The sequence below is a fragment of the Plantibacter sp. CFBP 8804 genome, from assembly GCF_014841225.1.
In the GTDB taxonomy this organism is placed as follows: Bacteria; Actinomycetota; Actinomycetes; order Actinomycetales; family Microbacteriaceae; genus Plantibacter; species Plantibacter auratus.
In genome coordinates this window covers 1-55,012 of sequence record NZ_JACYTU010000005.1, presented here as the reverse complement: position 1 = coordinate 55,012, position 55,012 = coordinate 1, and the positions used below count along the sequence as shown (strand labels likewise).

Below are 55,012 nucleotides of genomic sequence, written 5' to 3'. Positions count from 1 at the left end.
CCGAGGCGACGGACCGAGCTCCTGGTCGACGCCGCGCTCCCGCGCCTCCGGAACGGTTCAGTGGTCGTCGAGCTCTGCTGCGGTGCCGCGGCCGTCGGGAGTGCGCTCCTCACCGAGGCTCCCGACCCCATCGACGTCTGGGCGTCGGACATCGACCTCGCCGCGGTGGACTGCGCACGACGCAACCTCGAGCCGCTCGGTGGGCACGCCCTGCCCGGAGACCTCTTCGACGGGCTGCCCGGGGCGCTCCTGGGGCGCGTCGACCTCCTGCTCGCGAACGCCCCCTACGTCCCGACGGCGTCGATGGTGACGATGCCTCCCGAGGCTCGGGAACACGAGGCCGTGATCGCGCTCGACGGCGGCGCCGACGGGCTCGACGTCCAGCGTCGGATCATCGCGCAAGCCCCGGACTGGCTTGCGCCGGCCGGTGCCCTCCTGATCGAGACGAGCGAACGTCAGGCCCCCGAGACCGCCGCGCTCATGAAGGCGGCGGGCCTCACGGCGTCGATCGTCCGCGACGACGACCTCGACGGCACCGTCGCCGTCGGCATCATGGCCTGAGTCCTGCGGGCGCCGGGCTCAGTCGAGCTGGAAGTCGACCGCGGAGCGCTCGACGACGAGCTGACGGACGATCTGCACCACGCGGACGTGCTCCGGGTGGACCTGGTACCGCTCCAGGGCTTCGAGGCTCGGGTAGTCGCCGACCAGCACGACGTCCCAGTTGCTCTCGGGGTAGGCGATGTTGCGTCCGACCTGGAGGTGCTCGATGTCGTCCGGCATGAACCCGGCGAGTGCCTCGAGTTCGGACTGCATCGTCGCGAACGCCGCGTCGCGCTCGGCGTCGTCCGTTGCTGCCAGCTTCCAACTGACGATGTGGCGGATGGTCACTGGGCCCCCAAGGGTCGATGTGGATGGGTGGACGTGTGGATCAGCCGGCGAGCAACGCGGACCGCAGGCGGTCGGGGTCGATGCGCCAGTAGTTGTGGACCCTGCCGTCGATGAGGACGACGGGGATCTCCTCCCAGTGGCGGTCGTGGAGCGCCGGATCGTCGAGGATCGAGAGCTCCTCGCGTTCGATCGTGGGGCCGTCGGACGGGAGGCCTGCGACCACCTCGTCGATCACGGCACGGGCGTCGTCGCAGAGGTGACAGCCGGGCTTGCCGATGAGCGTGACGTGCAGAGTGGACACCCCCTCAACTGTACGGGGTGCCCGAGGTCGGAGCACCTCCACGGAGCCGACACGTGTGGTGTTTCACCGAGACATCTGACACGATGCCGGAATGATGATGCCGTTGAACCCAGGGTTGAGAACCATGCGTATAGAAACCGCCGGGCTCAGACGCTCTGGCATGCGCCGGTCGAGGTCCGTTGTCATTGAGTGATGCCTACACATTCGGAAGCCGCGACCATCCTCGGCGAGCGGTTGCGGGCCGCTCGCAACGAGCGCCAGCTGACCCTCGAGGACCTGGGCGTGTTGGCCGGGATGCACTGGACGAACATCGGCAAGATCGAGCGGGGCCAGGTGCACCCCAGCGTGGAGACGCTCGTCCGCCTGAGTACCGCGCTCGACCTCGACCCCGCCCCGTTCATCACTGGCCTGAACGCCGACATGTACCCGGGCCGGGCGCACAAGCTGACGGCACGGGATCTGCTGGCCGCTCGCCGCGACCAGGAACGCTGACCCGCGCATCGACGGCCACTCCCCTCCAGCCGGTGGGGCCTGTCAGAAGGTGACCCGCCACAGGTACTGGTGACCGCCGGGACGGAACCAGGACACCTGCACGCTGGTGGCCCGGGCCAGCTCGGCGCCCATCACCTCGAACTCCAGGGCGCTCCCCGGCGTCAGGCGACACGGTTCCAGTGGAGCGAGGAGTCCGGGTCCGATCAGGCGAAGCACGACCCAGTGGACGGCTTCGTCACCGACGTTCCGGAGTCGATAGCGAGGTGCGTCGTCTCGTTCGACGACGAACGGCACCCGGTACGCGAGCTCGCGTCGGTTGCGGTGGACGGTTGGCGGGAGATCGCGGGTCATGCGAAGAACCTACGAAGGACCGCCGACGATCTCGGGGCGACGGACCGCGTGCCGCGACGCGCTGTGGATCAGTCCCGTCCGGCCTCGCCTGTGGAGGAACCTCGACACCGCTCGACCCGCGGAGACACCACGCTCTGACCGGCAAACGAGACGATCACCTCGACAACGCCAGAAAGCGCCGTACCCCAATGGGCAGGCGCTTCCGGTGGACGAAGAGTCGTCAGGCGCTCCGAACGGAGCAGCCGGCTACTTCTTGTTGCGGCGCTGGTGACGGGTCTTGCGAAGCAGCTTGCGGTGCTTCTTCTTCGCCATACGCTTGCGGCGCTTCTTGATAACAGAACCCACGGATTTACCTCACAGAATTGGGGGGCTTGGCCGCAGGGATCGCGACCGAAGAGAACAAGTCTTGTTGCCAGTCTAGCCGATTGCAGCGCGCGTCGTTCACACGCCGTACGCCTGCAGGCTGCTAGGAGCGAGAAACACCTCAGCCGACGTCGGCGACCGGGCGCTGCCGGACGGCGTCGACGGCGGTCTCCGGCACCCGGAACGACTTCCCGAACCGGATGGCCGGGAGTTCCCCCGAATGCACCAGGCGATACACGGTCATCTTGGACACCCGCATCATCTCGGCGACTTCGGCCACGGTGAGGAAGCGGACGTCGGCAGTGTCCTGCGTCATCGAACCCCTCCTTCGCCTCTGGAAACCCGCTTGAACGGCGCCCCGAGGACCGGAACGCCGCATGGCAACTCTAGAGGTCCGACGCCCGCCCTGTACATCCCCTGTGTGAACGGTATGCGAGGCCGGGCTAGGGGCGGAGCTTCTTCGTGACCGACTGCACCGCGTGGGTCACGTCCGCCGCGACCTTGCCGACCGATCCCGCGACCGCCTTGGCCTGGTCCGGCAGCGACAGCGCCGCGAAATCGACACCGTCGTCCTGGTAGTCGACGCTGAGGAATGGGATGAGCCAGTCCTCCACGTCCTCGAGCGGCGCCGAGTCCAGGCTGTAGTAGCGGTGCTGGCCCTCCTCGCGCACCTCGACGAGCTCTGCTTCGCGCAGGACCTTGAGGTGTTTCGACACCGTGGGTTGGCTGAGGCCGAGCTGCGCGACGATCTCGGAGACGCTCGTCCCGGTGCCACCGTGCCGTTCGAGCAGCAGTGCGAGGATGTCCCGCCTGGTGGTGTCAGCGATCACGTCGAAAATGTCGGCCATGGTCCAACGATAGTGATGGAGCGCACGGAGTACCATTGCCTCCGGCGCAGTCCTGAGGTGTTGAGGGGTCAGATGAGCGGCAATGCCATGGGGCGTCGTCCCGAGATCATCGTGCGCCACGGCCTCGCGAGGGTCAGGGAGGCCGTCAGCGACTTCGCCGCGAAGTCGACCTCCCGGTTCGCCATCCTCGTGTTCAGCTTCCTGATCTTCGTCTTCACGATGCTGTTCTCGCTCCCCATCGCGAGCGCCGACCGCCAGGTGACCCCGATCGCCGACGCGCTCTTCACCGCCGTCTCCGTCATCTGCGTCACCGGGCTCTCGACCGTCGACATGGCCACGCACTGGTCCCTCTTCGGTCACGTGCTCGTCTTCATCGGCGTCCAGATCGGCGCGCTCGGCGTCCTGACCCTGGCCTCGATCCTCGGGTTCGTGATCGCCCGACGACTCGGACTCCGCCAGAAGCTCATGGCGGCGAGCGACACGAACCCCCTGCGGTCGCACCACGGCCCCGTCGCCGAGGGTCAGGCGGTCCGGCTCGGGGAGATCGGCAACCTGCTCGTCACCGTCGCCGTCAGCGCCCTCGTGATCGAGGCGGCTCTGGCCGTCCTGCTCTTCCCGCGCATGCTGCTCGACGGCATCAACCCCTGGGACGCCGCCTGGAACAGCGTCTACTACGCGGCCATGGCCTTCACCAACACCGGCTTCACGCCGAACGCCGAGGGGCTCGCGGCCTTCGAGAACGACTACTGGTTCCTCAGCATCCTCATGCTCGGGGTCTTCCTCGGCAGTATCGGCTTCCCGGTCATCTACGCACTGAGCCGGAACTTCCGTCGGCCGAGCCGTTGGTCACTGCACGTCAAGCTCACGCTCGTCACGACGATCATCCTGTTCTTCGCCGGGGCGCTCGCCTTCATCCTGCTCGAGTTCAACAACCCCGAGACCTGGAACAAGTGGAACCTCTGGGACACGATCTTCCAGGGGTTCTTCCTGTCCGCCATGACGAGGTCGGGCGGCTTCTCCACCGTGGACATCGGCGACCTCAACGGCTCGACCCTGCTCGTCGCCGACATGCTCATGTTCATCGGCGGCGGCTCCGCCTCGACCGCCGGCGGGATCAAGGTCACGACGCTCGCCGTCCTGTTCCTGGCGGCGTTCGCGGAGGCCCGGGGCCGCGAGGGCGTGGAGGTCTTCCGCCGGCGCATCCCGCAGGACGTGCTCCGCGTCGCGGTGAGCGTCGTCCTCTGGGGTGCGACGATCGTCGCCCTGTCGACGATCGTCATCCTGCAGATGACCAAGGCTCCGCTCGACCACGTGCTGTTCGACGTCATCTCCGCCTTCGCGACCGTCGGGCTGAGCACCGGCCTCGTCGCGGACCTACCCGACGCCGGGGTGTACGTCCTCGCCGTCACCATGTTCCTGGGCCGCGTTGGTACAGTGACACTCGCCGCAGCCGTGGCCGCGAGTCAAAGCGGCCAGCTGTTCAAACGTCCCGAAGAGAGGCCCATCGTTGGTTGACCGCATCAAGCACGACGCCCCGGTCCTCGTCATCGGACTCGGTCGGTTCGGTGCGGCCTGCGCCGGGGAGCTCGACCGCCTCGATCGCGAGGTGCTGGCGATCGACGACAACTCCGACCTCGTGCAGAAGTGGTCCGACCGGGTCACCCACACCGTGCAGGCCGACGCGAAGAACATCGAGGCACTCCGGCAGATCGGCGCGCAGGACTTCTCGGTCGCGGTCGTCGCGGTCGGCTCCTCGATCGAGGCGAGCGTGCTCATCACCGCCAACCTCGTCGACCTCAAGATCCCGCAGATCTGGGCCAAGGCCGTCTCGCAGTCGCACGGCAAGATCCTCGCCCGGGTGGGGGCGAGCCACGTCATCTACCCCGAGCGCGAGGCCGGCGAACGCGTCGCCCACCTCGTGTCGGGCCGCATGCTCGACTTCATCCAGTTCGACGACGACTTCGCGCTCGTCAAGATGTACCCGCCGAAGCCCATCCGCGGGCTGAACCTGACGGAGTCGGGCGTCCGGACGAAGTACCGGATCACGGTCGTCGGGGTGAAGTCGCCAGGGAAGCCCTTCACCTACGCGACCGCCGACACCGTCGTGTCGAACCACGACCTCATCATCGTCTCCGGCACGTCGGCCGACATCGAACGCTTCGCGTCGCTCGAGGGCTGAATCCTCCTCAGCCGAGGCTGCGCGCGTAGCAGCGCGACTGCGGCTCGTCGACGTACGGCCCGAACGCCTCGATCGGGTGGTACCCCTCGCGCTCGTAGAAGCGCATCGCGTCCGGCTGCTCCGTGCCGGTCTCGAGGAGGAGCTCACCGAGACCCAGCGACCGCGCTTCGTCCTCCAGTGCCCGCAGGAGCGCGGTGGCGACGCCGGTCCCCCGGGCCTGCTGCACGACGAACATGCGTTTGATCTCCGCCTGGTCCTCGCCGAGCATCCGCAGGCCGCCGCAGCCCAGCGGGGTGTCGTCGACGTCGCTGGCCAGCAGGAAGAGCGTGATGTCGGCTGCGGTCGGCGGTGTGCCGGGTTCGTGATCGTCGCTCCCGTAGCGCGCGTCGAGTTCGCGGCGTTGGGCGGCCCGCAGCACGGTTCCCGCCTCATCGTCCCAGGCCACCCGGCTGATCCTGATCGTCATGCGTGTCCTCCAGTCATTCCGTAACAAGCATTACGGTAACATCGGTTCCGAGGTGATCACGACATGGTAAGAACCAAGGACCCAACGGCCCAGGCGCGGATCTCGCACGCGGTCTGGGAGGTCCTGGGCGAGCACGGCCCGCACGGGTTGACCCTCCGCGCGGTCGCGGAGCGGGCCGGGTGCACGACGGGCCTCGTCCTGCATCGCTTCCCCGACAAGCGCGCGCTCCTGCTGCACGCTCGCGACCTGCTCCACGAACGGACGGCGGAGCGGACCGAGGCGCTCGAAGCCGCAGCCGAGACCCCGCGTGACGCTCTGCGCGCCGTCCTCCGGCAGGCCCTGTCCCTCACCGACGAGACGCGCCAGGAGGCCCGGGTCTGGCTCGGCTACCTCGCGGCGGCGCTCGACGACGAGGTGCTGGCCGAACGGCACCGTGCGGGTCATGGCGTGTTCGTCGCGCGCACCCGCCGCCTCGTGGCCGAGATCCGCCCCGAGCTCACCGAGGCCGAGGTCGCCGCGACGGCCACCGTCGTCGTCGGATTCATCGAGGGCGTCAGCACCCTGAGCACGGCCGACGACGACCACTACGACGCAGCGGCCCAGCTCGCCGCGCTGGACCGACTGCTGCTCGTCCTCGGGCTCGACGAGACGAGCGACGCGTGATCGTCGTGGAACGGTGGGCGGATGCTCCGGCTCATCGTCGCGAGCGATTCGCCGAGCTCCTCGAGGAGTACCACCGCCGGACCGAGCATGAGAAACTCCTCGGCCGAGCGCCGAGTCTGGACGAGCCCACTCCGACGATCGCCCTCCCCGACCGCTACCGGGCCGAGATCACCGACCCAAGTACCGCCTTCGCCTCCGAGGAGATCCTCCTGGCCGTCGAGGACGACCAGGTGCTCGGCTGCGTCGTCCTGACGGACGGCCCGTCGCCGGAGCTCAAGCGACTCTGGGTCGACCCCGACGCTCGTCGCCGGGGCGTGGCCGCAACCCTGCTCGAGGCCGCGACGACCGTCTCGCGACTGCGGGGTGACGACACCGTGCGTCTCTCCGTGTGGCATTGGCGATCCGCCGCGATCGCGCTCTACCGGCGGTCCGGCTTCGTGGCGGTGGCTTCCTGGGACGACAGACCCGGCCTCGACTGCTTCGCGCGGTCCTTCGACTGATCGGGTCGCCGTCGGGTCAGGACGCCGACAGCTCCTCGGCGCGTGCGATGGCGGCTGCCGCGGCGCGGTCGAACGTCTCGCTGAAGCCCGCCTCGGCGAGCACGGCGAGCGCCTGCTCCGTCGTCCCCTTCGGGCTCGTGACGTTGATCCGCAGCTGCTCGGCGCTCTCCCCCGTCGTCGCGAGGAGTTCCGTCGCGCCGCGGAAGGTGCCGTTGACCATGACCGACGCCTGCTCGGGGGTGAATCCGAGGCCGATCGCCGTACGGGTCAGTTCCTCGATGAGGTAGTAGACGTACGCCGGACCGGAACCGGAGATGGCGCTGAGGGCGTCGATCTTCGATTCGGGGATGACGACCACCTGGCCGACGGTCTCGAAGAGCGCGGTGACGACGGCGAGGTCGTCCTCGCTCGACCGGGTACCCGGCGCGAGCCCGGTGACACCCAGCCCCACGTAGGACGGGGTGTTCGGCATGGAACGCAACACTGAGACCGACTCCGGCAGGGCGGCCTCGAACGCCGCACCGCGGATGCCGGCCGCAAGGCTCACGACGATCGTGCCCGGCTGCAACGCGTCGGCGATCTCGGCGAGGAGGTCGGCGACCAGGTAGGGCTTCACGCCGATCAGGACGATCTTCGCCGCGGCTGCCGCCCGACGGTTGCCGTCGGCGTCCTGCTCGAGGGCGATCGAGGTGACGCCGGGCAGCTCGGCGAGAGCCTCCGCCTTGGCGATGGTCCGGTTCGTCACCGTGATGCCACCGTCGACCTCGACACCCGGCTGGACGAGACCGCGGAGGACGGCCCCTCCCATCGAACCGGCTCCGAGGATGGCGATGCTGGGCAGGCTGATCGTTTCACTCACCCTGCGAGTCTAAGCACCTGCATGCTCGGCGGCACGTGCCCGGCCGGGTCAGTCGGCGAGGCAGGCGCCCGACGGGACCGCGGACTGCAGCGACCCGGCGAGCGCGACGACGGGCAGGACCTCGTCCATCGCGAGCGCGTACCCGACCGGCGCGGAGTTCGCGTCGCGGGCGAAGATCACGCCCGCAACCTCACCGGACTCGGTGAGGAGCGGGCCACCGGAGTTGCCCGGCTGCACCGTCCCGGACAACGTCACGACCTGACGGCTCGTCGGGTTGTTCCCGCTGATGTCGGCGACGAGGCTCGGCCCCACCACGATGACCTGCGCGCCACCGGCCGTGTACGGGCCACCGAACGGATACCCGGCGACGACGGCGTTCGAACCGGGCGCCGGATTCGGTGCGAGCGGCAGCGATCGGGCGCCGAGGTCGTCGACGCGGATGACGGCGAGGTCGTCGACCGGGTCGAAGTAGACGATCCGTCCTTCCCTGGGCATTGCCCCTGGGACCTCGACGACCGGGTTCGTCACGCCGGCGAGGACGTGCGCGTTCGTCATGACCAGGTCGTCGGCGAAGACGAAGCCGCTTCCGGTGAGGCTCCGCGAGCAGGACTCGGCGGTGCCGCTGATGCGCACCACGGACGCGGAGGCCGTCTGCAGCGCCGGCGTCGAGGTGTCGAGCTGCGGGGCGGCGGGCACGTCCGCGGTTCCACCGAAGGCCTCGATGACGCGTTGGGCCCCACCGTCGACCACCGTGGAGCGGAGCTGCGCGAGCGTGCTCTTCACCTGCACGGGCGTGACGCGGTCGATCGTGCCGATCACCGCGGACGACCCGACCGCCTGGGCGAGCAGCGGGATGCCGAGGGATCCGACACCGAGTGCCGCGGTCACGAGGACGAGCGCGGTGACGACGAGGTTGAGGGCGGCACCGAGCAGGCGTTCCAGACCGCGCAACGGGGTCTTGCGGACGACGGAGCCGATGGCCCCACCGATGAACGCACCGATCGTGTAGCCGATGGCGAGGACGACCACCGCCGCAGCTACCGCCGCCCAGCCACGCCAGGCCGCATCCGGCACCCAGGAGGCGACGAGCGGGATCGCGAAGAAGGCGCCGACCCCACCGGCCGCCAGCCCGACGAGCCCGCCGAGGCTCCCGAGGAGCCCCGCACGCCACCCGCGGATCAGGAAGCCGATCAGGACGACGACGAGGATGATGTCGAGGATCACGCCGGGTTGCATCCTGCGATCCTGCCATCACCCGCCGACAACGGGCTCCGGAAGTGCTGGGAGCAGCCGCATCCGGTCACCGATCCTGTCGAGGCGCGGGGAACAGCCCCACATCCGGTCACTGAGCCTGTCGAAGTGCAGGGAGCTTCGAAGCCGTGACAACCCTCAGGGGGCTCCGACGCCGCCCGCGCCCCGGAAGAAGTCGGTGAGGAGCGTCGAGCAGCGCTCGGCCTCCACACCCGCGTAGACCTCGACACGGTGCTGCAGTCGCCGGTCGCGCAGGACGTCATAGACGGAACCGACCGCACCGGCCTTCTCGTCCCAGGCCCCGAAGACGACCCGCGGGATCCGGGCGGCGAGGATCGCGCCGGCGCACATGACGCAGGGTTCGAGCGTGACGACGAGCGTCAGCTCCGTGAGGTGCCAGTCGGCCAGCGCGGCCGCGGCGGCGCGGATGGCGACCACCTCGGCGTGGGCGGTCGGATCGGTGTGCAGCTCGCGCTCGTTGCGCCCGACGGACACGACCGTGCCGTCCGGGGCGACGAGCACCGCGCCCACCGGGACGTCGTCGCTGGCCAGGGCCGCCTCGGCCTCGGCGATGGCGAGGTCCATCCACGCGGCGAACTCGGCCGGTGCGTGCATCCGTCATCTCCCCGAAATCCTGGTCGCCGCGCGAGCGACTAGATTGATCGTATGCGAGTGCACGTAGCCGACCACCCCCTCATCACCCACAAGCTCACGGTGCTCCGCGACAAGACGACACCGTCACCGGTGTTCCGTGCCCTCACCGAGGAGCTCGTCACGCTGCTCGCCTACGAGGCGACGCGCGGTGTCACGGTCGAGGAGATCACCATCCAGACGCCGGTGACCGAGACGGTCGGCGTCAAGATCAGCGAGCCGCGTCCGCTCGTGGTCCCGATCCTGCGGGCCGGCCTCGGCATGCTCGAGGGCATGGTGAAGCTGCTCCCCACCGCCGAGGTCGGCTTCCTCGGCATGGTGCGCAACGAGGAGACCCTCGAACCCACCACGTACGCGGAGCGTCTCCCCGACGACCTGTCCGACCGCCAGTGCTTCGTGCTCGACCCGATGCTCGCGACCGGTGGCTCGCTCGCGGCGGCCATCGACTTCCTCTTCAAGCGTGGCGCGATGCACGTCACCGCCATCTGCCTGCTCGCCGCCCCCGAGGGTCTCGAACGCCTCGAGGCCGAGACGGCCGGCAAGGACGTCACCATCGTCCTGGGCGCCCTCGACGAGAAGCTCGACGAGAACGGGTACATCGTCCCCGGGCCCGGCGACGCCGGCGACCGCCTCTACGGCGTCGTCTGACCCCGGCTCCCGCCGACATGAGGCGGATCGTCGTCCATCCCCGCGATGGACGACGATCCGCCTCATCTCAGTTGTGCCGCCAGCTGACAATCCCCGAGTAACAGAACGTCATCTTCCGCTCGCACTTGACAGGATCCGGGAGATTCCTGTTGTATTGCGGACTATGACGACCAACGCGCCCACCCCGACCTCCTTCGAGGCCCCTGGGAACGCCGGCATGATGATGCCCGGCCGCGCTGTCATGTGCTGTCGAATGTGTCGCTGATCCGACTCCTCCAGCACCGGTAGCGATCCACACGGATCCGCTCCACTGCTCCCAGCACCTCCGAGTCCGCCGCTCCCCCACCAGGTGAGCCGACTCCCGGACGTACCCCGTCCGTACCCGGCCGACGCGCCACTTCCCGGATCGCGGGACCGCAACTGCCCACCGGCAGGCGGGATCACCCCGAGCGCACCGCGCACGATCCGTCGTAGCATCATCACTCCCGAGGACCTCGCACTCATGTCACTTGCAGCCGTTCAGACCACCCGCCCCACCCGCCAGCTCACCGCCGTCGAGGATGCGCCTCGGGCCGCGACCCCGCACGTCCGCGCCGTTCCAGCCGGCCCTGAAGCCCGAGGCTTCGTCCTCTACGTCGGTCTCGACGAGGCGAAGGCGGCGGCCGCCGGCACGAGCCTCGGTGAGATCGTCGAGGCCATCAAGGCCCTGACGGCCCAGTTCGCTCCAGAGGCCGAGACGCACGCGGCCGTCGCCCTCGCCCCCCGCGGTGCCGGCGGACGCGACCTCGACGTCGTCCGGCTCGCCCTCCAGGACCCCTCGGCACTCGCGGCCCACAGCGACGAGGTCGACGAGGAGGAGCAGGACCGCGCGCACGCCGGTGTCGTCGTCGACATCTCCCGGAAGCGCCTCGTCCTCGACAACGAAGCTGCGCCGCTCACGTACAAGGAGTTCGAGCTCCTCCAGTACCTCGTCCTCCGCGAAGGACGCACGATCGAGCGCGCGGAGCTCATCTCATCGCTGTGGCGTGCCGGCGACGACGAAGAGGTCCCGAACGAGCGGACCATCGACGTCCACGTGCGTCGGCTGCGCGCCAAGCTCGGCCGCTACGAGGACATCGTCCGCACCGTGCGCGGTGTCGGCTACCGCTTCGACCGCCACGCGGACGTCTCCATCCGCTACGCCAGCACCCCGTCGCCCGACCTGTTCTAAGCCGGTTCGGCGGCCCCACCGACGAGACGACGGGCCCGGTGAGCGAGTGTTCCACTCGCCGGGCCCGTCGGACGTCCTGCGTCAGATGACGCGCGGCTTCTTCGGCTTCTCGCCCGGTGCCGGGACCGGGCGCATCGCGAGCTTCCACACGCCGAAGACGGCGATCGCACCGGCGACGACGAAGAGCACGAGCGCGAACCAGGGCGCACTGGCCGCCTCACCGAGCACGACGATGCCGATGCCGACGGCGACGAGTGGGTCGACGACGGTGAGGCCCGCGACCACCAGGTCCGGCTGTCCGCTCTGGTGGGCCTTCTGGACGAAGAACCCACCCACCCCGGCGGCGACGAGCAATGCGATGATGCCGACGACGGTGAGACCCTCGAAGTTCTGCGTGATGACCCGGTTGATGACGACCTTCGCGAGGGTCACGACGAAGCCGTACAGGACGCCTGCCGCGACCACGTAGAACACCGTGTGCAGCTTCCGGCGCCACAGGGCATAGGCACCCGCGAGGGCGAGGGTCACGACCGCGAGCATGATGAGGATGATGATGAGCTGCGGCTGACGGATCGGCTCCTCCACCGCGTAGAGCGCGGCGACGATCACGAAGAGGCCGATACCGGCGACGCACAGCACCATCGCGCGGGTCTGCTCCTTGGTGATCTTGACCCGGGTGACCCTGGCGTTCAACAGTGCCGTGATCACGAGGGCGATCGCCCCGAGCGGCTGCACGACGATGAGCGGCGCGAAGGCCAGCGCGACGAGCTGGAAGACGATGGCCAGGCCGAGCAGCAGGGTGCCGATGAGCCAGGACGGGCGACCGAGCAGCTGCGGGAGCTGCTTCAACCCGAACGCCGACGAGGCAGCCTCGACCTTCCCGACGCCCCGGGACTGGAGCTGGGTCCCCACCGCCAGGAAGAAGGCGCCGACGAGGGCGATCGGGATGCCGATCGCCTGGTACGGCGTGACGCTGATCGTGGGGATGTCGAGGTCGACCGCGGCCCGAGCGGACTGCGCGACGACGCCCGCGGTACCCGACAGCAGCAGGGCGCCGGCCGCGAGGACCGGGAACGACGTCGCCGCCATCACTTCGCCGCCGCGCTCGTGCCGACGGCCGCCGTCTCGGCGTCACCGAGTTTGTTCTCCGGCACCACCTTGGAGTCCTGGCTCGGGAAGACGACCTTCTGCACGATGATGATGATCGACGCGGCGACCGGGATCGCGACGAGGGCGCCGAGGATGCCGCCGAGGGCACCGCCACCGAAGGCCGCGATGACGACGAGGGCGCCGGGGACGGCGACCGCCTTGTTCATGATGCGCGGGCTCAGGACGTACGCCTCGATCTGCATGTAGATCAGGTAGTAGATGATCGCGATGAGCGCGGTGACCGGGGAGACGAAGAGGCAGAGCGCGCTGTTCACGATCGAGGCGCTCAGCGTGCCGACGAGCGGGATCATCGAGCCGATGAACGCCAGCAGGGCGAGCAACGGCGGGAAGGGCGCTCCGATGATGCTGAGGAAGATGAAGCTCAGCACACCGTTGACGAGCGCGAGCCCGACCTGCCCGACGACGTAGCGTCCGACGGCCTGGGTGATCTCCTCGAGCACCTGCGCGAAGCCCTCACGGCGGTAGGCGGGGAGGAAGCGGTACGTGACGGCCTTCATCGAGCGCAGCGACGCGAGGAAGTACAGGGTCAGGATCAGGACGATGATCGAGCCGGTGATGCCCGATGCGACGCCCGCACCGACCGCGACGATGCCGCCACCGATGTTCAGGAGGTTGTTGGGGTCCTTGAGGAAGGAGAACGCGTCGTTGAGCGCCGAGTCGATGTCGAGGGTGTTCCCGATCGTGTTCTGGACCCACGCGACGAAGTCGCTGTTGAGGAACTGCTGCGAGATCCGGGGGTAGTCGCTCACGAAGTTCGAGATCTGCGTCACGAGCAGGGGCACGATGGCGAAGATGATGCCGACGAACGCGCCGATCACGGCGAGGAAGACGACGGCGATGGCGAGGCCACGCGGCAGCTTCTGCTCGAGCCAGGAGACGAGCGGGTCCAGGCCGAGCGCGATGAACAGTGCGACGCCGACGTAGATGAGCGTGGTGCTCAGCTGCGTGACGATGCTGCCGATCACGAGCGCGACGAGCACGCCGATACCGCCGACGAGGCCGATGCGGAACGCGTTGATACGCACGCTCGGAGCCGAAGGCTGGAGGGCCGCGACCACGGCGGCCGACGGCGGTGAGGAGGCTGCGGCCTTCGCGGCGCGCTCCTGCTTGGCCTCCTGGTGCTTGGCGCGCCTGGCCTCGCGCTCCTCCGGGGTGGAGGAGAACCCGGGCAACCGGAGTTTGGGGGTCTTCATCGTGCGGTCTCCTCGGTGGTGTTGCGATCGTGGTGCTGGGGGCGTTCACATGGATCGCCGCTCTGTGCCTACAGTAGTGAGACGGAGCCCGGCTCGCAGATGTCACGGTCGGGTGTGACGAAACCGCCGGAAGTTGTCTCGGCCGGCACAGAGAGGTGGCAGGCGGTGGGTGTCGATCCAGTACGCAGGTCGGGCGGCCTCCTCGAGCAGGCGACCGACCGGACCCTCGTCGAACGGTGCGTCGACGGCGACACCCGCGCGTTCCAGGTGCTCATCACGCGCTACGGCCGGATGATGAAGGCGTATGCCGTGCGACTCACGCGCTCCTCGGCGGACGGCGACGACGTCGTCCAGGAGGCGCTCATCTCCGCCTGGAAGCGGATCGACACGCTCGAGGACGGCGCGATGGTGAAGAGCTGGCTGATGCGCATCGTCAGCCGCCGGGCGATCGACCTGATGCGGCAGCGTAAGGACACCGAGTCGACCGACGACGCCATCATCGAGGCCCCGGAGCGCGACGGACCAGAACGGCGAGCCGAGGCGTCGTCGCAGCTGGGAGCACTGTCAGCAGCGCTCGACAGACTGCCGCACGGACAGCACCAGGCTTGGGTGCTCCGCGAGATCGGCGGATACTCGTACGAGGAGATCGCCGAACAGCTGGGGCAGAGCGTCGCCAGCGTCCGAGGGAGTCTCGCACGGGCTCGAGCGACACTGGTCAAGGACATGGAGGGGTGGCGATGAACACCGAAATTCCGGGCTCCGGACCGGGCGGACCGGGCGGTTGCGCGCACGGCATCGACGCCCTCACGGACTACCTCGAACGCGACATGCTGCCGGCCGACCCGTCGATCGACGAGTCGCCCGAATGCCAGCGGATCCTCCGGTCCCTGCGACGGGTCCGCTCGCTCGCCACGCCATTGCGGGAGGCGGACGAAGCGGCGGTCACCGCACTCGACCAGGACTGGATCCGCGGGATCATGGAGAACATCGGCCGTGAGGCGAAGGCCGGACGCGACATCCCGTTCGCCGCGTCCGACGACGACACGGCGCTCGTCATCACGGAGGGCACGGTCCGCGGGCTGGTCCGCGGTGCCGGCGACCGCACGCCCGGCGTGCTCGTCGGTCGCTGCGTGCTCGAGGGCGACGTCACCGTGGTCGGCGAACCGATCATGCTCCACGTCACGGTGAGCATCGGTTGGGGCAAGTCGGTCGCCGACACGGTCTCGTTGTTCCGCGAGGAGGTCGCCGCAAGCCTCCAGCAGCACACGGACCTCGTCGTGGCAGGTCTCGACATCGTCGTCGACGACCTGCACTTCGAGGCCGACGAGATCGGAGAGGTGGGGGACGATGCATGACCTGACGGAGACGGACGACGACCTCGGAGCGCTCGCGAGCTCGCTCGACGACGTGATCCTGGCGATACCGGGCGTCGACGGGTTGACCGCCGTCGAGCCCACACTGCTCCGGGCCGCGAAGGAGGGCGTCGGTGCGCTGCTCGGCTCGCCCGATCAGCAGGCACGGGTGAGCGTCAAGCGCGTCCGAGACGTCCTGACCGTCCACGCCAACATCTCCGTGGCAGCGGAGGCGGCCTCCCCTGCCGTCGCGCAGGCGGTCCACCGCGCCATCGCGGAGCGGCTCCCCTCGTCCGCCGGCGAGGGCGCTCCGTCCATCACCGTCCGCGTGATCGACGTCGTCCCGAGCGGCTCCCAGGACTGACACGAGCGCGCACGGTCCCGATTCGGGATCGTGCGCGCTCGATGTGCGGTGGCTGCTCGACTCAGCCGTTCGACTCCTCGGCGTCACTGCGGGCGCGACGCGCACGCACGACGAGGAGTGCCGCCCCGCCGATCACGAGCAGGAGCATCGCGGCGATCATCGCCTGGTCGAGCCAGAGCACGCCGGTCGTGGCCAGCGGACCCTGCGCTCCGGTCGTACGCTCCGGTGTCGCCTGCGGCGCCTCGGACGGCGTCGGCGTCGGCTCCGAGGGAACGGACGGGTCCGTCGGCTCCTGGGGATCGGTCACCGGCGGGGTCACCGGCAGCTCCACCTCGACGATGCCGCCGTTCCAGGTGAGGTCGACCGCGTCCGCGCCGGTCGGCGACGGGTCGACCAGGACGATGTCCTCCATGATGGACGACTGCGGATCGAGCGCCGAGTTGACGAGGCCATCGTCACCGACGCGGAAGCCGGTGATCTCCGCACCCTCAGGCAGGTCGACACTGATGGTGTACGCACCCGACACGAGCCCGCTGAAGCGGTATCGGCCGTCGGCGTCCGTCTCGGTCTCCTCGGAGACGGTGGCGCCGTGCTTGTCGACGCCGTCCAGCCGGAGCGGCACACCGGCCACGCCGTCGCCGGGCTGTCCGTCGGCACCGTCGTCGTCGAGTCCGTCACCGTCACGGTCCCACCAGAGGCGCTCGCCGATCGACGAGGAGACGACGGTCGTCGCCACGAGCGGGGAGCGCGCTCCGAGGGTCTGCGACGCCGAGCGCACCGTGGCGTCGTTCCGGTACTCCGCGCCGGACACTGCGCCGTCCGTCGTGAGCTCGACGGCGATCTCGTGGCGTTCGAGGGCGTCGAGTTCGGCGACCTCCACGCGGAACGCGGTGACGTCGGCGAGCGATACGGGACACGCCTCCGCACCGAAACGGTCTGCGGTGCACCACTCGAAGCCGCCCGGAAGCTCCCGAGAGGTGTCCGTGCCGTCGATGGCGGACGCGGCCTGCACCGCAGCCGGATCGGCTGAGGTGTAGAGCACCCGGTCACCGTCGGCGGCCTCGATCTCGTCGGCCAGGACGCCGGCCGCGGATGATCCACGGTTGTCGCCGACGAACGGGAGCACGTCCACCAGGGCGACGTCCTCCTGGGCGCCGGTGGCGTTCATGTTGGCGTAGGCGAGGCGGTAGTCGATCCGGTCGCCGGACTCGATGACGCGCTGCTCGACGCTCTTCTGCACGCGGAGCCCACCGGGCGCACGAAGCGACACGGTCTGGCGCCCGTGGTGCGCATCCTGCATCGTGGCGTCGTCAGGGACCTCCTCGAGCGAACCCGGGTCGTCCGGGCTCGCGACGACCACCTGGTTGACCAGGTCGCCGACGAGCGTCGCATCCGAGGTCGCCCAGTACCGGATGACGGGCTCCGCACCGCGCTCGACCTGTCCGAGCTTCCAGGTGAGGAGGGTGGTGCCGTCTTCGGCGAGCTCGACCGAGTCGGGCACGTGCGACACCTCCGTCGGGTCGTAGACGAGCCCGGCGGGCAGTCGGTCGACGACGACGACGTCACGAGCGGCGTTCCCCTGGCCGGGCACGCTCGTGATCTGCGGTGTCACCTCGAACCGCACGCGGTCACCCGCGAGCAGTTGGGCCGGCGAACCAGGGTCCACGGCCGGCTCGATCGCCCGCTTGCCGATGCCGATCACGGCGTTGGCCGCGATGAGGCGGTCGCCACGGGGGTAGCCCTCGTTCGTCGGTTCGGCAGGGTCGTACTTGCTGTGGTACCAGCCGTCCTTCGCGTACCATGCGCTCGTGTCGCGATCAACGGGATACTGCTCCGGGCTGTAGAGCGAGTAGCTCTCGGCGAGGAGCGTGCCGGCCGCAACGCCCTCGTTCAGCTCGAGGGTGAGCGAGGCCATGACGGACGCGCCGATGGCGATGACCCCGTTCGCACTCCGGTAGCGGATCTTGGTGATGTCTTCAGCATCGATCGACGAGGGGTCGGTCGTCCAGACGTCGTCGCCGTCGTTGCAGGTCGTGTCGTTCATCTGCTTCCACCGGGTCGCGTCGTCCGCCCCCACGTCGACGGTCGGCCGGGTGCCGTACTCGATGACGATGTCCGTGGTGCCGTGCGAGCGCGCGGGCACCCCGTCGCTACCGACGGCCGCATGCTGTGTCTTCGTGTCGAAGGCCTGGCAGAACACCTGGCCGGTGAACTCCGTGCCGCCGCGGTTGTTGAACATCGTCAGCGCACGGTACTGCTGGCCGGGGACGACGACGCCGTCACCCGAGCCCGGGAGGAACTGGCCAGGGACCGGGATGAGCTTCGCGGTCTCGTCGATATAACGGGTGCCGTGGCTGCCGTCGGGCCGACGGACGAGGTTCGCAGTGGCGCTGTTGTCGTCGAGCGGCTCAGCGGCGTTCACGATCGGCCCGCCGGCAGCGTCGATGCCCGTCGCGACGAGGTCGCGGAGCGTGATGCGGGTGTTGAGCGAGCCGTTGGCGGGCACGTCGTCGCGCGGGACGAAGACACCGAAGCGACCGAGCGCGAGGTAGCCACGGAGCGGGATGGCGGCTCCGTTGGCGGTCTTCGTCGGGATGTGGTCGGCGCTGAGGTCGGCGCCCGACACGGTCACGACGATGCGTCGTGCGTCGTCCGGGTCGATCCGGCAGGTCCAACGACCGGAGTCCGTGACGGCGTTCTCGCCACCGCCGCGGACCTTCGGGAACACCCGGCTCTCCGCGGCTCCTGCGGTGCAGGCGGTCTCGTTCGACAGACGGGCGTTCGGGCTCACGTCGTCGAGGTCGATCACGAACGTGACGTCCTCGGTCACGTTCGCCTGACCGCGGGCGCCGAGCCCACCTGCAGCGTTGTAGCCGGCCAGGTCGAGATACGCGTCGTAGTGGACGCGGAACCCGGAGAGGCCGTCCTGCTGGGCGGTCGTCGAGATCAGTTGCGGGCGCACCCCGAGGTTCACCCGCGGGCCGCTGCTCGCGGTCGTCGCGGGGACCTCGGTCGCGTCCTCGGCGAGGGCGCCTGAGGCCACGTCGTTCGCGGCCGCGCTGAGTGCTCCCGCCGGGGAGGTGAGCACGGAACCGTTCGGCATGCTCTCTGCCGTCGCGACGAGGTCGTAGGTGGTGACGGAGTTCGGCAGGACGCCGCGGATGACGCACTCGAGGGCGCTTCGGTCGTCGCTGACGGTCGACCCGGCGCCGCAGTAAGCGGGGAGCCCGCTGACGACCGGCCAGCGCAGGCCGTCGGGGAGGGTCTGTCGAACGGTCACGAGGTCGCCGGCTGCGGCTCCGTCGAGCTGGATCTCGACGCGGTAGGTGACCGTGTCGTGCGTGCGGACGACGTCGTTCGTCGCGCTGCTGTCGTGGCCGGGCGCGTCGTCCGCGTCGAACGGGGCGGTGCCGGTGGCGACGCCCGCGAGCACGATCTGCAGCGCGAGATCGGCGTTCGGGATCACGGCGTCGGGGGTGGCGGCGGGTTCGGTCGGCGGGGTCGACGGGATCGTCGGCGGGGTGTCGTCGGGGTCGCTGCCCGAGGATGGCTCGTCGGTGTCGACCGGGCCGTTGTCGGTGGGCTCTTCGACGGGCGCGGGGTCCGTCGGTGCCGTTGCAGGGATGCCGGCCGCTGTCGCGGGCGAAGCGACCGTGCCGGTCAGCAGCGCGGCGAGCGCGACGATGGCGCCCGCGTGGGCGGTGACGATCCGGCGTCGGGGCCGGTGCGGTGTGGACATGGGGGTCTCGTCTCGGTAACGTGTGATCGGGTGGTATTTCAGAGCGTAACATAATAAACACACGTGGGGAAGTGGGGCATCGACACCCGTGCACTCGCGCTCCGCCGGAGTAGCGCACTCGGACAACTCCCAGCAAAAATAACGTTCTGATAACTACCGCTCGTTACCGATCCGTTATATGGTTTTGGAACGTTAGTTGTTTTGCTGTGGCAGCTGACGGAATGTGATTGCAGGACACTCTTGGTGCAAGGGAAAGAGAGCCGGTCGTAGCCTCTGCGACCGGCTCTCGTCATGTCCGGAGACGATGCGGAGCGCAACCACCCCACCTCGACGCACCGCTCGACGGCCGTCCAGGATAGATTCAGGTGGTGGATCGTCGGACGGCAGCGGGAGCAGGTATGGACGAGAGGCGACTCGCGATCGCCGCGTGGGAGTCACTGTTCCGCGCGCAGGTCGACGTGATGCGCCACATCTCGCACGACTTCCCGAGCCACGGCATCTCGCTCAACGAGTACGACGTCCTGCACACGATGTCGCGGGAGCCCGATCGTCGCATCCGTCTGCGCGACCTCAACTCGAGCGTGCTGCTCTCGCAGCCGAGCATCAGTCGCCTCGTCGATCGGCTCGTCGCGCGCGGGCTGGTCGGCAAATGCCCCGACCCGGACGACGGCCGCGGCACCCTCGTCCGCATGACCGACGCGGGCTACGACGTCTACCGCGCCGTCGCCATCGCCCACGGTGCGACGATCGCCGAACGCGTGACCACGTCGCTCAGCCCACAGGAGATGGCGACCCTCGCGGCGCTCAGCGACAAGCTCCGCGGAGCGTGAGCCGCGCCGACTGATCCGGCGCGCACGGCCCCCACTGTCGTGTCCGATTTCCGCTCGTCCGACCCCGTGGCGCATGTCAGACTCGGATCATGGACGACACCCGGAGCATGGACTTCGCCGAACGCTACCGCGCGATCCAAGCCCGCGACCCGCGCTTCGACGGGCAGTTCATCACGGCCGTGAGCTCCACGGGGATCTACTGCCGGCCGTCCTGCCCGGCTCGGACCCCGAAGCCGGAGAACGTCACCTTCTACGCGACGAGCGCTGCGGCGCACGAGGCCGGTTTCCGCGCGTGCAAGCGATGCCTGCCCGAGGCGGTCCCGGGCACGCCCGCCTGGAACCTCGGCAACGATGTCGCCGCACGCAGCATGCGCCTCATCGCCGACGGGGTCGTCGAACGCGAGGGCGTCCCGGGACTCGCCTCGCGCCTCGGGTACTCGAGCCGGCATCTGACGCGGATCCTCAGCGCCGAGCTGGGCGCGGGTCCACTCGCGCTGGCGCGGGCCCACCGCGCGCAGGGTGCTCGACAGCTGCTGACCGGCACCGATCTCCCCTTCGGTGACATCGCCTTCGCCGCCGGGTTCTCGAGCATCCGGCAGTTCAACGACACGATGCGGGAGGTGTTCGAGCTCACCCCCGGCGAGCTGCGCGCGAAACACCGGACGGTTGGCGAGCATGCCCCCGGCTCGATCACCCTGTCCCTGCCGTTCCGCCGCCCGTTCGACGCAGCGGGCGTCTTCGCCTGGCTCGCGCCACGGGCGGTGGACGGCGTCGAGCTCGCGGGCCCCGACCACTACGCCCGGCTCCTCGCCCTCCCCGGCGGCACGGCGTGGTTCGAGGTCCGGCAGGTCGGCGACGACCTCCGACTCACCGCCGAGGTGACGGACCTCGCCGACCTGCCGGTGCTCGTCTCGCGGGTCCGTCGGCTCTTCGACCTCGACGCCGACCCGACTTCCGCCGACGCCGTCCTCGCAACGCACCCGCGTCTCGCTGCCTCGGTCGCCGCCACACCCGGCATCCGACTCCCCGGGGCGGTCGACCCGGAGGAGATGCTGGTCCGGGCGATGGTCGGCCAGCAGATCACCGTGGCCGCGGCGCGCACCCAGCTCCGCCGTCTCGCGGACGAGGTGAGCACGACGGTCCCCGAACGACACGGGCTGCACCGGCTCTTCCCGACGGCGACGCAGATCGCGAACGGCGGGGAGGCCGCCCTCGTCGGGCCCCGGGCGCGGATCGACAGCCTGCTCGGCGTCGCGCGGGCACTCGTGTCCGGTGAACTCACGATCGGCTTCGGCGACGACCGTGACGAGCTCCGGACCCGCCTGCTCGCCATGAAGGGGATCGGCCCGTGGACGGCCGACTACGTCAGCATGCGGGTGCTCGGCAACCCCGACGCCTTCCTGCCCGGCGACGTCGCCGTCCGCACCGGTGCCGGCCGGCTCGGCTTGCCGTCCGACGCCCGCAGCCTCACCGCGGAAGCGGAAGCTTTCGCCCCGTGGCGCTCCTACCTCTGCCTCCACCTGTGGAAGGCGACCTCCACTCCGGCGCCGTCCGCCGCACCGTCAGCCCTCGAGAAAGGTCCAGCAGCATGACCACCATCATCTCCAGCACGAGCGCCCGCCGCGGTGACGGCCGGGCGTCCGGCGCGCAGCTCACCGCGACCAGCCAGACCGTCGACACCCCGGACGGCCCCTTCACGATCCTCGCGCGGGAGGACGGGGCGGTGCTCTCCTCAGGGTGGTCCGACGACATCGGCGTCATGCTCGAACGGATCCGGCCCGCCGACCGCCCCGGCGAGACCGTGGCGGGGACGATCGCGGCGATGGACGCCGTCCGCGCGTACTACGACGGCGACCTGGCGGCGATCGACCTCGTACCCGTCGCCCAGTTCGGCGGCCCGTTCCGTACGCACGCCTGGACGGTGCTGCGGACGATCGCTGCCGGACACCCGGTGACGTACACGGAGTTCGCCGCGGCGAGCGGTCGGCCGTCGGCGGTCCGCGCTGCGGCGAGCGCCTGCGCGACGAACGCCCCCGCCCTGTTCGTCCCGTGTCACCGCGTCCTCCGGACCGACGGGACGCTCGGCGGGTTCGCTTGGGGACTCGACGTCAAGCGGTCGTTGCTCGACCGCGAGGCCGCGCTGAGCTGAGCGACCCTTCGACAGGCTCAGGGACCGGAGGAGGAAACAGCGGACCACGAGGGCACCCGTCCAGACGGGGAGAACCCGCCCACGGTCCCTGAGCCTGTCGAAGGGCGGCGCCTCCCCGTGGGCACTTCGACAAGCTCAGTGACCGGAAGAGGGGCTCAGGGACCGGAGGAGGAAACACCGGACCACGAGGACACCCGTCCAGACCGGGAGAACCCTCCCACGGTCCCTGAGCCTGTCGAAGGGCGGCGTCACACCGGGGCACTTCGACAAGCTCAGTGCCCGGAGAAGGAGACAGCGGAGCACGAGGGCACCCGTCCAGACGGGGAGAACCCGCCCACGGTCCCTGAGCCTGTCGAAGGGCGGCGCCTCCCCGTGGTCACTTCGACAAGCTCAGTGCCCGGAGAAGGAGACAGCGGAGCACGAGGGCACCCGTCCAGACGGGGAGAACCCGCCCACGGTCCCTGAGCCTGTCGAAGGGCGGCGCCTCCCCGTGGTCACTTCGACAAGCTCAGTGCCCGGAGAAGGAGACAGCGGAGCACGAGGGCACCCGTCCAGACGGGGAGAACCCGCCCACGGTCCCTGAGCCTGTCGAAGGGCGGCGCCTCCCCGTGGTCACTTCGACAAGCTCAGTGCCCGGAGAAGGAGACAGCGGAGCACGAGGGCACCCGTCCAGACGGGGAGAACCCGCCCACGGTCCCTGAGCCTGTCGAAGGGCGGCGCCTCCCCGTGGTCACTTCGACAAGCTCAGTGCCCGGAGAAGGAGACAGCGGAGCACGAGGGCACCCGTCCAGACGGGGAGAACCCGCCCACGGTCCCTGAGCCTGTCGAAGGGCGGCGCCTCCCCGTGGTCACTTCGACAAGCTCAGTGCCCGGAGAAGGAGACAGCGGAGCACGAGGGCACCCGTCCAGACGGGGAGAACCCGCCCACGGTCCCTGAGCCTGTCGAAGGGCGGCGCCTCCCCGTGGTCACTTCGACAAGCTCAGTGCCCGGAGAAGGAGACAGCGGAGCACGAGGGCACCCGTCCAGACGGGGAGAACCCGCCCACGGTCCCTGAGCCTGTCGAAGGGCGGCGCCTCCCCGTGGGCACTTCGACAAGCTCAGTGCCCGGAAGAGGGGCTCAGGGACCGGAGGAGGAAACACCGGACCACGAGGACACGCGTCCAGACCGGGAGAACCCGCCCACGGTCCCTGAGCCTGTCGAAGGGCGGCACCTCCCCGTGGGCACTTCGACAAGCTCAGTGACCGGAAGAGGGGCTCAGTGCCCGGAAGAGGGGCTCAGGGACCGGAAGAGGGGCCCAGTGACCGGAAGAGTTCAATGACCGGGACGGGCGGGTCCGGTCAACCCTGCGGACCGAACGGATCGTCCGCGTAGGCTGACGGGATGGCTGCTGCCCCGACGATCGTATGGTTCCGTGACGACCTCCGCCTGGCGGACAACCCCGCGCTGCACGCAGCGGTCGAGCTCGGCGCCCCGGTCCTCTGCCTGTTCGTCCTCGATGACAGTGAAGAACTGCGACCGCTCGGCGGCGCGTCACGCTGGTGGTTGCACCACAGCCTCGAGGCGCTCGGCGACGACATCCGCGGTCTCGGCGGCGCGCTGCTCCTGCGGTCCGGGAGCGCGGCGACCATCGTGCCCGAACTCGCCCACTCGATCGGTGCCGGCGCCGTCCTGTGGAACCGTCGCTACGGCGCGGCCGAGCGCGAGATCGACGCCGGGATCAAGTCGGAGCTGAAGGACGCCGGGCTCGACACGCGCAGCTTCGCCGCGAACCTCCTCGCTGAGCCGTGGGAGATCGTCACCGGACAGGGACAGCCGTATTCGGTGTTCACCCCGTTCTGGAAGGCGTCGCTCCAGCGGCACGCGGCGAACCCGCCGAGACACCCCCTCCCCGCGCCGACCGAACTGACCGCCCTGGCCGAACCGCCCTCGGGCGACGAGCTCGGCTCCTGGAACCTGCTCCCGACGAAGCCGGACTGGGCGGCCGGACTCCGGGAGCAGTGGACGCCCGGCGAGGCCGGCGCCGACGCGCGGCTCGCCGAGTTCCTCGACGACGGCGTCACGGGCTACGCGGAGGACCGAGACTTCCCGGCCCAGCCGTCGACCTCCGGACTCTCCCCGCACCTCCGCTTCGGCGAGATCAGCTCGCCGCAGATCTGGCACGCCGCCCGCGACGGCCGGCGGCACCTCGGCGACGACGGCGCGACCTTCCTCAAGGAGCTCGGCTGGCGCGAGTTCGCCTACCACTGCCTCTTCGCCTTCCCAGACCTCGCGACGCGCAACTGGCGTCAGGCCTTCGACCGGTTCCCCTGGCCGGACGTCGACCAGGACGCCTTCGACGCCTGGACCGCCGGGAGGACCGGCATCCCGCTCGTCGACGCCGGCATGCGGGAGCTCTGGACGACGGGCACCATGCACAACCGGATCCGGATGGTGACGGCGTCGTTCCTCACCAAGAACCTGCTCATCCACTGGAAGCTCGGCGAGGACTGGTTCTGGGACACGCTCGTCGACGCCGATCCCGCCTCCAACCCCTTCAACTGGCAGTGGGTGGCCGGCAGCGGTTTCGACGCCTCGCCGTACTTCCGGATCTTCAACCCGGAACGGCAGCGCGAACGCTTCGACGCCGACGACGCGTACATCAAGCGGTGGGTGCCCGAGTTCGGGACGCCCGACTACCCCGAGCCGATCGTCGACCTCGGCGAGACGAGACAGGCTGCGCTCGCGGCGTACGAGCAGGTCAAGAGGGCGTAGCTCCGGGCCATCGTCCTTCGACCCTTCGACAGGCTCAGGGACCGGGATTCGGCTCAGTGACCGGGTGGATTGGCCCCTGAGACAGTCGACCCTTCGACAAGCTCAGGGACCGGGGTGGGCGCTCAGGGACCGGGGTGGGCGCTCAGGGACCGGGGTGGGCGCTCAGGGACCGGGGTGGGCGCTCAAGGACCGGGATGGGCGCTCAGGGACCGGGGTGGGACTCAGCGGGTGCGGAAGAGACCGGCGCGCTGGGCCGCGGCGATCGCCGCCGAGCGGTTCGACACGTCGAGCTTCGTGTAGATGTGGGCGAGGTGCGACTTCACCGTCGTCTCCCCGACGTGCAGTCGCCCGGCGATCTCCAGGTTGGTGAGCCCCTCGGCCGCCCGCGCGAGCACCTCGATCTCCCGCGCGCTCAGCGCCTGTTGCGGTGCGCTCACCCGAGCGACCAGCCGGGTCGCCACGGCCGGCCCGAGCACCGAGTTCCCGCCGGCCGCCGAGCGGATGCCGTCGATGAGGTCCTCCGGGGCGGCGTCCTTCAGCAGGTACCCCGCGGCCCCGGCTTCGATCGCGCCGAGGATGTCGGCGTCGGAGTCGTAGTTCGTGAGCACGAGGACCGACGGACCCCCCGGCAGCGACGCGATCTCCCTCGTCGCATCGATCCCCGTCGGACCGTCGCCGAAGCTCAGGTCCATGAGGACGAGGTCGGCGCCGGGTGCGGCGGCCACGGCCTCGGCTGCGGTCGCCGCGGTCCCGATCACCTCGATGTCGGCGATCGGCGCGAGCACCGCGAGGAGTCCGGCTCGGACGATCGGGTGGTCGTCCGCCACCACGACCCGGACGACCTGCGGCTCCCCGGCATCCGTCGCATCGTCACGCATGGGCGGCCCCCTCCGCTCCTGGTGCCGCGAACCGCACGGTGATGGTCGTGCCGGCGCCCGGTGCGCTGCGCACCTCGACCTCGCCACCCAGTTCGGTGATGCGACGGCGCATGGACATCATGCCGAACGAACCGCCCGCGGTGCGCTCGGCGACCCTCGCAGGATCGAACCCCACCCCGTCGTCGTCAATGTCGAGGATGACCTCCTCATCGAGGTAGGTGAGGGTGACGTCCGCCCGGCTCGCTCCGGCATGCCGGACGACGTTCGCGAGACTGCTCTGCGCAGCCCGGAGGAGCGCGGTGGTCACCGGCGTGCCGAGGACGAACGCATCGCCGGTGACCGTCGTGGAGACCGGCGTGCCGCTCTGGGCGGTCGTCGTCTCGGCGAGCCGCCCGAGCGCGTCCGCGATCGTCGCGCCAACCAACGCCGGCGGGCTCAGCTCGTCGATGAGGCTGCGCGTCTCGGCGAGGGCCGTCGCCGCGGCATCCCGGGCCAGCCCGATGTGCGAGCGCAGCTGCTCCGTGCCCGGCTGCTCGACGGCGGAGCGTTCGGCCGCGTGCAGGAGCAGCTGGATGCTCGACAGGGCCTGGGCGACCGTGTCGTGGAGGTCCGCGGCGAGGCGCTCGCGCTCCGCCAGCTTGCCCGCCTGCCGACCCCGCTCGGCGAGCTCCTCGCGTGCTGCGACGAGCTCGGCGATGAGCCGCTCCCGCTCGGCCGCCTCCCGGGCCAGCGCCTCGTAGCCGAGTCCGATCGCGACGGCCACGGCCGCACCGACGAGCGGCCCGACCACTCCCCCGACGCTGAAGCCGGCGTGCAGGCCGATCGCGACGACCGCGGCGATGGTGGCGATCACGACGGCGGGCACCGCGACGGCCCTGGGGAGGAGGTGCAGATAGAGGAAGAACAACGGGAAGACGAGGTAGGCGGCATCCGGGCTGAGCAGGACGAGGACCACCCACTCGATGCTGAGCACCACCAACCAGGCGAGGACGGACAGCCGACCTCGACGGACGCCCGCCGACACGGTGGCGCGGTCGGTCCCTCCGCTGGCGGCCACCGCTCGGCGGACCCGACCGCCGAGGATCGTGCCAGCGGCGTAGGTGAGCAGCATGACGACGGCGAGGACGATCGCCGCGAGGGCCGTTTGGCCACCGACCGAGACGGATCGCGCGATCACGAGCACGATGAGTGCGGTGACGAGGCCGTGGAGGCCGAGCTGCAGGCCGGTGAACACGGGGCTGAGTGCCGAGTGCTTCATCCGCCCAGCGTACGGCGGGGATCGTCCTCGCGAATCATCAGAAAGGTGGAACGTCGCCTCCACCTGACCGCGCCGGAGGACCGTCCCGTCCGACGATGCCCGGCGTCGGCGACGCGACGAGGCTGGAATCCTGCCGCACCACGGAGACGCCGTCGGGCGGCTGACAAGGAGTCCCCATGTTCGTCGCCTGGCGCGACATGCGCTTCGCCACCGGTCGCTTCGTGCTGATCGGGGCGGTCGTCGCCCTCATCACCCTGCTCGTCGGATTCCTCAGCGGCCTCACCGCTGGACTGGCGAACCAGAACATCTCGGCGATCACCGGGCTGGGTGCGTCGAGCCTCGTCCTCGCGGCCCCGGCGGACGGCGAGCAGGCGACGTTCGCGGACTCCGCGATCGACGCGGACGCGGCGACGACGTGGGCTGCGGTCCCCGGGGTGGACGGTGTCCAGGAACTCGGCATCAGCCAGACGCGGATGACCACTGAGGATGCGCGCACCTCCGTGGCACTGTTCGGGATCAGTGGTGACGCCGTCGCGGGTCGCGCCGCCGACGTGCCCGCCGACGGGACCGCCCGCCTGAGTCGGACCGCCGCGGAGGCCCTCCACGTCTCCCGAGGCGACACCGTCTCGATCGGTGGCAGCGAACTCGAGGTCGGTTCGGTCGTCGACGACCAGTGGTACAGCCACACCCCGGTCGTCTGGACGAGCCTGTCCGAGTGGCGGTCGCTGCAGGCCGCGCAAGGGTCGCCCGGCGACGGAGCGACCGCGCTCGCCATCTCCGGGAACCCGAGCGCCGATGCGGTGGCGGGAGCGGAGCAGGCCACCGGCACGGTGTCGAAGGACGTCCTGTCGTCCCTGCTCGCAATCGGCTCGTTCCGCTCGGAGATCGGATCGCTCCTCCTCATGGTCGCCATGCTGTTCGGGATCTCCGCGCTCGTCATCGGAGCCTTCTTCACGGTGTGGACCATGCAGCGCGCGGGCGACGTGGCGATCCTCAAAGCGCTGGGGGCGACGACCCGTCGACTCTCGCTGGATGCCCTCGGCCAGGCGCTCGTCCTCCTCGTCCTCGGGGTCGGGCTCGGCATCGGCATCACCGCCGCACTCGGTTCCGCGGCGGGCACAGCGCTGCCCTTCGTGCTCAGCCCACTGACGACGCTCGTGCCCGGGGTGATCATGATCGCCCTCGGCCTGATCGGCGCCGCGTTCGCCCTGCGGTCGATCCTCTCGGCCGACCCGCTGACCGCGCTCGGCGGCAACCGGTGAACGCGTCCGACCTCCCTGCCCCCTTCCTCGCACCCACCCTCGTCACCATCGGAGTCTCCGCATGATCTCGCTCACCGACGTCACCCTCACCTTCCCCGACGGCGACCACCGCGTCACCGCCGTCGACCGCGCGACCCTCACCGTCCCGGCCGGGACCGTGACCGCGCTCACCGGGCCGTCGGGCTCCGGGAAGTCGAGTGTGCTCGCCGTCGCGGCCGGCCTGATCCGGCCCGACAGCGGCCTCGTGGAGGTGGCCGGGGTCGACGTCACCTCCCTCGACCGCCGTGCGGCCACCGACTTCCGCCGTACGAGGCTCGGCATCGTGTTCCAGCAGGCCAACCTGCTGCCGTCGCTCACGGCCCTCGAGCAGCTGTGCGTCCTCGGGACGCTCGGCGGCCGCGCATCGCGGGCCGACCGGACGCGCACCCGCGAACGGGCCGCGATGCTGCTCGCCGCGGTCGGTCTCGCCGACCAGGCCGGCAAGCGGCCGCATCAGCTCTCGGGTGGTCAGCGGCAGCGGGTCAACATCGCGCGCGCCCTCATGAACGAGCCCGATGCGCTCGTCGTGGATGAGCCGACCAGTGCGCTCGACCACGAGCGCGGGTCCGCGATCATCGAGCTCATCCTCGAACTCACCGCGACCTCGGGCGCCGCGACGCTGCTGGTCACCCACGATCGGAGCCACCTCGACCGCATGGACCAGGTGCTCGTCATGGAGGACGGTCGGCTCAGCGCCGCCGCCGACGCGCTGGCCCTGCGGTCCTGAGGTCCACCGTCGCCCGGCGGTAGGGTGAGGTCACGTCGAGAGAGGACCGCCATGCGCCGTGCGACCCGTGGGCTGACCGTGATCGCGATCGTCGGCGCCGTGCTCGGCACGAGTGCCTGCACCAGTGGCGCGGACTCGCCCTCCGGTCAGAGCTCCGCGAGCGAGGCCGGCGTGATCGCACCCGTCATCGTGCAGCTCGTCGATCAGGACGGCCGCACCATCACCGTCGGCCTCGACAACGTGGTGGACCTCGTCGCCGTCGATCCAACCGTCTGGTCCGCGGAGGTCGAGGATCCGTCGATCGCGGAGTACGTGCCGGGCGGATCCCGCGGCGGCGCGTCGTTCAACCCCGGTCTGCAGCCGCTCGAGGTCGGGAGCACGACGGTGACGCTGACGAACAGCTCCGACGATTCGACCGTCGTCCTCACGCTCGAGGTCGTCGACCGGTCCTGAGCCGGTGACGCTCCGACGCCCGACCCGGTCCCTGAGCCTGTCGAAGGGCGCACTCCAACCGGTCCCTGAGCCTGCCGAAGGGCGCCACGGCTGCATCTCGACAAGCTCGGTGACCGGTCGAACAGCGCTCAGCTGTCGAGGTAGCGGCACAGGTAGGCGAGGCGGGTCACTCGTCGAGACCCAACAATCCGGCAGCGACATCTCCTCAGCTAGCCTGAAACCCAGACGGTGGTGCGTTGACCGGTTCAGACCGCCATCATTTCTGAGCGCAAACGGCCGGGTCAACGACTAGCTTTCCCTCCACGGCCTGCGCTGGCGTTGCAACTCCCGAGACGGCGGTTATGCCAGGACCGGTACGTCACGCCGCACAAACCGCAGCGCTCCCAGACCCAGCGTCGCGATGGCCCAGCCGAGAAGGGCTAGCATCCCGGGGCCTATCCCAACTGAGTAGGACAGTGCTGCGCCCTCGAACATCCCTGGGCCACGCACGGCATCCGCGAGCACACCGAAGGGGAGGTAGTTCACAAACGTCACCCCGCCCGTCAGCACTGCGGAGAGTGGGCGGAGGCTCGATTCCACGATGAGCGCGCCGAAGATGATGATGACGCCACCGAGTACGCGTGGATATCAGCCTGTCTTGGAGTAACTCCCGCGTAATCGCAGCGGTCGACGGCGCGAGTCACGCCCGCCTCATCCGCAGAACGGCGGACACTGCGATACCCCCAAACACCAGCACGACCCCGCCGGATGCGACGAAGACAGCCGCTGCGGGGACAGCCAGTGCGGCCACGAACACAGCGACGCCGACCAGGATCAACGCGACTCCGCCCAGACGAGACGCCGGCCCGAGCGCGGCACGGAAGGATTCTTCGACGGCGCTGAATGTCTCTCCATCCGGCCGCGCAAGAGGCAGGTATACCCCGAGGATCACAAGGAGCACTCCGGCTGCCGCGCCGACGATCGAGGTGACCGCTAGATCCTCGCCGGTCTGGAGGCTGACGAACACGACGTGCAGTGCCGGGAACAGCACACAGAGACCGATGACGAACGCGCCAAGCACGCGGGCGGACGCACGTCGACCGGACGCACTGGTGCGGCGGATGCCCGCCATGAGCTTCGCGTCAAGCGTCGGCGCGACCGCGAGCAGAACGGTCATCACGACGAGCACGATAGGCATCGCGACCGCCGTCACCTCACGGTTCACCACGCTCGTCCCATGACGACCGTCGGACTCCCGCGTCACTATCTGGGCAGCCATGTCTGGCCACCGGACGATGCTCCATGCGAGCATCCCGACGACCGCGATCGCCGCGATCACGAACACTGCGCGTGGGAGCCTCGCGCTCCGATCCTTGGTGACAGCGGTGGTCATCTTCGTTCCTCCTCTCGGCCGGACAGACCGTCCGTGCCGGTTGTCGATTTGTCCTCCACCGACGACGGTCCACGCAGCGCAGTGAGCAGCAGAATGGCCTCGTCGATCGCGGTGAGGTTGATGCGGTACTGGATCTCCGTCCCGCGTCGACGCGACACCACCAGCTCCGCGTCCCGAAGGGTGCGGAGATGGCCGGACAGTGTCGCCCCCGAGACGCCGACGGCCGCGGCAATGTCACCTACGCGGACGTAGTCGCGAGAACGGAGGTGCCTGAGGATCGCCTGACGTGTCGGATGCCCCAGAGCGGCGAACCTACCGCCTTCGTTATTTCGCGACATAGCGAAATAATAGCTGTGGGAGGCACCAAGCACCACCCGCCTCAACTACGCGGACGCTCTCCCGCCGATGCTGCGTCAGTGGATAGCGAGTCCTGCAACGACACGATGACGACGCAGTCGCCGTGAGGAACGTCGCACCATGCCGCCACGAAACGGAGATCTCAGAGGGGTTCGAACGAGAACATGAATAGGCTCCCTCGGCAATATCTCGTCAAGGGCGCAGACCTGCGCGAGTTCTCCATGGGTGACGTCGACGACATCGCCGATCGAATCGACACGCGGCCCCGTCCAGTACTCGCCTGGGCAACATCAGCCGAACTGTTTCTCCCACAGGTGCGCATTGAACGTCTGCACGCCCGAGGTCGTGGACTCCTGAAGCGCGGAGCGGTCCCCGCGTGGGCCGGCCACCGAGCTGCGCCGCGCGGAGCCTGTCGAAGGGCGCACCCACCCCGGTCCCTGAGCCTGTCGAAGGGCGCTCAGATGTTGAGGTAGCGGCAGAGGTACGCGGTGGTGACTTCGACCTCGACCTGGAAGCTGCTGCTCCCCGGGACACTGAACTGCGCGTCGGGCCCGAAGTCCTGCCAGGCACTCGTGTTCGGCAGCAGCACGCGGAGCTTGCCGGAGATCACGGACATCTCCTCGGCCTTGCCCGTGGTGAAGGTGTACTCCCCCGGCTCCATCACTCCGACGCTGGCCGACTCCGCACCGGGCTCATTCGTGGTGAAGCCGATCGACTTCACCTTGCCGTCGAAGTACTCGTTGCTCGTCAGCATCAGGGGCCTCTCGTCGTGGTCCGGGACCGCGGCGGCGGATCCGGCCTTCATCGTATCGGCTCGGCGAAGAACGCCTCCTCGTGCGCGGCCGAGGCCAGGAACGCCCGTCGCATCGTCTCCCGGCCGGCCTCGTCCGCACGAGCCGCCGCCCCGGCGACGATCTCGATCGCCCGGGCGTTCGCCATCGCGAAGGCGGGGTCGGCGTACGTGTCGAGCCACGCCGCGAAGGGGTGCTCCGCGTGCGATGCGCCGACGAGCCGTTCACCGAGATCCTGATAGATCCAGTAGCAGGGCAACACGGCGGCGACCACCCGCCCGTAGTCGCCGTCGACCGTCGCCGCGTGCAGGTGGTCGAGGTACGCCGCGGTCGTCGCCGACGGTTCCACGTCCATACCGCTGACGGCATACGTGCTGAGCCAGGTGCGGTGCAGCTCCATCTCGGCCTCGATGGAGCCCGCCGCACCGGTCGCCCAGAACACCTGCTCCTCGGCCGTCGGTGCCAGTGCACTCGCTCGCGCGAGGACCCGCGAGTAGGCCCGCAGGTAGATCGCGTCCTGCTGCAGGTACCAGGCGAACCGGGCCGGATCGAGGGTGCCGTCCGCGAGCGTCGTCACGAACGGCAGGTGGTCGATCCGGTCCCGCAGCTCGGCGATGTCCTCCCACCAGTCGGCGACGATGTCGGCACCGTCCTGCCGACCCGAAATCATCCCGTCCGACGCCCACAGCTCTGCGAAGTGACTGATCGGGCCGTTGCCCGAGCCGACCGCGAGCGAATCCCCGTGCCGGAGGCTCGACGTGAGCCACGCCTTCGCCTCGCCGAGGGCCTCGGTCCAGGATCCCGAACGGGCGACGAGGGTGGCCATCGCGCTCGACAGGGAGCACCCGGTTCCGTGGGTGTTCCGCGTGTCGACTCGAAGACCGTCGAACTCGACGAGTGATCGGTCGTCGCCCAGACCACCCGCGGCGTCGACCAGCGCATCCGGGCACGCGGTCGTCCCCGTCAGGTGCCCGCCCTTCACGAGCACGATCACGCCCGCTTGCACCGAGACCCGTTCCGCCTGGGCGAGTGCGTCGGCCCAGCTCGTCGCCACCGGCTCGTCCGCGAGGACGGCGAGCTCCGGCAGGTTCGGGGTCACGAGGTCGACGCGCGGGAGGAGCGCGCGCATGGCCGCTTCGGCGTCGCGGCGGAGGAGACGGTCGCCGCTCGTCGCCACCATCACCGGGTCGAGGACGACGGGTCCGGTCACCGTCTCCTGCAGCCAGGTCGACACGGTGTCGATGATCGCGACATCGCCCAGCATCCCGATCTTGACCGCGTCGATCACCACGTCATCCGCGACCGCGTCCAGCTGCTCGCGGAGGAACCCGACGGGCGGGGTGTGCACGGATCGGACGCCCCGGGTGTTCTGCGCGACGAGCGCGGTGACGACCGCCATGCCGTATCCGCCGTTCGCGGCGATGCTCTTGAGGTCGGCCTGGATCCCGGCACCGCCGGTCGGGTCGGTGCCGGCGATGCTCAGCACCCGCGGTGTGTCCCGGACCGCGACAGGTCGTCGACCGCGCACCCGGTCCGAGCTCGACGACGCCGGCGCCGTCGTCTCTTTCACGGCGCTCATGCCGAGACCTCAATCCAGGCGCTGTGGAACGCCCGGGCGGCGGCCGCCGGATCGTCGGCGGCGCAGATGGCGGAGACGACGGCGAGACCAGCGGCACCGGCAGCGTGGAGCTCGACCGTGTCCTCCAGTGACACCCCACCGATCGCGACGCACGGGAGCGGGGTCGCGGCGGCGATCGCGGCGAACCCCTCCATGCCCAGCGGCTCCGGGTGGTCCGGCTTGGTCGTCGTCGGGCGGATGACGCCGACGCCGAGGTAGTCGACCGTCCCGAGTGGCAGCGCTGCGACCGCGTCGAGGTGCGCCGAGGTGTTCGCCGTCAGTCCCACGACGGCGGCCTGACCCACGATGCGACGCACGGCGTCGACCGGGAGATCGCTCTGACCCACGTGGACGCCGTGGACGACGGCGCCGGCGGAACGGGCGGCGAGGAACACGTCCACCCGATCGTCGACGAGGAGCAGCGCCCGCCCGGCGACGACCTCCGCCGCACGCACGGTCAGGTCGAACAACTCTCGCGCCGACGCGGTCTTCTCCCGCAGCTGGACCGCGGTCACCCCGCCGTCGACGGCCCGGCGCACGACGTCGAGGACACCGCGATCCCCGCTGGCCGAAGCATCCGTGACGAGGTAGGTGGCGATACCGCGGCGCACGAGCTCGGCGTGCGAACGGGCCGCGAGGACCCGGTCCGCGGTGGTCGAGGCGCTCACGCGATCACCGCCAGGCTGCGGACGGTGTCGGCATCGAGGAGGTGGAGGTGGTCGAGGAAGGCGAGAGCGAAGGACCCGGGGCCACGGCTCTCCGCAGCCGCCAGCTGCGCGGCGACCGTGTACGCGGTGGTCGCCGCGACCGTCGTCAGCAGCCGGTCGTCGTCGAGTGACGCGAAGGCGGCGAGTACGGCACCGAGGGCACAGCCACCGCCCGTCACGAGGGTGAGCCAGGCGTGCCCGTTCGAGCAGCGGACGATGCGCTCACCGTCGGTGATGACGTCCGTCGGGCCGGAGATCGCGACGACGGCACCCGAGGCGCGGGCGATCGCGGTGGCCGCCTCGATCGCGCTGTCGACCGAGTCGGTGCTGTCGACGCCGCGCCCGCCGGCGCCCAGTCCGGCGAGCGCGATGATCTCGCTGGCGTTGCCGCGCACGATCGTCGGCCTGAGGGCGAGGAGTTCAGTGGCGAGCGCCGTGCGCACCGGCAAGAAGCCGACGGCGACGGGGTCGAGCACCCATGGAGTGCCGGCCTCGTTCGCGGCGGTGGCGGCCTCGACCATGGCCTCGCGCTGCTCAGCCTGCGGCGTCCCGAGGTTGAGGAGCACGCCGGAGGCGATGCGGGCGAACGGTCCGGCCTCGGTGGGGATGTCGGTCATCGCCGGGGCGGCGCCGATGGCAAGCAGGACGTTCGCCGTGAAGTTCGTCACCACGGCGTTCGTGATCGATTGGACGAGCGGCGTGCGCTCGCGCAGGCGGTCGAGGAGGTCCCCGGACGCGCTCGCGAACTCGCCGACGGACGAGTCGTCGGTGGACGGGTGGGCAGACTGCTGCGGTGTGCGAATGCTCATTCGCGACATCCCTTCGCTCGGACTAACGAGATCAGGTTCGACGGGTGTGTTCTCAGCCGATCGTCGTGGGATCGGCACCCCGTGTCACTCGCGACCACCCTAGCGGGTCGGCCCGGCTTCCCGTCCAGCGGGCGGGCGAGGATGATGGAGGGATGGACTTCTTCGAGCTGGTCACCATCGTCTTCGAGGTCGCCGGTGTCGGGGCGATGGTCGTGGGCTTCGTGATCGCCGTCACCCTCTCGGCCCGCCTGTGGTGGAGCACGCGCGACGGCGCACGGGCTTTCCGGATGCTGCGGGAGACGATCGGCTCGGTCATCCTGCTCGGGCTGGAGATCCTCGTGGCCGCCGACCTCGTGAAGACGGTCACGTCGACGCCGTCGCTGACCGACGCACTCGTCCTCGCGATCATCGTCGTCATCCGCACCCTGCTGAGCTTCTCCCTGCAGATCGAGATCGAGGGCACCCTCCCCTGGAGGCGCCTGGCGACGACCGGTCCACAGCTGTTCGACCGTGCCGTCAAGCGCGGTGGCGAACGCACGCGGCGTCGCGCCGAGGAGCAGGACGTGTCGACGTCAGCCGATCCGACACCGGCGCCGACGGTCGCGGCGCAGGCCGTCCCCGACGATGAGGACGGCTTCCCCGAGCTCCGCAGTCGCAGCTAGTGCGGCGCGGCTAGCGCGCCGCGGAGGTCGCCCAGGTGTCGCGGATGAGGTCGGGCAGCAGGCGCATGTCGTCGAAGACGTGGGTGCCGTCGCCGATGAGGCGCTCGGCGGGCGTCATGCCACCGGCGTAGGCGTAGACCGTCATGCCGGCCGCGCGGGCAGCCAGGACGCCGACGACGCTGTCCTCGATGACCGCGCACCGCTCGGGGGCCGTGTCGAAGTCGGCGGCGGCGTGCAGGAAGAGGTCGGGTGCGGGCTTGCCGACGGCGACGTCGGTCGCGCTGAAGATGCGCCCGTCGAAGCGGTCGTGGATGCCCACCTGCCCGAGGTTGCGGACGACGTCGTGCAGCATCCCGTTCGAGGCCACGCACAGCGGCACCCCGGTCGCAGCGATGCCGTCGAGGGCGTCGACGACCCCGTCGACCGCCTCGAGCTCGCGCTCGCAGATGCCGCGGAACATGTCGCTCCAGCGCTGGATCCAGTCGGCCTCGAGCGGCTTCCCGAGACGCTGCTCGACGAGCGTCGCGTAGGTCTCGAGCGAGGCGCCGACGAAGAGCTCCCGCACCTCGGCCTCGGTGTAGTCGCCGCCGACCTCGTTGAGCAGCTGGAGGTTCACCCGGACGGAGATGCGTTCCGTGTCGACGAGCGTGCCGTCGCAGTCGAAGATGACGAGGTCCGGATAGTCGACTGGCATGCTCCGAGCCTAAACGACACCGCCTGCGCTGTGGCCGTGCGCCCTCCGGCGGCGACCTCCGACGGCGACCTCCGACGGCGGTCGGCGTCATGGTCAGCGGGCCGCGCGGACGCCCTGTCGCTGCCAGGTGACGACCATGCGTCGCGCATACTGGGTCGCCGCGACGAAGTGGCCGAGGAGTCCCAGGAGGATCGCCACGAAGCCGACCCCGCCGAAGACCCGGTAGAGCGCCGACGCCGGATCCCCGCCGCCGAGCGCGAGGCCGATGAGCAGCGCGAAGAAGCCGACGAAGAGGAACACCGTCCGGATCTTGCCGGCGATGCTCACCGGCACCTCGGGCGTCCCGCGGAATGCGACGACGGCGACGAACGCGAGCAGGAGGTCGGGGACGATCATGACCACGAACACCTGCCACGGGATGATCTGCGCGATGGCGAACGACGCGGCGACCACGACCACGGTCAGACGGTCGGCGACCCCGTCGAGCCAGGTGCCGAGCGCGGAGACCGTGCCCATGCGGCGCGCGATCTGTCCGTCGGCGACGTCGCTCAGGAACACCACCGCACCGACGACGAGCGCAGCCCAGTAGGAGCCGGTGATCACGAGGGCGGCGAACACCGGGAGCAGGACGATTCGTCCCGCCGTGATCGCGTTCGGCAGGTTCCTCCAGTCGTCGTCGGAGAACAGCTGCGTGCGGAGGCGCGCGAGCGGTGTCTTCTCGTGCAGGGTCACCGGGATCATCGCCTCGTCGCCGGGGATCGCGGCACCACGGCGGAATCGGACGATCGCGATGACCGTCACCACCACGACGAGCGCGAACAGCAGCGCCCAGCCGGTGGCGCCGAGGTACTGGCGGACCGTGTCGAGCGTGGCGCGGACGAGGGAGCCGACGCCGACGTAGACGGCGGACCAGAGGAGGGAGCCCAGCAGCGATGCCGCGAGGAACGACCGGTAGGGCACGCGGGCGACCCCGGCGGCGGTCGGTGTCAGGCATCGGAGCACGGGGACGAGCCTCGTGAGGAAGACGGCCTGGGCCCCGCGCCGCTCGAGCGCCTCGACCGCGCGGTCCCAGCCGTGGACGCCGAGACGCCGGACGATGGCCGAGTCACGGAGGCGACCACCGGAACGCCGACCGAGGAGGTAGCCCAGCTGGTCCCCGAGCGACCCGCCGAGGGCGACCGCGAGGAATAGCACGAGGGCACCGGGGGCGGAGTCGAGCATGGCCGCGAGGAGGAGCACCACCGGTTCACCGGGGACGACGAGGCCGAGCCACAGGCCGGATTCGGCGGTCGTGAACAGGAGCCCGAGGAGCCAGATCAGCGGATCGGGCAGCGCCGTCGCGGCGTCGTTCACCCACCCGATGATGTCCACGGATCCCCGTTCAGCAGTGCGACCCGCACTCCTGGGTGGGGCGCGGCTCGCCCAAGTCTACGGACGAGCCGCGCCCTCCCATCCCCGAGGGGTCGTTCAAACGGTCATTCGCCGGACAGCTCGTCCCGATTCGCGCGTCGACGACGCAGGACGGCCGCGGTGACGACACCGGCGGCACCGAGCACGAAGAGCGCTCCGGCAGCGACGATCCACGGCATCGCGTCCGCGCCGGTCGAGGGCAGACGACCCGCGTTGCTCGGAACCGCGGGGTCGCTCGGAACGGCGGGGTCGCTCGGCGTCGCCGTTGGGACGGGCGGCACCGGAGCGACCTCGTCGGCGACGAGCACGAAGGTGGGCACCGTCTGGACCGCACCGTCCGTGCCGACGACGACGGTGGCGGTCGTGGTGCCACCCGCGGGCACCGAATACCCGGCCGGAACGGTCAGCGTGACCTCGTAGCTGCCCGGCGCCAGATCGGCGAGCCCGTAGGAGCCCTCGGCCGTCGTGGTCAGGGCGACCGGGCCGCCCGGCGTCGTCACCGTGACCGTCGCTGCGGGCACCGGGGCGTCGGTGTCCGTCCGGACGTCGCCGATGACGGTCCCGAGGCGGGCGAGCTCGAAGTCGACCGCGTCGAGATCGGTTCCGGCGAGCTCCTCCTCCCGGGTGGCCGCTCCGGAGACGACGTACCCCTCCGGGGCGACGACCGAGACCTCGTAGGAGCCAGCGGGCAGGAGCGGGAAGCGGTAGGAACCGTCGGCGGCCGTGACGGCGCTCTCGACCCCGTTCGGACCGTCGACGCTCACGGTGACACCGGCCACACCGACTCCACCGGACGTGATCACCCCGCCGAGACTGGGATTCGCGACGAGCACGAAGTCCTGCTCGGTGATGGGTGTCTCGCTCCCGACCGGGACCGTGAAGACGTTCGGCGGGCTCTGCACCGCGTAACCCGCGGGCGGCGTGATGACGACCGCGTGCTCGCCGACCGGCACGGTGTCGAAGAGGTAGTTCCCGTCGGTGTCGGTGGTGACGCTGCCCGCGCCGTCGATCGTGACCGTGGCTCCGACGATCGGCACACCGTCCGTGTCGAGCGCGGTGCCGGACACGGCGACGGGCACGATGTCACGGACGGTGAAGTCCGCGACGGCGTCGGCGTCCGTGAGGTCCGCGGCGGCTCGTGCGGGACCGTCGGCGATCTTGCCGGTCGGCGGGACGAGCTGCACCGTGTAGCCGTCGGTCGCGAAGTAGCCGGCGAAGGTGTAGGCGCCGCCACCAGCGGTCGTGGTCGACGCCACCACGCGACCGTCGCGGTCGATGAGGCGGACGCCGACGCCGTCCAGCGGGCCGGTGGTCTGGTCGGTCACGGTGCCGGTCACGTCACGCGCGATCGACGCGAACCACGCCTGGTAGACGGGCGCGCCCGACCGCTGCCGGAACGAGAAGGTGAGGCTGGAGATCGGGGCGGAGGGTTCGAACCACCCCGCCGCCCCGGCGGTGTCCTGGGCGGCGTCGTTGCCGCGGAGCACCTGCGTCGCCGGGTCCCAGGTGGGGACGTCCGTGGCGGAACCGGTGCAGGACGGCTTGCCGGCCAGACCGGGAGCGCAGTAGTTGAAGCCACCGTTGAACCCGAGCTCGTCAGGGGTGAGCGCGGAACCGTCGGGGCCGATCGCCGTCACGGTGACCTGGTCGGCGTCGATGTCGCCGAGGACGAACGTCCAGCCGGACGGCGGTGTCGGCGTCGCGAAGGAGTAGGTCGTGGTCGAGGGCGACGCCGCGTTGTTCGCCTTCGGCCGGAGGTTCAGGTAGGGCTGATCGCGGCTGCTGCCGTATTTCGCACCGACCGGGGTCGACGCCGCCAGCCAGGTCGAGGCGCCCGAGATGACGCCGACGCCGCCGCCACCGACCGAGTCGCTCGTCAACGCCGCGGTGAGGGCGGGCTGACCGGCCAGGGTCATCGTGCCCTGATACGACCCCGATGCACCGGAGAACGTGGGCCACGTCGCCCAGCTCGATGTGGTCGCGGCGGAGGCCGCCGGGACGGCTGCGGTGAGGGCGAGCGCGGAGGCTCCGAGCAGGGCGAGCACAGCGGCTCCGATGCGGCGGGTCATGGGCGTCAGGATAAACACACATCGGTCGCCCGCGGAAGCCCGGTGTCCCGTTTCCGAGGGTCAGCCGAAACCGTGGTATCGACGGCCGCGGCACCGCAGACCCATGGACCGGACGCGCAGGATCATCCCGCGGGAGGACGGGAGATCGGGCGCGCGGGCGACGCGCCCCGGCGGCGATCCGAGGAGGCTGGAACCATCAACCGATCAGCTCCGCACACCGCGGAGGAAGGAACCCCACCTCATGTCCGCCTCAGCCACCACCGAGTCCCCCACGATCTCGCCCGCCGAGGACGTGACCCTGGCAGACGCCCCGACCGAAGCGTTCGGCCCCGAGCCCCTCACCCAGGCCACGCCCGTGCAGGAGGTCGCGCCGACTCACCCGACGACCCCCGTGCCCCTCGCACCCGCACCTGCCCCGACGGCCGCCGACCGCGAGAGCTCGACCCAGACGCTGTCGATCATCGCGTTCGCCCTGTCGATCGCCGCGGTCGTCGCGCCGTCGTTCGTGCTCCTGCCGATCGCCTCGCTCGTGCTCGGCATCATCGCGCTCGCCCGCAAGCCGAAGTCGAAGGGCTTCGCCCTCACCGCCGTCATCATCTCCGGCACCATGCTGGCGCTCGCCCTGATCGTCGCAGCCGGTGCAGCCCTGCTGCTCGGGGCGTCGGTGATCAGCAGCGGCTACGCCGGCTGACCCGATCTCCCACCCGACGCCCGTCCGCTCCTCGAGCGGGCGGGCGTCGTGGTGTTGATTGTTACACAATCTTGCGGCAGGCTGTCCCCATGACCCGTTCGCCGACCGAAACCCAGACGACCGGCAACAGCACTGCCGCGGGGCGCCTGCCCGTCGCCGCCGCGATCCTCGCCGCCGTGTGCTTCGGGACGACGGGCACGGCTCACGCGCTCCTACCGATCGAGGTGGGCTCGGTCGCGTTCGGCGCCGCACGCATCGTCTTCGGCGGAGCGCTCCTCGTCCTCGTGTGGGCGGTATTCGCCCGCCGCTCGAGGTCCACTCCACCTCGGACCCGCGCAGCGGAACTCGGGAGGCCCGCGCTGGTCGTCGCCGTCGTCGTCGGCACGATCGGCGTCACCGCGTACCAGCCGCTCTTCTTCCTCGGCGTGGAGCGCAACGGTGTCGCGATCGGGACCCTCACCGCGCTCGGCTCCGCACCCGCCATCACCGGCCTCCTCGAATGGGCGATCCACCGACGGCGCCCGAGCGGCCGCTGGTTCCTGGCCACGATCGTCGCGGCAGCCGGCGTCGGCGTCCTGTCCGGGGTGACGGGCGGCGGGATCGGGACCGTCTCGGTGGACGGGTTGCTCGCGTCCATCGGAGCCGGAGCCTCCTACGCCCTGTACACGCTCTGCAGCAAGGCGCTCATCGAGCACGGATGGACACCGCTCGGCACCATGGCGGCGCTCTTCGGCGGAGCGGCGCTCGTCTCGGTGCCGATCCTCCTCGCCACCGAGACCGCCTGGATCCTCACCGTGCCCGGCGCCCTCGCGGTCGCGTGGCTCGCGCTCGTGAACACGGTGGCGGGGTACCTGCTGTTCGGCTACGCGCTCGGCGGGCTGCCCGCGTCTCGGGTCGCGACGCTCACGCTCTTCGAACCACTGACGGCGACGCTCCTCGGCATCCTGCTCCTCGGAGAGTCCTTCGGGCCGTCCACCGTCGTCGGTGCCGCGCTGCTCGTGACCGGACTCGGGATCCTCGTCCTACCGAAGCGCATCGACCGTCGCGAGGTCGCCCGATGACCGCGGTCGACGCCGTCGCGGACGCGCTGCGGGAGGACATCCTCGACGGACGGCTCGGCGCGGACGAGCCGTTGCGGGAGACCGCCCTCACCGCCCGGTTCGGCGTCAACCGGCACACCGTCCGAGCGGCGCTCCGGGCGCTCGCGGCGGAGCGCCTGGTCACGTTCGAGGCCTACCGCGGCGCCCGGGTGCGGTCGTTCAGCGATGCGGACGTGCTCGCCCTCATGGAGTACCGGACGGCGATCGAGGCCGAGGCGGTCCGGCTGCTGCGAACGCGTGCGGAGCCGTCGTCGCGCCCACCGACCTCGATCATCGCGGCGAACGACAGTCTCCGACGCATCTGCCTCGACCGACCCGGCGATCACCGCGCCATCGAGGTCGCGCACGCCGAGCTGCACCACGCGATCGTCGCCGCGGCCCGGAGCCCTCGACTGAGCGAGGCGCACGCCGGCCTGCTCGCCGAGCTCGGCCTGTTCATGGTGCAGCTCCGGAGCGTCCTCCCGCCCGAGGAACTCATCGACCAGCACGACCGACTCGTCGACGCCCTCAGCGGCGACCAGGGCGAGGCGGAGCTCCGCGCGCACCTCGCGCACTCGGCGGAGCAGCTCATCGCCCTGCGCCGGTCAGCCCCCTGAGCCGCCCCTTCCGATCCCTGAGCCGCCCCTTCCGGCCCCTGAGCCACCCCTTCCGCTCCCTGAGCTTGTCGAAGGGCACCTCGACAGGCTCGGTGACCGGATGGCGCTCGGTGACCGGATGGCGCTCGACGACAGGTCGGGCAGTCAGCCTCGCGTCGAGGTGACCGCCTCCGGGCGCGAGCCCGTGGCGTCGGCCGCCGGCCGGACCGCGAGGTGCTGCTCGGACGGGCCCGACCACGGCAGCGTCACGGTGAACGTGGTACCGGCGGATGACGAGGCGACCTCGATCGATCCTTCGTGGCCCTCGGCGATGGACAGCGCGATCGCCAGGCCGAGGCCCGTGCTGCCGGCGGCACGCGAGCGCGACGAGTCCGCCCGGGCGAACCGGTCGAAGAGTTCGGGGAGGAAGGCCTCGTCGATGCCGGGTCCGTCGTCGGCGATCGTCAGCGAGGCGCGCTGCGACTCGCCGGGACTCTTCGGTGCGCTGATGCGGGTGACCACGGAGGTGCCGGCCGGGGTGTGCACGGCGGCGTTCGACAGCAGGTTCACGACGAGCTGGTGCAAGCGCTCGCGGTCGCCGCGCACGATGATCGCGCGCTCCGGCACGTCGACCGACCAGTGGTGCGCCGGTGCCGAGACGGCCGCGTCGCTCACGGCGGCGGCGACGAGGTCGCTCAGGTCCACGTCGTCGAGGTGCAGGTCCTGGCCCTCGTCGAGACGCGCCAACAGGAGCAACTCACTGACGAGCGAACTCATCCGGGTCGCCTCCGACTCGATGCGGGCGAGCGCGTGCTCCGTCATGGGCGGGAGGTTCTCGCTGTCCTGGCGGGTGAGCTCGGCGTAGCCCTGGATCGCAGCGAGCGGCGTCCGGAGTTCGTGGCTCGCGTCGGTGACGAACCGGCGCATGCGCTTGTCGGTCGCGGCTCGGACGGCGAGTGCGCGGTCGACGTGGTCGATGAGGCCGTTGAGCGCCTCGCCCACCTTGCCGATCTCCGTCCGGGGATCCGTGTCGGCCTGATCGACCCGCACGTCGATCCCGGTGTCGCCACGCTCGAGTTGCAGGGTGGACACCTCCTCGGCGGCGGCGGCCACGCGGGACAACGGTCGGAGCCCGAGGCGGACCACGATGATCGCCCCGACGATGGTGACCGCGAGCGCGAGCACGGCGAGGATCGCGATGACGATCGCCTCCTGCTGCACGGCGGCACGCGGGGTGGCGAGCGAGACGCCGGCCACGAGGGTCTCGCCGTCGCCGTGGTCGAGGAACTCGAGCCGGTACCCGCCGAGCGACCCCAGCTCGATGTTCTGTCGCTCGGAGCTGTCGACCGCGACGGCCTCCTCGATGAGCGCCTTCGTCCGCACGTCGAGCGCCGTCGCGTTGGACTGGGTGAAACGCGCGGAGTCGACGACCCCACCGTCCGCGACGAGCGCGATGAGCGTGCCGGGCCCGTGGCCGACGTAGTCCACGAACGGCTTGACGTAGCCGGGCTCACCGCGCGTGGCATCGGGGTCCACCACCGCTCCGGCACCGGCCTGCTGATCGTGGAACTTCACCACGGAGTGCTCGAAGGCCTCCATCGACCCGGTGAGCTGGGTGTCGACGACGGCGGTGACCGACCCTTCGACCGTGACGATCGTCAGGATGCCCGACACCGCGAGGACCGCTGCGATGACCGCCGCGATGCCCGTCACCAACCGTCGCTGCAGCGTCCACGGGTGCCGCCGGTCCGCCCGAGGCGTCGGCACGCCCGCAGTCGGAACCGATGCGGTGCTCATTCGACCGGCCGCAGCACGTATCCGACACCGCGGACGGTGTGGATCATCGGCGCACGGTCGGCGTCGATCTTCTTGCGGAGGTAGGAGACGTAGAGGTCGACGATGCTGGCCTTGCCGGCGAAGTCGTAGTTCCACACGCGGTCGAGGATCTGGGCACGACTCAGCACGCGCTTCGGATTGCGCATGAAGTAGCGCAGCAGTTCGAACTCGGTCGTGGTGAGCGCCACCGGCTCGCCGTCACGGCTCACCTCGTAGCTGCGCTCGTCGAGGAAGAGCCCGCCGATCGTGATGCGGGAGTCGTCGTCGGACACGACGTGCGCGGTGCGGCGGAGGAGACCGCGGAGACGGGCCACGAGCTCCTCCAGCGAGAACGGCTTCGTCATGTAGTCGTCGCCGCCGGCGGTGAGTCCCATGATGCGGTCGTCCACCGAGTCGCGAGCGGTGAGGAACAGGGTCGGGGTGCCCGATTCCGGCTCCCCCTGCGAGAAGCTGCGGAGCTGACGGAGGACGCTCAGCCCGTCCATGTCGGGCAGCATGATGTCGAGGACAACGACGTCCGGACGTTCCGTGCGGTAGCGCTGGACGGCCTCGCGACCGTTGGTGGCGACGTCCACGACCCACCCCTCATAGCCGAGGGCCAGGCTCACGAGGTCGGTCAGGACCGCTTCGTCGTCGACGAGGAGGACGCGGATGGGTGAACCGTCGGCCCGGTACATCCGCGGTAGCTTGGCGAGGACCGCCCGGCGGCGCCCCGAGTCGACGATCTGCGTTGGCAGGTCGGAGGGCATGGGTCGATTATCCGTCGTCGAGCTGCGAGGCGCGGGAACGACGGGCGATTCATAGAGGCCTCATATCTTTTCAGGCCGAGCCCATGGGTGCGGTGCCTACCGTGGAGGGCATGACCCGAGCAGAGCCCCTGGGCACGTCGTTCGCCCCCCGCCGTCGTCGGACGGCCGGAGCGACGGCCGAGCCTGCGGACCGGATCCGGAGCGGCCTCGCCGCCGCCGTCCGTGCTCTGCGTCCCCTGTTCCCGGCAGGTGTCTCACGTCCTCGATTCCTCCGCGGGCCGCGGATCGAGGCTCCCGTCGACGCGCACCCGATCAGCACCGACCGTCTCGTCCTGCGTCGCCACCGGTTGGAGGACGCCGAGGCCTGGTACCGCATCCAGTCCACACCGGCGGTCGTCGAGCACCTGCCGTGGCCCGTCCGCGACCGCGAGGCGTCCCGTGAGCACCTGCGCCACCGCGTCCGGCACCACCGCCTCTGGCAGTCGGGCGACTTCCTCGCCCTGGCCGTGGAGCACGACGGGCGGCTCGCCGGCGATGTCTCCCTGCATCTTCGGGAGGTCCACCCCGCCGAGCGCTCGGTCGAGATCGGATGGGTCCTCGACCCCGCCGTCGGCGGACGCGGTCTCGCGAGCGAGGCCTCCGAGGCGATGATCGACCTGGCCTTCCGCGAGCTCGGGGCGAAGACCGTCACAGCCGTCATCGAGCCGGAGAACACCAGATCCATCGCCCTCGCCGAGCGGCTCGGCTTCCTGCGGGCGACCGCGCCGCGCCGGTCGTCGAGCATCACCTTCGCGATCACGCCCTCACTCCTCGCCGCACGTCGTGCAGAACGCGTCGAAGCCACGCACACGGGGTCCACCGTCACGCGCCCCTGATGGCCGGCGTCCCGATCGCCGAACCTGCCGGGGCTGAGTCTCCCCCACTCCAGCCTCGGCAGGTTCAGCCGTCGGGACGCCGGCGACGTGCGTCCCTCGTGTCACACGTCCACAACTCAGGTGCCCCCGGCGCGTCGCCTCCGGCTGCCGCCCGAGGGCGCCGACCCGCCCGTAGCGTCCTGAGTTGTGAGCAGTCCAGGGTTCCGGTCGGTTCCAATATCCTATAGGATTATCGCGATGTGCCGGCTTGCGCCGGATCGACGGACTCGATGACGAGGAGATGCAGATGACCAGGCTCTGGAACCGACCGGCCGACTTCGCGGACGAGATGGTGGACGGCTTCGTCCGCGCCAACGGACGCTGGGTACGCAAGGTCTCCGGCGGGGTGTCGCGCTCCACGAAGTCCGCGGAACCGGAGGTCGCCCTCGTGATCGGTGGCGGCTCCGGGCACTACCCCGCCTTCGCCGGCCTCGTCGGACCGGGACTCGCCCACGGTGCGGCCATGGGCAACCTCTTCGCGTCGCCGTCCGCACACCAGGTGGAGAGCGTCGTCCGCGCGAGCGAACAGGGTCGCGGCGTCCTCCTCAGCTACGGCAACTACGCCGGTGACGTCCTGCACTTCACCGCGGCGCAGGACGCCGTGAAGGCCGACGGCATCGACTGCCGCACCGTCACCGTGACCGACGACATCTTCAGCGCCCCGCCCACCGAACTCGAGAAGCGGCGCGGGATCGCGGGCGACCTCACCGTCTTCAAGGTCGCTGGCGGTGCGGCATCGGGTGGATACTCCATCGACGACGTCGAGCGCGTGGCGATCCTCGCCAACGCCCGCACCCGTTCGATGGGCGTCGCGTTCTCCGGGTGCACGCTGCCCGGTGCCGACGAGCCGTTGTTCTCCGTGCCGGAGGGACGGATGGCCGTCGGGCTCGGCATCCACGGCGAGCCCGGTATCGACGAGACCGACATCCCCTCCGCCGACGGCTTGGCGGAGTTGTTCGTGCACCACCTCCTGAACGAGGCCGAGATCCCGGACGGCGTCACGCCGAACGGCGCACGCGTCGTCCCGATCCTCAACGGCCTCGGCTCCGTGAAGTCGGAGGAGTTGTTCGTCGTCTACGACCGCATCGCCTCCCTACTGGAGGACGCCGGGATCACCCTCGTCGATCCGCAGGTCGGTGAGTTCTGCACGAGCTTCGACATGGCCGGCGTCTCGCTCACCCTGCTCTGGGTGGACGAGGAGCTGGAGCGACTGTGGAGTGCCGCTGCGGACACGCCCGCGTTCCGCACGGGCGCCGTCGACTCCGGCGCGCTCGAGACCGTCGCCGCCGACGACACCGAGGACGTCGCCTTCGTCGTGCCGGACGCCTCGCCCGAGTCGCAGGAGTCGGCAGCCGTCGTGGCCGACGCGATCTCCGCGATCCAGGAGCTCCTCGCGGAGCACGCGGACGAGCTGGGACGCCTCGACGCCATCGTCGGCGACGGCGACCACGGCATCGGCATGGACCGCGGGGCGACCGCTGCCGCCACCGAGGCCGAGCGCCTGCGTGAGGCCGGTGCCGGCGTCGCGACGCTGCTCGACCGCTCGGGCGACGCCTGGTCCGACCGCGCCGGTGGCACCTCGGGCGCTCTGTGGGGCGTCATGCTCCGCACCCTCGGCGAGCGCCTCGGCGACGCCGAACGCCCGACCGCCACCGCCGTGAGCGAGGGCGTGACCGCAGCGAAGGACGCCGTCATGCGCTATGGCAAGGCCTCCGTCGGCGACAAGACGCTCGTCGACGCCCTCGTCCCGTTCGCCGACACGCTCGCAGAACGCGTCGCCGCCGGCGACGACCTCTCCACCGCCTGGACCACCGCGGCGGCGGCAGCAACCGCTGCGGCACACGACACGGCCGGTCTCATGCCCGGCATGGGTCGCGCCCGCTCGCACGGCTCGAAGGCCGTCGGCGTCGAGGACCCGGGAGCCGTCTCCCTCGCCCTCATCGTCGAGCGTGTCGGTACCCTGCTCGCCGAGCGCTGACGCCCGATCCCCCGAAGCGACACACCGGTCCCTGAGCTTGTCGAAGGGCCACCCGCTCCAGCAACGAAAGGCACACCATGACCCGCACCTGGCGAATCGTCATCGGCTCCGATGACGCCGGTTACGACTACAAGGAGATCCTCAAGCGCGACCTCGAGGCGAGCGACCTGGTCGCCTCCGTGGTCGATGTCGGGGTCGACGCCGACGGCCACACCAACTACCCGACCGTCGCGGTGACCGCGGCCGAGATCGTCGCCCGCGGCGAGGCCGACCGCGCGCTGCTCATCTGCGGCACGGGCCTCGGCGTCGCGATCGCGGCCAACAAGGTCCAGGGCATCCGAGCCGTCACCGCGCACGACGGCTTCTCCGTCGAACGCGGGGTGCTCTCGAACGACGCCCAAGTGCTCTGCATGGGCCAGCGGGTCGTCGGCATCGAACTCGCCCGCCGCAACGTGCGCGAGTGGCTCACCTACGAGTTCGACGCCTCGAGCGCGTCGAACGACAAGGTGCAGGAGATCAGCGCGTACGAAGCGTCCTGATGTCAGGACGTCCCAGACTCGTCGGCGTGAGCCTGAAGATGTACTTCGGGCACGCGCAGACGCTCGGCTGGTGCTCGGTCGTCGCGGGGGTGTCGGCCGAGCACCACGCACTCCGATCCGGCGCGGCGGAGCTGTTCGTCATCCCCGGATACCTCTCTGTGACCGGCGCGGTCGAGCGGCTCCGCGGCGTCGCGTCCGTGGGCGCTCAGGACCTCGCGACCGAGGACACCGGGGCCTTCACCGGCGAGGTGAGCGGCGCCGAACTCCGTGAGGTCGGCTGCGAGGTCGTCGAGGTCGGGCACGCGGAGCGGCGCCGACTGTTCGGTGAGACGCCCGACGTCGTCCGCGCGAAGACGACCGCCGCGCTCCGCAACGGTCTCGCGCCGGTACTGTGCATCGGCGAGGCGGAGCACGGAGACGCCGAGGTGGCGGCCGCGGAGTGCGTCGCACAGCTCGACGACGCCCTGGCAGGGGCGGTCGCCGCCGGGATCGTGGGCCGCGTCATCGTCGCCTACGAACCACACTGGGCCATCGGCGCCACCGAGGCCGCGAGTCCAGCCCACATCCGCACGGTGTGCCTCCGGCTGCGCGGCCACCTCGACGCGTTCGCCGCGGCCGGGCACATCGAGACCTCCTCGGCCGTCATCTACGGCGGGAGCGCCGGACCCGGCCTGCTGACCACGATCGGCGACGCGGTCGACGGGGTCTTCCTCGGCCGCTTCGCCCACGATCCGGCAGCCCTCTCGCTGGTGCTCGACGAGGTGGCCGGCCTCGACCGCGCGGGCTCCGACCTGCCGCGATGACGCCTGGAGGCCCCGTAAACTGGTCCTCGACGATCATCGCGGCCGCTCGACCGGAGGTTCCCCTCCGTGACGACGCCTCGAGCACACCCTTCGGAGGCTGCCGTGGTTGATGCCGTCTTCCCGCTCGGCGCCTCCTCCTCGCTCGAACGCCGCGGTCTGCGCGACCGCGTCTACGAGCTGGTGCTCGACATGCTCCTGAGCTCCGGTATCGAACCGGGTGCCCGCCTGTCGATCGACGCCATCGCCCGCGACCTCGACGTCTCGCCGACGCCGGTCCGCGAGGCGCTCGTCCAGCTGGAGCGCACCGGGCTCGTCACCCGGGTCACCCACAAGGGCTACCGGGTGGCACCGCCGCTCGCCGACGACCAGCTCGAGTCGCTGTTCGACGCCCGCATCGTGCTCGAGAGCGGCGCCACCGCGCTGGCCGCCGCCCACGCCGACGAGCTCGTCCCGGCCCTCGAGGTCGCCCTCGCTCAGCACGTCGAGATGACCGCCAGGGTGCGCGCCGCGGCGTCGGCCGGCGAGATCCCCGTCGCACTCCTCCGCGAGTACTTCGCGGTCGACTGGAACTTCCACCACCTCATCTTCGAGGGCACCCGCAACCCCTTCCTCCTCGACATGTCCGAGGGCATCTCCACCCGCGTGCACCGCATGCGCCAGACGGTCGAGACGGGCGTCACCGACGCCGACCAAGCGGTCGTCGAACATCGAGCCATCCTCGACGCGTTCGCCGACGGCCCCGAGGCCGCCGCGGCGGCCATGCGCTCGCACATCGAGCTCGTGCGCACCCGCGCCCGCAGCGACGCCGAGCACTGAGCCGCCCTTCGACAGGCTCAGGGACCGAGTCCTCCGGTCCCCGAGCCGCCCAGCTTCGGTCCCCGAGCCGCCCTGTTCCGGTCCCTGAGCCTGTCGAAGGGCGCAGAACGGGGCCGACCGCCTGAGCGATCGACCCCGTCCGGGTGTTGCGTCGTGACTAGTGCGCCGTGCGGTTCGCCGTCGTCTCGAGCAGCTCGTCCGCCTTCGCCCCACGGAAGAACCGGGTGCAGTAGAGCATCGCGGCCGCGAGGAAGGCGAACACCCCGAGCGAGACCACACCCCACACACCGCTGTCGGTCGGCACGCTCTCGTTGATCCCGGTGCGCATGATCGGTGCCACGAAGCCGCCGAGGTTACCGAGCGAGTTGATGAGACCGATGCCGGCCGCGGCGGCCGTTCCGGTGAGGAACGCCGTCGGGTAGGCCCACGTGATCGGCCCGACCGAGAGGAAGCTCGCCACGGCGATCGTGATGAACAGGATGCCGAGGATGGGCTGGTTGTTCGCGCCCGCCCAAGCCGACGCCAGGATGAAGACGCCGGTCGAGATGTAGAACCACGTGCCCCAGGTGCGACGACGGACGACCGTGTTCGCGTTCCGTCCCACGTAGTAGCAGGCGAAGAGGCCGACGAGCCACGGGATGGCCGCCACGAGGCCGACCTGCCAGCCGACGTCCTGACCGATGAGGTTCGAGACCTGCTGCGGGAGGTAGAACGTCGTGCCGTAGACCGCGATCTGCAGGCAGAAGTAGATGATGGTGAAGTACCACACCTTCCAACTCGTCATCGCCTTCGCGATACCGGTCGGTCCGTCCGACTGCCGCACGGTGTCCTCGCGTTCCATCGCGGCCGTCAACGAGTCCTTCTCCTGTTGGTCCAGCCATTTCGCCTGTTGAGGCGAATTGGTGAGGAAGTAGAGCGCTGCGAAGCCGGCAAGGACCGCGAGCATGCCCTCGGCGAAGAACATCACCTGCCAGCCATGCCACGGGGTCAGGGCGTCGCCGAAGCTGATGAGGCCACCACTCAGCGGGGCGCCGAGCATCTGTGAGAACGGCTGCGCCAGGTAGAAGATCGAGAACATCTGGACACGGACCTTGTTCGGGAACCACTCCGACAGGAACATGATGACGCCGGGGAAGAGCCCGGCCTCGGTCACGCCGAGCAGGAACCGCAGGACGATGAACATCGTGTCGTTCGTCGTGAAGGCGAACAGGGCGGCGACGATGCCCCAGGTCACCGCGATGCGGGCGAGCCAGAACCGGGCGCCGAACTTCTTCAGCAGCAGGTTGCTCGGGATCTCGAAGATCGCGTAGCCGATGAAGAAGATGCCGGCACCGAGGGCGAAGGCACCGTTCGAGATGCCGCGGTCGACGCTGAGCGCCTCCTCGGCGAAGCCGACGTTCGTGCGGTCCAGGAACGCGACGAAGTACAGGATGACGAGCATCGGCATGAGGTGCTTCGACGCCTTGCGGATCGCCGACTTCAGCGCCGGATCGTTGGTCGATCCGATCGCCGGCGGATTGGGTGTGGACAAGACACTCTCCTTTGAGATGACTGGTGCGGGTGGGTGCTGCCGGTGCTACTGCTGCTGGCGGTGGTCAGGAGACCATCGAGGGGATGATCATCCAGAGGCCGATGCCGACGAAGACGACGCCGAGACCGAGGAAGATCAACCGGGATTTGGTCCACTGACCGGTGAGGTGCTGCATGGTGCTGCTCCGTTCGCTCGTGGTGCGTGTGGTGGATCAGTGCATGTAGAGGCCGCCGTCGACGTTCAGCGTCTGACCGGTGACGAAGCCGGCGTCCTCACTGATGAGGTAGGCGATGGCGGCGGCGATGTCGCGTGGGGTGCCGATGCGGGGCAGGACGCCGTCGGCGGCCATGGCCGTCTTGCGCTCCTCGGTGAGGGTGCCGCCCATGATGTCGGTGTCGATGGGTCCGGGCGAGATGGCGTTGACCGTGATGCCGTCGTGGCCGAGCTCACGGGCGACGCTGCGGGTGAAGCCGATCACGCCGGCCTTCGCCGCCGAGTAGGCCGTCTTGCTGAAGGTGCCGCCGCCGCGCTGGGCGGAGACGGACGACAGGCTGACGACCCGACCGACGCCGTTCGACACCATCGACTCCACCGCACGGCGGGTCGTGTAGTGGACGCCGTTGAGGTTGATGTCGATGACGCGCTTCCACTCGTCGGCGCTCACCTCGAGGTAGGGCACCGGTGAGGCGACGCCCGCGAGGTTCACGAGGGCGACGAGCTGTGGGAGGGCGGCCTCGAGTGCGTCGAACGCGGCACGCACCTGCGCCTCGTCGGCGACGTTCGCGCCGGCGCCGGCCGCTTGCACCCCGTGCTGCTCCGCGATCTCGGCGGCGACCGCCTGCGCCGCAGCCTCGTCGAGGTCGATGATCCCGATGTTCCAGCCGAGTTCGGCGAGGTGGTGGGCGGAGGCGCGACCGATGCCGCGCGGGGAGGCTGCACCGGTGAGGACGACGGTCTTGGATTCGGGGAAGCTGGTGGCGGTCATGGCCGGCCTTTCTGCGTGGGAGTGGTGAAGTCGGTGTCCGATCGAGCCGGACGGTGCGCTCGGTCGGCGCCGCGCTCAGTTGATGGGCGCGGGGCCGAGCTCGTCCATGAGCTGCTTGATCGCGACGTAGGCCTTGTTGCGGTAGGCGATCAGCTCGGGCGTGCGGTCGGCCGGGACGTCGAGGTAGCCGGCACCCGACTTGGTGCCGAACTTGCCGGCGTCGACGAGCTCCTTGAGGGAGTCCGGCGTGGCGAACCGCTCGGGCCACCGGGTCTGGAGCGAGGCGTAGCAGAACGAGTACACGTCGAGTCCGGCCATGTCGGCGATCGCGAAGGGACCGAAGACGGGGAGCCGGAAGCCGAAGGTGGTGCGGACGATCGTGTCGATGTCCTCGGGCGTCGCGACGCCCTCCTCGACGAGCTGCGTCGCCTCGTGGAACAGCGCGTACTGCAGGCGGTTGAGCACGAAGCCCGTCGCGTCCTTGACGCGGGCGGTCTCCTTGCCGGTCGCTGCGACGATCTCCTCGACGGTGGCGATCGCCGCATCGGCGGTGGTCTCGTGCGGGATGAGTTCGACGCCGGGGATGAACGGGGCCGGGTTCGAGAAGTGGACGCCGAGGAACCGCTCCGGGTTGGTGACGGCCTCAGCGAGCGAACCGATGAGGATGGTCGAGGTGTTCGAGCCGATGATGGCGTCGGGCGAGGCCGCGGCACTGATGCGACGGAGGGTCTCGTGCTTGATCTCGATCTTCTCGGGGACGGCCTCCTCGATGAAGTCGGCTCCGGTGACGGCCTCCTCGATGGACGCTGCGGGCGAGACGTTGGCGCGGATCCGCTCCACGGCGTCGGCAGGGAAGAGTCCGTCGGCGACGAACTGCTCGGCCTCGGCGATGAGGCGGTCGTAGTTCTTGCGCGCGATCTCCTCGGAGATGTCGGCGATGCGGACGGTGGCGCCGGACAGCGCGAGCACCTGGGCGATGCCGCCGCCCATGTACCCCGATCCGACGACGGCGATGGTGTGTGTGGTCATGATGAAGCTCTCCTGTGGTCGTCTGGATCAGGCCTGCGGCAGCAGGGTCCTGATGTACTTCTGGTTGGTGGAGCACATGCCGAGGCTGTCGCCGCCGTAGTGCTCGGCCAGGATGATGCCGTTGAAGCCGAGCTCGACGGCGTCGCGGAAGACCTGGCGGTAGTTGATGAGCCCGGCCTCCATGGTGGAGGGCACGGACGTCGCCCAGGTGCCGTCGGCCGCCTCGTCGCGGGTGTAGTTCTTCACGTGCATGTAGTTGGCGTACGGCAGGGTCTTGGCGAACAGCTCGCGCCAGTCCTCCACCGGGCGGTGCAGGCGGATGAGGTTCGCGACGTCGGGGTTCAGACCGACGTTGTCGAGCCCGACCTCCTCCACGAACCGCACCGCGCTGTCGGCGGTGCCGAGGTAGGTGTCCTCGTAGAGTTCGAGGGCGAGTGGCAGCCCGACGTCGGCCGCGTGCTTGCCGAGCTCGCGGATGCGGCTGACGGCGGCGTTCCAGACCTCGGGGTCGTCGGGGTCCTTCGGGCCCTGGGCGGTCCAGAACCAGAGCGCCTTGCGCTGGGCCTCGCTGAAGGGCTGGTGCAGGCCGGTGGAGAAGACCTGCATCCCCCACTCGGCGGCGGCGTCGATCGTGCGGTGCGCGTACTCGAGGTTGCGCTCCTCGTGGCCCGGCATGATCACGCTCTGCCGCTGCAGGTGGACGGACGGGACGCCGACGCCGTGCGACTTCGCGATGGCGAGGAACTCGTCGCGACGGGACGGTTCGAGGTCGGCGGGCCGGACGTGGCTGTCGGGCAGTTCGGCGAGGGTGAACCCGACGCCGGCGACCTGCGCGAAGAGGTCGTCCCAGGCTTCGGGTTCCGCGTCGTGCAGGGAGACGCCGTTGCGGTCGACGGGTGGGATGCCGTGCAGGCAGGTGGCGATGGGCCAGGTGTCGGCGGTCCATCGGGGGGTCGACGCGGTCGCGGTCGTATCCGTCATGATGCTCCATTGCGCTCAGGGACTGCTCGGGGCTGGTGCTCCCGGTCAAAAAAGATCCTATAGGAAATAGTAAAGCGTTTCCGCGAATGCGCAAGGGCACTTCGACAGGCTCAGTGACCGGCGGGGGGGGGGGGGGGGGGGGCTCGGCGGCCGGCGGGG

At 70.2% G+C, this 55,012-nt stretch carries 57 protein-coding genes and 1 riboswitch (1 of these 58 cut by a window edge); of the genes, 27 read left to right on the top strand and 30 right to left on the bottom strand.

Annotation, left to right across the window (positions count from 1 at the left end; genetic code table 11):
• On the top strand, window positions 1–561 hold the 3' portion of the coding sequence (locus IFU11_RS11495) for a putative protein N(5)-glutamine methyltransferase (RefSeq protein WP_137243971.1). 216 nt of this gene lie to the left of the window's left edge; only the last 561 of its 777 coding nucleotides appear in the window; the start codon falls outside the window, past its left edge; the stop codon is at window positions 559–561.
• An 18-nt stretch (window positions 562–579) separates the two neighbouring features.
• Here IFU11_RS11495 and IFU11_RS11490 read toward each other — a convergent pair whose 3' ends face one another.
• Window positions 580–888 carry a Dabb family protein gene (locus IFU11_RS11490; RefSeq protein WP_079706641.1) on the bottom strand — a complete coding sequence of 103 codons (309 nt, stop codon included), beginning with the start codon at window positions 886–888 and terminating at the stop codon, window positions 580–582.
• Window positions 889–928: 40 nt separating this feature from the next.
• A complete protein-coding gene (locus tag IFU11_RS11485; RefSeq protein WP_137243972.1) occupies window positions 929–1,189 on the bottom strand; it encodes a glutaredoxin family protein in 261 nt (86 codons plus the stop codon).
• Between the two features lie 192 nt (window positions 1,190–1,381).
• Between IFU11_RS11485 and IFU11_RS11480 the strand changes: the two genes are divergently transcribed.
• Window positions 1,382–1,681: a helix-turn-helix domain-containing protein gene (locus IFU11_RS11480; RefSeq protein ID WP_064294610.1), complete on the top strand. Its 300-nt coding sequence runs from the start codon at window positions 1,382–1,384 to the stop codon at window positions 1,679–1,681.
• A gap of 42 nt (window positions 1,682–1,723) precedes the next feature.
• On the opposite strand, the gene IFU11_RS11475 is transcribed toward IFU11_RS11480, so the two are convergent.
• The 4 genes from IFU11_RS11475 to IFU11_RS11460 all read right to left on the bottom strand — a co-directional run bounded on the left by IFU11_RS11475 (window position 1,724) and on the right by IFU11_RS11460 (window position 3,243).
• Entirely contained in the window at window positions 1,724–2,032 is a 309-nt protein-coding gene (locus IFU11_RS11475; RefSeq protein WP_137243973.1) for a hypothetical protein, read from the bottom strand.
• A gap of 246 nt (window positions 2,033–2,278) precedes the next feature.
• Entirely contained in the window at window positions 2,279–2,377 is a 99-nt protein-coding gene (locus tag IFU11_RS11470) for a 30S ribosomal protein bS22 (RefSeq protein WP_003792170.1), read from the bottom strand.
• A 139-nt stretch (window positions 2,378–2,516) separates the two neighbouring features.
• Complete coding sequence (locus IFU11_RS11465; RefSeq protein ID WP_079706638.1) at window positions 2,517–2,711, bottom strand: helix-turn-helix domain-containing protein; 195 nt, start codon at window positions 2,709–2,711, stop codon at window positions 2,517–2,519.
• 127 nt (window positions 2,712–2,838) lie between these two features.
• The gene (locus IFU11_RS11460; RefSeq protein ID WP_064294613.1) at window positions 2,839–3,243 is read right to left on the bottom strand and encodes an ArsR/SmtB family transcription factor; all 405 of its coding nucleotides are present in this window, start codon (window positions 3,241–3,243) and stop codon (window positions 2,839–2,841) included.
• A gap of 72 nt (window positions 3,244–3,315) precedes the next feature.
• On the opposite strand from IFU11_RS11460, the gene IFU11_RS11455 reads away from it, so the two are divergent.
• Window positions 3,316–4,758, top strand: a complete 1,443-nt coding sequence (locus tag IFU11_RS11455) for a TrkH family potassium uptake protein (RefSeq protein WP_079003294.1) — start codon at window positions 3,316–3,318, stop codon at window positions 4,756–4,758.
• Entirely contained in the window at window positions 4,751–5,422 is a 672-nt protein-coding gene (locus IFU11_RS11450) for a potassium channel family protein (RefSeq protein WP_056013885.1), read from the top strand. The genes IFU11_RS11455 and IFU11_RS11450 overlap by 8 nt, the downstream gene beginning before the upstream one ends.
• Window positions 5,423–5,429: 7 nt before the next feature.
• On the opposite strand, the gene IFU11_RS11445 is transcribed toward IFU11_RS11450, so the two are convergent.
• Window positions 5,430–5,888, bottom strand: coding sequence for a GNAT family N-acetyltransferase (locus IFU11_RS11445; protein ID WP_191941817.1), 459 nt, complete (start codon window positions 5,886–5,888; stop codon window positions 5,430–5,432).
• A gap of 63 nt (window positions 5,889–5,951) precedes the next feature.
• Between IFU11_RS11445 and IFU11_RS11440 the strand changes: the two genes are divergently transcribed.
• Both IFU11_RS11440 and IFU11_RS20260 read left to right on the top strand, forming a co-directional pair.
• On the top strand, window positions 5,952–6,551 hold the full coding sequence (locus tag IFU11_RS11440; RefSeq protein ID WP_192019024.1) for a TetR/AcrR family transcriptional regulator: 600 nt from the start codon (window positions 5,952–5,954) through the stop codon (window positions 6,549–6,551).
• Window positions 6,548–7,051 (top strand): GNAT family N-acetyltransferase, encoded by a 504-nt coding sequence (locus IFU11_RS20260; RefSeq protein ID WP_192019023.1) that lies wholly within the window; start codon window positions 6,548–6,550, stop codon window positions 7,049–7,051. The genes IFU11_RS11440 and IFU11_RS20260 overlap by 4 nt, the downstream gene beginning before the upstream one ends.
• Window positions 7,052–7,067: 16 nt before the next feature.
• Here the strand turns inward: IFU11_RS20260 and proC are convergent, their stop codons facing one another.
• The 3 genes from proC to tadA all read right to left on the bottom strand — a co-directional run bounded on the left by proC (window position 7,068) and on the right by tadA (window position 9,776).
• Window positions 7,068–7,910: a pyrroline-5-carboxylate reductase gene (proC, locus tag IFU11_RS11430; RefSeq protein ID WP_137243977.1), complete on the bottom strand. Its 843-nt coding sequence runs from the start codon at window positions 7,908–7,910 to the stop codon at window positions 7,068–7,070.
• A gap of 48 nt (window positions 7,911–7,958) precedes the next feature.
• The gene (locus tag IFU11_RS11425; protein WP_137243978.1) at window positions 7,959–9,146 is read right to left on the bottom strand and encodes a MarP family serine protease; all 1,188 of its coding nucleotides are present in this window, start codon (window positions 9,144–9,146) and stop codon (window positions 7,959–7,961) included.
• Window positions 9,147–9,299: 153 nt separating this feature from the next.
• Window positions 9,300–9,776: a tRNA adenosine(34) deaminase TadA gene (gene tadA, locus IFU11_RS11420; RefSeq protein WP_240044092.1), complete on the bottom strand. Its 477-nt coding sequence runs from the start codon at window positions 9,774–9,776 to the stop codon at window positions 9,300–9,302.
• Window positions 9,777–9,827: 51 nt separating this feature from the next.
• Here tadA and upp point away from each other — a divergent pair, with 51 nt between their 5' ends.
• Together upp and IFU11_RS11410 are read left to right on the top strand one after the other, a co-directional pair.
• Window positions 9,828–10,460: a uracil phosphoribosyltransferase gene (gene upp / locus IFU11_RS11415; protein ID WP_192019022.1), complete on the top strand. Its 633-nt coding sequence runs from the start codon at window positions 9,828–9,830 to the stop codon at window positions 10,458–10,460.
• A gap of 502 nt (window positions 10,461–10,962) precedes the next feature.
• Window positions 10,963–11,670 carry a winged helix-turn-helix domain-containing protein gene (locus IFU11_RS11410; protein WP_192019021.1) on the top strand — a complete coding sequence of 236 codons (708 nt, stop codon included), beginning with the start codon at window positions 10,963–10,965 and terminating at the stop codon, window positions 11,668–11,670.
• A gap of 81 nt (window positions 11,671–11,751) precedes the next feature.
• Here the strand turns inward: IFU11_RS11410 and IFU11_RS11405 are convergent, their stop codons facing one another.
• Together IFU11_RS11405 and IFU11_RS11400 are read right to left on the bottom strand one after the other, a co-directional pair.
• Window positions 11,752–12,759, bottom strand: coding sequence for a DMT family transporter (locus IFU11_RS11405; protein ID WP_137243979.1), 1,008 nt, complete (start codon window positions 12,757–12,759; stop codon window positions 11,752–11,754).
• Window positions 12,759–14,033 carry an AI-2E family transporter gene (locus IFU11_RS11400; protein WP_079706627.1) on the bottom strand — a complete coding sequence of 425 codons (1,275 nt, stop codon included), beginning with the start codon at window positions 14,031–14,033 and terminating at the stop codon, window positions 12,759–12,761. The genes IFU11_RS11405 and IFU11_RS11400 overlap by 1 nt, the downstream gene beginning before the upstream one ends.
• 165 nt (window positions 14,034–14,198) lie before the next feature.
• Between IFU11_RS11400 and IFU11_RS11395 the strand changes: the two genes are divergently transcribed.
• Genes IFU11_RS11395 through IFU11_RS11385 form a run of 3 tightly spaced genes read left to right on the top strand, consistent with a single transcriptional unit; the run spans window position 14,199 to window position 15,749 of the window.
• Window positions 14,199–14,774: an RNA polymerase sigma factor gene (locus tag IFU11_RS11395; protein ID WP_229940005.1), complete on the top strand. Its 576-nt coding sequence runs from the start codon at window positions 14,199–14,201 to the stop codon at window positions 14,772–14,774.
• A complete protein-coding gene (locus IFU11_RS11390) occupies window positions 14,771–15,388 on the top strand; it encodes an Asp23/Gls24 family envelope stress response protein (RefSeq protein ID WP_137243980.1) in 618 nt (205 codons plus the stop codon). The genes IFU11_RS11395 and IFU11_RS11390 overlap by 4 nt, the downstream gene beginning before the upstream one ends.
• The gene (locus IFU11_RS11385; protein ID WP_137243981.1) at window positions 15,381–15,749 is read left to right on the top strand and encodes a hypothetical protein; all 369 of its coding nucleotides are present in this window, start codon (window positions 15,381–15,383) and stop codon (window positions 15,747–15,749) included. The genes IFU11_RS11390 and IFU11_RS11385 overlap by 8 nt, the downstream gene beginning before the upstream one ends.
• 61 nt (window positions 15,750–15,810) lie before the next feature.
• On the opposite strand, the gene IFU11_RS11380 is transcribed toward IFU11_RS11385, so the two are convergent.
• A complete protein-coding gene (locus IFU11_RS11380) occupies window positions 15,811–19,488 on the bottom strand; it encodes an SdrD B-like domain-containing protein (RefSeq protein ID WP_137243982.1) in 3,678 nt (1,225 codons plus the stop codon).
• Window positions 19,489–19,886: 398 nt separating this feature from the next.
• Between IFU11_RS11380 and IFU11_RS11375 the strand changes: the two genes are divergently transcribed.
• From IFU11_RS11375 to IFU11_RS11360, 4 genes are all read left to right on the top strand, one after another.
• Complete coding sequence (locus tag IFU11_RS11375) at window positions 19,887–20,318, top strand: MarR family winged helix-turn-helix transcriptional regulator (protein WP_085513978.1); 432 nt, start codon at window positions 19,887–19,889, stop codon at window positions 20,316–20,318.
• Window positions 20,319–20,407: 89 nt separating this feature from the next.
• A complete protein-coding gene (locus IFU11_RS11370; RefSeq protein WP_240044093.1) occupies window positions 20,408–21,910 on the top strand; it encodes a DNA-3-methyladenine glycosylase 2 in 1,503 nt (500 codons plus the stop codon).
• The gene (locus tag IFU11_RS11365) at window positions 21,907–22,467 is read left to right on the top strand and encodes a methylated-DNA--[protein]-cysteine S-methyltransferase (RefSeq protein ID WP_079706621.1); all 561 of its coding nucleotides are present in this window, start codon (window positions 21,907–21,909) and stop codon (window positions 22,465–22,467) included. Before IFU11_RS11370 ends, IFU11_RS11365 begins: the two co-directional genes overlap by 4 nt.
• 1,382 nt (window positions 22,468–23,849) lie before the next feature.
• Entirely contained in the window at window positions 23,850–25,220 is a 1,371-nt protein-coding gene (locus tag IFU11_RS11360; RefSeq protein WP_192019020.1) for a cryptochrome/photolyase family protein, read from the top strand.
• Between the two features lie 221 nt (window positions 25,221–25,441).
• On the opposite strand, the gene IFU11_RS11355 is transcribed toward IFU11_RS11360, so the two are convergent.
• Both IFU11_RS11355 and IFU11_RS11350 read right to left on the bottom strand, forming a co-directional pair.
• Window positions 25,442–26,098 carry a LuxR C-terminal-related transcriptional regulator gene (locus tag IFU11_RS11355; RefSeq protein WP_192019019.1) on the bottom strand — a complete coding sequence of 219 codons (657 nt, stop codon included), beginning with the start codon at window positions 26,096–26,098 and terminating at the stop codon, window positions 25,442–25,444.
• Window positions 26,091–27,356 (bottom strand): sensor histidine kinase, encoded by a 1,266-nt coding sequence (locus tag IFU11_RS11350; RefSeq protein ID WP_192019018.1) that lies wholly within the window; start codon window positions 27,354–27,356, stop codon window positions 26,091–26,093. Before IFU11_RS11350 ends, IFU11_RS11355 begins: the two co-directional genes overlap by 8 nt.
• Window positions 27,357–27,532: 176 nt before the next feature.
• On the opposite strand from IFU11_RS11350, the gene IFU11_RS11345 reads away from it, so the two are divergent.
• The 3 genes from IFU11_RS11345 to IFU11_RS11335 all read left to right on the top strand — a co-directional run bounded on the left by IFU11_RS11345 (window position 27,533) and on the right by IFU11_RS11335 (window position 29,837).
• Window positions 27,533–28,618, top strand: coding sequence for an ABC transporter permease (locus IFU11_RS11345; RefSeq protein ID WP_137243986.1), 1,086 nt, complete (start codon window positions 27,533–27,535; stop codon window positions 28,616–28,618).
• 61 nt (window positions 28,619–28,679) lie between these two features.
• The gene (locus IFU11_RS11340) at window positions 28,680–29,384 is read left to right on the top strand and encodes an ABC transporter ATP-binding protein (protein WP_086474842.1); all 705 of its coding nucleotides are present in this window, start codon (window positions 28,680–28,682) and stop codon (window positions 29,382–29,384) included.
• A 51-nt stretch (window positions 29,385–29,435) separates the two neighbouring features.
• Window positions 29,436–29,837: a hypothetical protein gene (locus IFU11_RS11335; protein ID WP_137243987.1), complete on the top strand. Its 402-nt coding sequence runs from the start codon at window positions 29,436–29,438 to the stop codon at window positions 29,835–29,837.
• Between the two features lie 679 nt (window positions 29,838–30,516).
• Here IFU11_RS11335 and IFU11_RS11330 read toward each other — a convergent pair.
• From IFU11_RS11330 to thiM, 6 genes are all read right to left on the bottom strand, one after another.
• Window positions 30,517–31,209 (bottom strand): hypothetical protein, encoded by a 693-nt coding sequence (locus IFU11_RS11330; protein ID WP_137243988.1) that lies wholly within the window; start codon window positions 31,207–31,209, stop codon window positions 30,517–30,519.
• Window positions 31,206–31,580 carry an ArsR/SmtB family transcription factor gene (locus tag IFU11_RS11325; RefSeq protein WP_199862268.1) on the bottom strand — a complete coding sequence of 125 codons (375 nt, stop codon included), beginning with the start codon at window positions 31,578–31,580 and terminating at the stop codon, window positions 31,206–31,208. The genes IFU11_RS11330 and IFU11_RS11325 overlap by 4 nt, the downstream gene beginning before the upstream one ends.
• A gap of 443 nt (window positions 31,581–32,023) precedes the next feature.
• Entirely contained in the window at window positions 32,024–32,320 is a 297-nt protein-coding gene (gene ppnP, locus IFU11_RS11320) for a pyrimidine/purine nucleoside phosphorylase (RefSeq protein ID WP_191941833.1), read from the bottom strand.
• A 47-nt stretch (window positions 32,321–32,367) separates the two neighbouring features.
• Window positions 32,368–33,936, bottom strand: coding sequence for a bifunctional hydroxymethylpyrimidine kinase/phosphomethylpyrimidine kinase (locus IFU11_RS11315; RefSeq protein WP_192019017.1), 1,569 nt, complete (start codon window positions 33,934–33,936; stop codon window positions 32,368–32,370).
• Window positions 33,933–34,643, bottom strand: a complete 711-nt coding sequence (thiE, locus tag IFU11_RS20780) for a thiamine phosphate synthase (protein WP_307783489.1) — start codon at window positions 34,641–34,643, stop codon at window positions 33,933–33,935. Before thiE ends, IFU11_RS11315 begins: the two co-directional genes overlap by 4 nt.
• Complete coding sequence (thiM, locus tag IFU11_RS11305) at window positions 34,640–35,491, bottom strand: hydroxyethylthiazole kinase (RefSeq protein WP_192019016.1); 852 nt, start codon at window positions 35,489–35,491, stop codon at window positions 34,640–34,642. Before thiM ends, thiE begins: the two co-directional genes overlap by 4 nt.
• Window positions 35,483–35,583, bottom strand: a riboswitch (TPP riboswitch). Its footprint overlaps the gene before it by 9 nt.
• A 60-nt stretch (window positions 35,584–35,643) precedes the next feature.
• Between thiM and IFU11_RS11300 the strand changes: the two genes are divergently transcribed.
• Window positions 35,644–36,153, top strand: a complete 510-nt coding sequence (locus tag IFU11_RS11300) for a DUF1622 domain-containing protein (RefSeq protein ID WP_192019015.1) — start codon at window positions 35,644–35,646, stop codon at window positions 36,151–36,153.
• Window positions 36,154–36,163: 10 nt separating this feature from the next.
• On the opposite strand, the gene IFU11_RS11295 is transcribed toward IFU11_RS11300, so the two are convergent.
• The 3 genes from IFU11_RS11295 to IFU11_RS11285 all read right to left on the bottom strand — a co-directional run bounded on the left by IFU11_RS11295 (window position 36,164) and on the right by IFU11_RS11285 (window position 40,326).
• A complete protein-coding gene (locus IFU11_RS11295; RefSeq protein WP_079706612.1) occupies window positions 36,164–36,847 on the bottom strand; it encodes an HAD family hydrolase in 684 nt (227 codons plus the stop codon).
• A gap of 93 nt (window positions 36,848–36,940) precedes the next feature.
• Window positions 36,941–38,218 carry a CDP-alcohol phosphatidyltransferase family protein gene (locus IFU11_RS11290; protein WP_192019014.1) on the bottom strand — a complete coding sequence of 426 codons (1,278 nt, stop codon included), beginning with the start codon at window positions 38,216–38,218 and terminating at the stop codon, window positions 36,941–36,943.
• Between the two features lie 104 nt (window positions 38,219–38,322).
• Window positions 38,323–40,326, bottom strand: coding sequence for a carboxypeptidase regulatory-like domain-containing protein (locus IFU11_RS11285; RefSeq protein WP_192019013.1), 2,004 nt, complete (start codon window positions 40,324–40,326; stop codon window positions 38,323–38,325).
• A 241-nt stretch (window positions 40,327–40,567) separates the two neighbouring features.
• On the opposite strand from IFU11_RS11285, the gene IFU11_RS11280 reads away from it, so the two are divergent.
• The 3 genes from IFU11_RS11280 (at window position 40,568) to IFU11_RS11270 (ending at window position 42,713) form a co-directional block, all read left to right on the top strand.
• Complete coding sequence (locus tag IFU11_RS11280; protein ID WP_192019012.1) at window positions 40,568–41,017, top strand: hypothetical protein; 450 nt, start codon at window positions 40,568–40,570, stop codon at window positions 41,015–41,017.
• Between the two features lie 89 nt (window positions 41,018–41,106).
• Window positions 41,107–42,078 carry a DMT family transporter gene (locus tag IFU11_RS11275; RefSeq protein ID WP_192019011.1) on the top strand — a complete coding sequence of 324 codons (972 nt, stop codon included), beginning with the start codon at window positions 41,107–41,109 and terminating at the stop codon, window positions 42,076–42,078.
• Window positions 42,075–42,713 (top strand): GntR family transcriptional regulator, encoded by a 639-nt coding sequence (locus IFU11_RS11270; protein ID WP_192019010.1) that lies wholly within the window; start codon window positions 42,075–42,077, stop codon window positions 42,711–42,713. Before IFU11_RS11275 ends, IFU11_RS11270 begins: the two co-directional genes overlap by 4 nt.
• Before the next feature lie 144 nt (window positions 42,714–42,857).
• On the opposite strand, the gene IFU11_RS11265 is transcribed toward IFU11_RS11270, so the two are convergent.
• Together IFU11_RS11265 and IFU11_RS11260 are read right to left on the bottom strand one after the other, a co-directional pair.
• Window positions 42,858–44,489 (bottom strand): sensor histidine kinase, encoded by a 1,632-nt coding sequence (locus IFU11_RS11265; RefSeq protein WP_192019009.1) that lies wholly within the window; start codon window positions 44,487–44,489, stop codon window positions 42,858–42,860.
• The gene (locus tag IFU11_RS11260; protein ID WP_064295688.1) at window positions 44,486–45,277 is read right to left on the bottom strand and encodes a response regulator transcription factor; all 792 of its coding nucleotides are present in this window, start codon (window positions 45,275–45,277) and stop codon (window positions 44,486–44,488) included. The genes IFU11_RS11265 and IFU11_RS11260 overlap by 4 nt, the downstream gene beginning before the upstream one ends.
• A gap of 110 nt (window positions 45,278–45,387) precedes the next feature.
• Here IFU11_RS11260 and IFU11_RS11255 point away from each other — a divergent pair, with 110 nt between their 5' ends.
• The 5 genes from IFU11_RS11255 (at window position 45,388) to IFU11_RS11235 (ending at window position 50,327) form a co-directional block, all read left to right on the top strand.
• On the top strand, window positions 45,388–46,152 hold the full coding sequence (locus tag IFU11_RS11255) for a GNAT family N-acetyltransferase (RefSeq protein ID WP_192019008.1): 765 nt from the start codon (window positions 45,388–45,390) through the stop codon (window positions 46,150–46,152).
• 286 nt (window positions 46,153–46,438) lie between these two features.
• A complete protein-coding gene (locus IFU11_RS11250; RefSeq protein ID WP_192019007.1) occupies window positions 46,439–48,169 on the top strand; it encodes a dihydroxyacetone kinase family protein in 1,731 nt (576 codons plus the stop codon).
• A 77-nt stretch (window positions 48,170–48,246) separates the two neighbouring features.
• Window positions 48,247–48,708: a ribose-5-phosphate isomerase gene (locus IFU11_RS11245; protein WP_071258616.1), complete on the top strand. Its 462-nt coding sequence runs from the start codon at window positions 48,247–48,249 to the stop codon at window positions 48,706–48,708.
• A gap of 26 nt (window positions 48,709–48,734) precedes the next feature.
• A complete protein-coding gene (locus tag IFU11_RS11240) occupies window positions 48,735–49,511 on the top strand; it encodes a triose-phosphate isomerase family protein (RefSeq protein ID WP_371742768.1) in 777 nt (258 codons plus the stop codon).
• Window positions 49,512–49,613: 102 nt separating this feature from the next.
• Entirely contained in the window at window positions 49,614–50,327 is a 714-nt protein-coding gene (locus tag IFU11_RS11235) for a GntR family transcriptional regulator (RefSeq protein ID WP_371742767.1), read from the top strand.
• 157 nt (window positions 50,328–50,484) lie between these two features.
• On the opposite strand, the gene IFU11_RS11230 is transcribed toward IFU11_RS11235, so the two are convergent.
• The 4 genes from IFU11_RS11230 to IFU11_RS11215 all read right to left on the bottom strand — a co-directional run bounded on the left by IFU11_RS11230 (window position 50,485) and on the right by IFU11_RS11215 (window position 54,853).
• Entirely contained in the window at window positions 50,485–51,858 is a 1,374-nt protein-coding gene (locus IFU11_RS11230) for an MFS transporter (protein WP_240044097.1), read from the bottom strand.
• Between the two features lie 211 nt (window positions 51,859–52,069).
• Window positions 52,070–52,843, bottom strand: coding sequence for an SDR family NAD(P)-dependent oxidoreductase (locus tag IFU11_RS11225; protein ID WP_124767434.1), 774 nt, complete (start codon window positions 52,841–52,843; stop codon window positions 52,070–52,072).
• Window positions 52,844–52,918: 75 nt separating this feature from the next.
• On the bottom strand, window positions 52,919–53,872 hold the full coding sequence (locus IFU11_RS11220) for a 3-hydroxyacyl-CoA dehydrogenase family protein (RefSeq protein WP_079706602.1): 954 nt from the start codon (window positions 53,870–53,872) through the stop codon (window positions 52,919–52,921).
• A gap of 27 nt (window positions 53,873–53,899) precedes the next feature.
• Window positions 53,900–54,853: a sugar phosphate isomerase/epimerase family protein gene (locus IFU11_RS11215; protein WP_079706601.1), complete on the bottom strand. Its 954-nt coding sequence runs from the start codon at window positions 54,851–54,853 to the stop codon at window positions 53,900–53,902.
• Between the last annotated feature and the right edge of the window lie 159 nt (window positions 54,854–55,012).

Coding starts and splice junctions, on each gene's coding strand:
- IFU11_RS11215 (WP_079706601.1), bottom strand. CDS start 54,853: ATGACGGATACGACCGCGACCGCGTCGACCCCCCGATGGACCGCCGAC.
- IFU11_RS11335 (WP_137243987.1), top strand. CDS start 29,436: ATGCGCCGTGCGACCCGTGGGCTGACCGTGATCGCGATCGTCGGCGCC.
- IFU11_RS11225 (WP_124767434.1), bottom strand. CDS start 52,843: ATGACCGCCACCAGCTTCCCCGAATCCAAGACCGTCGTCCTCACCGGT.
- IFU11_RS11275 (WP_192019011.1), top strand. CDS start 41,107: ATGACCCGTTCGCCGACCGAAACCCAGACGACCGGCAACAGCACTGCC.
- IFU11_RS11425 (WP_137243978.1), bottom strand. CDS start 9,146: ATGCAACCCGGCGTGATCCTCGACATCATCCTCGTCGTCGTCCTGATC.
- IFU11_RS11480 (WP_064294610.1), top strand. CDS start 1,382: ATGCCTACACATTCGGAAGCCGCGACCATCCTCGGCGAGCGGTTGCGG.
- IFU11_RS11300 (WP_192019015.1), top strand. CDS start 35,644: ATGGACTTCTTCGAGCTGGTCACCATCGTCTTCGAGGTCGCCGGTGTC.
- IFU11_RS11460 (WP_064294613.1), bottom strand. CDS start 3,243: ATGGCCGACATTTTCGACGTGATCGCTGACACCACCAGGCGGGACATC.
- ppnP (WP_191941833.1), bottom strand. CDS start 32,320: ATGCTGACGAGCAACGAGTACTTCGACGGCAAGGTGAAGTCGATCGGC.
- IFU11_RS11385 (WP_137243981.1), top strand. CDS start 15,381: ATGCATGACCTGACGGAGACGGACGACGACCTCGGAGCGCTCGCGAGC.
- IFU11_RS11370 (WP_240044093.1), top strand. CDS start 20,408: ATGGACGACACCCGGAGCATGGACTTCGCCGAACGCTACCGCGCGATC.
- IFU11_RS11365 (WP_079706621.1), top strand. CDS start 21,907: ATGACCACCATCATCTCCAGCACGAGCGCCCGCCGCGGTGACGGCCGG.
- IFU11_RS11355 (WP_192019019.1), bottom strand. CDS start 26,098: ATGCGTGACGATGCGACGGATGCCGGGGAGCCGCAGGTCGTCCGGGTC.
- IFU11_RS11245 (WP_071258616.1), top strand. CDS start 48,247: ATGACCCGCACCTGGCGAATCGTCATCGGCTCCGATGACGCCGGTTAC.
- thiM (WP_192019016.1), bottom strand. CDS start 35,491: ATGAGCATTCGCACACCGCAGCAGTCTGCCCACCCGTCCACCGACGAC.
- IFU11_RS11285 (WP_192019013.1), bottom strand. CDS start 40,326: ATGACCCGCCGCATCGGAGCCGCTGTGCTCGCCCTGCTCGGAGCCTCC.
- IFU11_RS11265 (WP_192019009.1), bottom strand. CDS start 44,489: ATGAGCACCGCATCGGTTCCGACTGCGGGCGTGCCGACGCCTCGGGCG.
- IFU11_RS11405 (WP_137243979.1), bottom strand. CDS start 12,759: ATGGCGGCGACGTCGTTCCCGGTCCTCGCGGCCGGCGCCCTGCTGCTG.
- IFU11_RS11270 (WP_192019010.1), top strand. CDS start 42,075: ATGACCGCGGTCGACGCCGTCGCGGACGCGCTGCGGGAGGACATCCTC.
- IFU11_RS11410 (WP_192019021.1), top strand. CDS start 10,963: ATGTCACTTGCAGCCGTTCAGACCACCCGCCCCACCCGCCAGCTCACC.
- IFU11_RS11465 (WP_079706638.1), bottom strand. CDS start 2,711: ATGACGCAGGACACTGCCGACGTCCGCTTCCTCACCGTGGCCGAAGTC.
- IFU11_RS11280 (WP_192019012.1), top strand. CDS start 40,568: ATGTCCGCCTCAGCCACCACCGAGTCCCCCACGATCTCGCCCGCCGAG.
- IFU11_RS11440 (WP_192019024.1), top strand. CDS start 5,952: ATGGTAAGAACCAAGGACCCAACGGCCCAGGCGCGGATCTCGCACGCG.
- upp (WP_192019022.1), top strand. CDS start 9,828: ATGCGAGTGCACGTAGCCGACCACCCCCTCATCACCCACAAGCTCACG.
- IFU11_RS11390 (WP_137243980.1), top strand. CDS start 14,771: ATGAACACCGAAATTCCGGGCTCCGGACCGGGCGGACCGGGCGGTTGC.
- IFU11_RS11345 (WP_137243986.1), top strand. CDS start 27,533: ATGTTCGTCGCCTGGCGCGACATGCGCTTCGCCACCGGTCGCTTCGTG.
- IFU11_RS11350 (WP_192019018.1), bottom strand. CDS start 27,356: ATGAAGCACTCGGCACTCAGCCCCGTGTTCACCGGCCTGCAGCTCGGC.
- IFU11_RS11455 (WP_079003294.1), top strand. CDS start 3,316: ATGAGCGGCAATGCCATGGGGCGTCGTCCCGAGATCATCGTGCGCCAC.
- IFU11_RS11260 (WP_064295688.1), bottom strand. CDS start 45,277: ATGCCCTCCGACCTGCCAACGCAGATCGTCGACTCGGGGCGCCGCCGG.
- IFU11_RS11375 (WP_085513978.1), top strand. CDS start 19,887: ATGGACGAGAGGCGACTCGCGATCGCCGCGTGGGAGTCACTGTTCCGC.
- IFU11_RS11340 (WP_086474842.1), top strand. CDS start 28,680: ATGATCTCGCTCACCGACGTCACCCTCACCTTCCCCGACGGCGACCAC.
- IFU11_RS11400 (WP_079706627.1), bottom strand. CDS start 14,033: ATGAAGACCCCCAAACTCCGGTTGCCCGGGTTCTCCTCCACCCCGGAG.
- IFU11_RS11475 (WP_137243973.1), bottom strand. CDS start 2,032: ATGACCCGCGATCTCCCGCCAACCGTCCACCGCAACCGACGCGAGCTC.
- IFU11_RS11220 (WP_079706602.1), bottom strand. CDS start 53,872: ATGACCACACACACCATCGCCGTCGTCGGATCGGGGTACATGGGCGGC.
- IFU11_RS11250 (WP_192019007.1), top strand. CDS start 46,439: ATGACCAGGCTCTGGAACCGACCGGCCGACTTCGCGGACGAGATGGTG.
- IFU11_RS11295 (WP_079706612.1), bottom strand. CDS start 36,847: ATGCCAGTCGACTATCCGGACCTCGTCATCTTCGACTGCGACGGCACG.
- IFU11_RS11445 (WP_191941817.1), bottom strand. CDS start 5,888: ATGACGATCAGGATCAGCCGGGTGGCCTGGGACGATGAGGCGGGAACC.
- IFU11_RS11360 (WP_192019020.1), top strand. CDS start 23,850: ATGGCTGCTGCCCCGACGATCGTATGGTTCCGTGACGACCTCCGCCTG.
- IFU11_RS11380 (WP_137243982.1), bottom strand. CDS start 19,488: ATGTCCACACCGCACCGGCCCCGACGCCGGATCGTCACCGCCCACGCG.
- IFU11_RS11330 (WP_137243988.1), bottom strand. CDS start 31,209: ATGACCACCGCTGTCACCAAGGATCGGAGCGCGAGGCTCCCACGCGCA.
- IFU11_RS11255 (WP_192019008.1), top strand. CDS start 45,388: ATGACCCGAGCAGAGCCCCTGGGCACGTCGTTCGCCCCCCGCCGTCGT.
- IFU11_RS11315 (WP_192019017.1), bottom strand. CDS start 33,936: ATGAGCGCCGTGAAAGAGACGACGGCGCCGGCGTCGTCGAGCTCGGAC.
- tadA (WP_240044092.1), bottom strand. CDS start 9,776: ATGCACGCACCGGCCGAGTTCGCCGCGTGGATGGACCTCGCCATCGCC.